The sequence below is a fragment of the Sanguibacter sp. Z6_81 genome (genome assembly GCF_057180625.1).
The window spans coordinates 790192-845400 of record NZ_JBXUFV010000001.1; the positions used below are offsets into that span (position 1 = coordinate 790192).

Sequence of the window (55209 nt, forward strand, 5' to 3'; positions counted from 1 at the left end):
CCCCACGGAGTGGGGACTGCTCGAGGTCCTCGTGCGCAACCGGGGCAGGATGGTCGGGCACGCCCAGCTCCTGCGGGAGGTGTGGGGGCCGGGGTACTCCTCGGAGACGAACTACCTGCGGGTGTACACCGCGCAGCTGCGCCGCAAGCTCGAGCGCGACCCGTCCGCGCCGCGGCACATCATCACGCACCCCGGGATGGGTTACCTCTTCGAGGCGTAGGAGCGGGGTGGCCGCCCCGGCATCAGGTGCGGCTCGTGCGGCGGACCGCGGGCGCGCACCGTGACGGCGAAGCTCGACGCACGGCGAAGCTCGACGTACGGCGAAGCTCGACGCGTCGGAACGTGCACAGCTCACTGCGTTGCTGGACAAGCTCCTCGGGGCACGGCCAGACTCGGGCGCATGACCTCACGGCTCGTGGACCTCTGGCCAGCATCGGGCGTCCGGGTGCGCTCCGGCGACCTCGAGATGCGGTGGATCGACGACGACCTGCTCGTCGCGCTCGCGGACCTCGCCGGTCGCGGGGTGCACGCCGACGACGCGATGCCCTTCACCTTCCCGTGGACCCGGGGCTCGGCGCGGGAGGTCGCGCAGCGCGTCCTGGACTACCAGTGGGCAGCGCGACCGCGCATCGGCCCGCAGGACGTGGTGCTGGAGCTCGCGGTGCTGTCCGCCGGCGTCCCCGTCGGCATCCAGAGCGCGTCCGGCCGGCAGTGGCAGGTGCTGCGCGAGGTCGAGACGGGCTCCTGGCTCGGCCGGGAGCACCAGGGGCGCGGGATCGGGACGAGGATGCGGGCGCTCGTGCTCCACCTGTGGTTCGAGGGCCTCGGCGCCGACCACGTGACGTCGGCGGCGTTCGAGGACAACGCGGCGTCGAACGCCGTCTCGCGCCGGGTGGGGTACGAGACCGACGGCCTCGTGCGGGTCGTGAGCGAGGGGCGGGCGAGTGCCCAGGTCCGGTACCGGATGACCCGCGACCGCTGGTCGCAGGTGCGCGAGGCGAACGCCCGGCTGCTCGGCGCTCCGGTCGAGATGCATGGTGTCGATGCCCTCCGCGAGCAGCTCGAGGCCCCGGAGTAGCAGCCGCCCGAGGGGCGAGCGGTGGCCCGACGGGGACGTCGCGCCAGCCCTCGCCCGCACCGGCACGACGGCCGTAAAGTGGGACAAAAGACACCTCGTTCAGGAGATGCCATGTCCCTGGTCCGCGTGCACAACTTCTCGGTCTCCCTCGACGGCTACGGCACGGGCGAGGGGCAGCGGCTCGACGCCCCGTTCGGCCATGCGGGTTCCCGGCTGATGGAGTGGGCCCTGGAGACGCAGACGTTCCGCGAGATGGGATTCCACGGGGACTCGCCGGGATCCACGGGCGTTGACGACGCGTTCGCCAGCAGGTGGTCGCCCGGTATCGGCGCGGAGATCATGGGGCGCAACAAGTTCGGTCCCCAGCGCGGCCCGTGGGAGGACGAGGAGTGGAAGGGGTGGTGGGGCGGCACCCCCGTGTTCCACACCCCCGTCGTCGTCCTCACCCACCACCCCCGGCCGACCCTCGAGATGGACGGCGGGACGACCTTCCACTTCGTCGATGCCGACCCCGACGCAGCGCTCGAGCGGGCCCGGGAGCTCGCCGACGGCCTCGACGTGCGGATCGGTGGCGGCGTGAGCACGGTCCGGCAGTTCCTCGAGGCCGACCTCGTCGACGCGATGCACGTCGTCGTCGTGCCCGTCCTCCTCGGCGGGGGCGAGCGCCTCTGGGACGGGCTCGAAGGACTCGAGCAGCGCTTCGACATCGAGGCGACGCCGTCCCCGTCCGGCGTCGTCCATCTGGTCTTCACCCGGCGCGGGGCCACCTAGCCGGACACGGGCACCAGGCGCCGGTGTGTCAGCCCAGGCCCTCGGTGCGGTGGAAGACGGTCCCGTCCTTCTCCCACCATCGCGCGTGGTGGGCGAGCGCTGCGACGAACCGCTCCCAGTCCGGCGCGGACCCCCAGGCGACCTCGGCCACCGCGGGCAACCGTGGCAGGAGCATCGTCGTGAGCTCGTCCTCGGTGCGCAGGGTCTCGGTCCACAGGCACGCCTCGACGCCGACGATCGACGTCTCGGGGATGCCGGGCAGCTCGGCCACGGGGTCCCAGCCGTAGGCGTCGCGCAGCCCGATCGTCGCGGCCCACGTGAGGCCGAGCGGGAAGTCCTCGTCGTACTTCTGGTCGAGGTAGGCGCGTGCCGCGGGGGAGGCGATGAAGCTCACGTCGTGGTCGCGCGCCACGCCCGTGAGGTGCTCGGTGTCGATGTGCGAGGTCCAGTACTGCAGCTGGGTGCCGGCCGGGAGATCGGCGCCGGCCGCCTCCTGCCAGAGCACGAGCGACTTGCCGAGCCGCTCGACGAGCGCACCGACGCGCTCGACGAACGCGACGTACTCCGGCCGCGCGAGGGTGAGCGCCTCGTCGCCGCCGACGTGCAGGTGCTCGCCGCGCGTGTGCCGGGCGAGCTGGGTGAGCATGTCCTCGACGAACTCCCACGCGCCGTCCGACTCGAGGTGCACGGAGCTGAAGCCGACGTCGATGCCCCGGTAGTGCTCCCGCTCCTGGCCGTCGAAGCTGATCTGCGGGTAGGCGACCTGGGCGGCGTGCGTGTGGCCGGGCAGGTCGATCTCGGGGACGACGACCACGTGCCGCTGCGCTGCGTACTCCTGCAGGTGCGCGTAGTCGGCGAGGGTGAGGAACCCGCCGGGACCGCCGTCGACGTCGTTCGCGGCGCCGACGTCCGTGAGGCGCGGCCACCCCTCGATCTCCAGCCGCCACCCCTGGTCGTCGGACAGGTGCAGGTGGAACCGGTTGAACCGGTACGCGGACGCGAGGTCGATGAGCCGCTCGAGGGCCGCGACGTCGAAGAAGTGCCGGGCGACGTCGACCATGACGCCGCGTACCGGGAAGCGGGGGCTGTCCGTGCACGTGAGCGCTGGCACGACGCCGTCCCGCACGGCCTGACCGAGCGTCTGGACGGCCCAGTACGCGCCGGCCTCGTCGCCCGCGTGCAGCGTCCATCGGTCACCGAGGGTGAGCGTGTAGCCCTCCGCGGGGAGGGTGGGTTCGAGCTCGGTACTCACGGGCACGAGGGTGGCTGCGTCGCTCTCGTGGGTCTCGCGTGCCCCGGGTCCCGTCCCTGCTGCGGCCCGCACGGCCAGGCGCTCGGCGAGGTCTGCCGCACGCGGCGCCCACCCACGCAGGGCGTCGGCGAGCGCGTCGAGCTGCCCGGGGACGAGCGCGGCACCCGGCCTCCCGGACGTGTGGACCTCGCGCGGCGCGGGCAGCAGCGGGGCGTGCGGGAGCGGTCCGGGCAGGTCGGTCGGAGCGGCTGGCCGTGGAGTCGTCATCGGTCTCCTCGAGGTGGGTGCCCGCAGTCTATTGACCCCAACTTAGTACGTAAGGTGTACTTACTTTATGCCCACCCGGACGACGCCGTCGGACCCACGCCGGGCGACCTCGCGCAACCGCTCCGCAGCGACGACCATGCGCCCGGCCGACGCCCGCGTGCACCACCGCGCGCTCGTGCTGCAGCACCTGTTCGACGACGGCGCCGTGAGTCGCGCCGACCTCGCCCGCGCGACCGGCCTGGCCCGGGTGACCGTCTCCGACGTCGTCACCGACCTCATCGCCGACGACCTCGCGCACGAGCTCGGCGTCCGGCCCGGCACCCACATGGGCAAGCCCGCCACCCTCGTCGGCGTCAACGCCGCAGGCGCGAACGTCGTGTGCCTCGACCTCTCCGACGACACCCTCCTGCGCGGCGCGCTCGTCGACCTCGCGGGCACCACCGTGAAGACCTCCCAGGTCGCGCTCGACGGCGCGACGGGGGAGGACGCCGTCGCCAAGGTCGTCACGCTCGCCCGGCGCCTGGTGAAGACCTCCACGAGCCGCGTCCTCGGCGTCGGCGTCGGCACACCCGGGGTGGTGAGCGTCGACGGCGTCGTGCGCCGTGCCCCCAACCTCGGCTGGACCGACCTCGACCTGCAGACCCGCCTCGAGGAGGACCTCGGTTACCCCGTCTACGTCGCCAACGACGCCGACACCGCCGCGCTCGCCGAGGACACCTTCGGTCACGGCAGCGGGTCGGGCCTGCTCCTCGTCGAGGTCGGGCACGGCGTCGGTGCCGGCATCCTCCTCGACGGCGCTCTCCTGCGGGGCCCCTCGGGCGCAGCGGGGGAGATCGGGCACGTCGCGGTCGAGCCGGACGGGCTCGAGTGCTCGTGCGGCCGGACTGGCTGCCTCGAGACGATCCTCGCCGTCCCGCGACTGCGCGCACGCGTCGACGGGCTCGGCGCGGCCGAGGCGGCCGACGCGCTCGCCGCCGTCGGGCAGCGCCTCGGGCAGATCCTCGCGCCGATCACCCAGGCGCTGGGCCTGCGCGACGTCGTGCTCTCCGGGCCGGAGGAGCTCCTCGACGGCCCCCTGCGTCAGGCCGCCGAGGCGGCCGTCCTGTCTCTCACCCGACCGTTCGGGGACGAGCGTGTGCAGCTGCGCATGTCCGCCCTCGGTCACGACGGCGTCCTCGTCGGCGCCGCCGCTCACGTGCTCGACGGCGAGCTCGGCCTGTCATGACCTCCCGGCCCCAGGGCCACCTCGGAAGGACAGATCAATGGCGACCCACACCCGGTACGCGGCGCTCACCCTCGCGGCAGCGCTCGCCCTCACCGCCTGCAGCAACGGCGGCTCCACCACCACCGACGACACCACCGACGACTCCGCCCCGGGGACCGAGATCACCCTGTGGCTCGCGGGTGAGGACACCCCCGTCGAGGCCACGGACTGGCTCACCACCGCCTTCGAGGACGCCACCGACGCGACGCTCACGGTCGAGCGGATCGACTGGGGCGAGCTCCTGCCCCGCCTGCAGACGTCGCTCGGCAACCCCGACGAGACGCCGGACGTCGTCGAGATCGGCAACACGCAGTCCCCGACGTTCACGACCGTCGGCGCGTTCACCGACCTCACCGAGCACCTCGACGAGCTCGGCGGGGACGCCCTCGGACCCGAGGGGTTCATCGAGGCCGGCAGCGTCGGCGACCAGGTGTTCGCCGTGCCCTACTACTGGGGCTCCCGGTACGTCTTCTACCGCACAGACCTCCTCGAGGAGGCCGGCATCGCCGTCCCCACGACGCTCGCGGAGTTCAACGACGCCGCGGCGGCCCTGACGACCGGCACGACGTCGGGGTTCTGGCTCCCCGGTCAGGACTGGCGCAACGGCATCAGCTGGGTGTTCGCCAACGGCGGGGACATCGCCGTCAAGGAGGGCGACGAGTGGGTGGGGCAGCTGTCGAGCCCCGAGAGCATCGAGGGCCTCACCCAGGTCCAGGAGCTCTACACCGCCGCGTCGAAGGCCCCGAAGGACGGCGAGGACGCCGAGCCGTGGACGGCCTTCAACAACGGCGACGCCGCGATGTTCATGGCACCTGGCTGGGCCCGCGGGTCGATCACGGACGAGCTCGCCGAGAACGTCGGCGCCCTCGCGCTGCCCGGCGTCGACGGCGGTGCGGCCCCCGTGTTCGCGGGCGGCTCCAACCTCGCGATCTCACAGGCGTCGCCCGACCAGGACCTCGCCCTCGAGCTCATGACCCTCATCTACTCCGACGAGTACCAGACGATGCTCGCCGAGGCGGGCCTCGGCCCCGCGAACTCGACGCTCAACGACCTCATGGGCGACGACGAGTTCGCCGTCGCAGCGCTCGCGGCGGCCGAGAACGCGAAGCTCACGCCCGCGGCGGAGCAGTGGGCAGCGGTCGAGACGGACCGGATCATGGAGGAGTTCTTCGCCCAGATCGCCCAGGGCGAGGACGTCGCGACGGCGGCCGAGGCCGCCGACGCCCGGCTCGAGGAGGCGCTCAACTGAGCGTGACCACGGGTGCCCGCACGACGGTGGCGCGCAGCCCCGTGCCGTCGGCGGGAGCCCGCCGACGGCACCGGTTCGGGCGGCGCGCCACGCCCTACCTCCTGCTGGCGCCCGTCGCCGTCGTGCTGCTGCTCGCCCTCGGGTACCCGCTCGTCCGCCAGGTCGGGATGTCCTTCCAGGAGTTCGGCCTCGCGCAGCAGCTCGGCACCGCCGAACCCCGGTGGGTGGGCCTCGCCAACTACCGCGAGCTCCTCACGGACGCCACCCTCTGGGGCGTCGTCGGCCGGTCGATCGCCTTCTGCGCCGTCAACGCGGCACTGACCATGGCGATCGGGACGGCGGTCGCGACCCTCATGACCCGCCTCGCCGGACCCGTTCGGCTCGCCCTCCAGACGAGCCTCCTGCTCGCCTGGGCGATGCCCGTCATCGCCGCCATGACCGTGTGGCAGTGGCTGTTCGACACTCAGTACGGGGTCGTCAACTGGGTGCTGGTCCAGGTCGGGTTCGAGGGGTTCGCCGGGCACTCCTGGCTCCTCGAGCCCCTGTCCTTCTACCTCGTCGCGACGGTCATCGTCGTGTGGATGAGCGTGCCGTTCGTCGCCTTCTCGGTCTACGCCGCCCTCACCCAGGTCCCCGACGAGGTCATCGAGGCGGCCCAGCTCGACGGTGCCGGTGCGTGGCAGCGGTTCCGGAGCATCGTCGTCCCCACGATCGCCCCGGTCCTGTGGGTCGTGGGACTGCTGCAGATCATCTGGGACCTCCGCGTCTTCACGCAGATCTACTACCTCCAGGGCGCGGGCGGCCTCAAGAGCGAGACGGACCTCCTCGGCACCTACATCTACGGCCTGGGCATCGGGCAGTCCAGCTACGGCATGGCCTCGGCCGTCGCGATGTTCATGCTCCTGCTCACGCTCGTCCTCACGGCCGGGTACGTGCGCAGGCTCGCCGCGGAGGAGGACTGATGGCCACCGCGCGACGCCCCACCCGCAGGCGCTCGGCGCCACTGCTCAACACCCTCGGGGTGCTGCTCGCCCTCGTGTGGGTGTTCCCCGTCTACTGGATGTTCACGTCGGCGTTCGGCACGCCCGAGCAGGTGCGGGCGGCCACCCCGACGTTCGTGCCGTTCGGCGGTGACCTCTCCGCGTTCGGCCGCGTGCTCGACGCGAGCTTCTTCGCGTCCATGCGGCTGAGCATCGTCGTGACGCTCCTCGTCGTGGCCGTCGCCCTCGTCGTCGCGTTCCTCGCCGCGCTCGCGGTGAGCCGGTTCCGGTTCGGCGGCCGCAAGGGCTTCGTCCTCACCGTGCTCGTCGTCCAGATGATCCCGGCGGAGGCCATGTTCATCAGCCAGTTCCGGATGCTCGAGGGCTGGTCCCTGCTCAACTCGGTCGCCGGCCTCTCGCTGCTCTACGTCGCGGCGGTCCTGCCGTTCACGGTGTGGATGCTCCGCGGGTTCGTCCAGGGCATCCCCGTGGAGCTCGAGCAGGCCGCGATGATCGACGGGTGCAGCCGCACGCGTGCGTTCTTCGCGGTGACCTTCCCCCTGCTCGCTCCCGGCCTCGTCGCCTCGGGCGTGTACGCGTTCCTCCAGGCGTGGAACGAGTTCACGCTCGCCACGGTCGTCATGAGCCCGTCCAACCGGACGGTGCCCCTGTGGCTGCGGGGGCTGACGACGCAGTCGAACGCCGCGATCGACTGGCCGGGCGTCATGGCCGGGGCCGTGCTCGTCGCCGCGCCGGTCATCATCTTCTTCGTCCTCGTCCAGAACCGGATGACCTCCGGGCTCGTGGCGGGCGCCGTCAAAGGATGATGGAGGTGCACGCTCTGCGCACCGCACCACCGAGGAGGTCCCACCCATGGAGGTCGTCATCCGGCCGGTCGACGAGCTGGCCGTGCTCGCCGCCGACATCGTCGAGCGCGCGCTCTCGGTGCTGGCCCGCCCCGTCCTGGGGCTCGCGACCGGCTCCTCGCCGCTGCCGGTCTACGCGGAGCTCGTGCGTCGGCACGAGGAGGAGGGGCTGACGTTCCGGCACGCCCGGGCGTTCCTGCTCGACGAGTACGTCGGCCTGCCCGCCGGCCATCCCCAGTCCTACCGGGAGGTCATCCAGCGGGACCTCACCGGCCGGATCGACCTCCCCGTCGTGCTCGGGCCGGACGGCTCCGGCCCCGACGTCGCGACGGCCGGCGTCCGCTACGAGGCCGAGATCCGCGCGGCCGGTGGCGTCGACGTCCAGCTCCTCGGGATCGGTGCCGACGGGCATGTCGCGTTCAACGAGCCCGGGTCGTCGCTCGCGTCGCGGACCCGGGTGAAGAGCCTCACCGACCGCACCCGCGAGGACAACGCGCGGTTCTTCCCGTCCGTCGACGACGTCCCGCAGCACGCCCTCACCCAGGGCCTGGCGACCATCGGCGAGGCCCGGCACCTCGTGCTCGTCGCGACGGGCAGCGCGAAGACCACAGCCGTGACAGGGATGGTCGAGGGCCCGGTGAGCGCGTCCTGCCCCGCCTCCGTGCTCCAGCTCCACCCGCACGTCACCGTGCTGCTCGACGAGGAGGCCGCCGCCGGGCTGCGACACAGCGCGTACTACCGGCGTGCCTACGAGCACAAACCAGCCTGGCAGGAGCTGTGAACGCTGGGCCGCTCGTCCTGGCGCTCGACGTCGGCGGGACGAACACGCGCGGCGAGGTGCTCGACGAGGACCTCGGGGCGCCCCTCGCACGGCACCACGCACCCACACCCGAGCACGACGGACCTGCGACCCTGCGCGCCATCGAGCAGACGTGCCGTGCGCTCCTCGCCGAGCTGCCGGCCGCCGACCGGGCCCGGGTGACGGCCGTGGGCCTCGGCGTGCCGGGGATCGTCGACCCGGACCGCGGGGTGGTGCGGCTCGCGGGGAACCTCGGGTGGGCGGACGAGCCCGTCGGCGAGCTGCTCGGCGCCCGCCTGGGGCTGCCCGTGCTCGTGCACCACGACGCTTCGGTCGCGGGCCTCGCCGAGCACGCGCTCGGGGCGGGGCGGGGAGTTGACGACCTTCTCGCGGTCTTCATCGGCACGGGCATCGCGGCGACGATCGTCGTCGGCGGGCGTCCGGTCCGCGGTGGCATGCACCAGGCGGGGGAGATCGGTCACGTGCCGCTCGACCCCGCGGGGCCGCTGTGCGCGTGCGGGCAGCGGGGCTGCCTCGAGGTGTACGCCTCGGCGCGGGCGATCGGCCGCGCCTACGCCGCAGCGACCGGACGCCCGGGCGCGACGTCGCTCGACGTGGTCACGGCCCTCGGGACGGACCCCCGCGCGGACGCGGTGTGGTCGGACGCGCTCGACGCCCTCGCGCACGGACTGCTCGGGGCCGTCACGCTGCTCTCGCCGTCGCGCATCGTGCTCGGCGGGGGTCTCGCGGCCGCGGGCGCGGTCCTCGTCGACCCGGTGCGCGCGCGGCTCCTCGAGACCGCCCGCGTCGCGACCGTCCCGCCCATCGTCACGGCTGGCCTCGGCGCGCGTGCCGGGGTGCTCGGGGCCGCGCTGGCGACCTTCCAGGACGAGCGGGGCGCACGCGCTCTCAGCCGGTGGCGCTCCAGCAACCGGACCGCCTGAACGTCGCCCAGATGTGCTTGTGCGTGCCGTCCGAGAACCAGCCGAACGCCGTCGCGAGACGCTGGGCGAGGACAAGACCGAACCCACCCTCGCCGAGGCCGCGTCCGCAGGCGACGACGGGATCGGCCTCGAGGCAGGAGTCCGTCACCTCGAGGAGGTACTCGGTCTCGGTGGCGCGCAGGGTCACGCGCGCTGGCGGGATCGCGTGACGCAGCGCGTTCGTGGCCAGCTCGCTGGCGACGAGGATGATGTGCTGGACGGCTTCAGTGTCCGAGGCAGGGCCGTCGCGCTCGGTGATGAGGCGGGTGATCTCGCGCCGCACGGGGGAGAGGTCAGCGGCGCTGCGGAGGGGCCAGGACCCGAGGTCGTCGCCCTGGAAAGGGGGACGAGCGACGGAGATCGAACCCACGATCCTCTCCTCCTGTGTGCGGCTGGACCCCCATCGTGACATGGCACTCGCGGCCCTGCCCGACGGCGTCACCTGATGGCCTCGCCGCGCCCCCGGCTCGGGTGTTCTCACGGACGTACGACCGCGCAGCAGGCATGCATGGCGCGAGAGCGTGCTCCACTACTGTGACGCCATGGATTCCGAGTGGTTCGCCCCGACAGCGACGAGCAGCGACATGGGTGCTTCCGTCCTGGCGTTCCCGTGGGAGACGACCCCGCTCGGGCCCCTCTCCGAGTGGGACGAGTCGTTGCGGCAGGCCGTCCGCCTGTGCCTGAGCACCCGGTTCCCCGTGCTCGTCACCTGGGGTCCGGACCTGACGATGATCTACAACGACGCCTACCGCGAGATGCTCGGCACCACCAAGCGGGACAGGGCCCTCGGCATGCCCGTCCGGGACGTGTGGTCGGAGGTGTGGGACATCGTCAGACCGCTCTTCGAGCAGGTGATGACCGCCGGGACGCCGACATGGACCGTCGACGAGATGCTCATCCTCAACCGCTCCGGCTACGACGAGGAGACGTACTTCACCTTCTCCTACAGCCCGCTCGCGGACAGTACGGGACGCATCGCCGGGGTCCTCGACATCGCGACCGAGACGACCGACCAGGTGGTCGCCCGGCGTCGGCTCGAGACGGTCGACGCCCTGCACGCCGTGATGAACGGCCACCATGACGTGGCGGAGCTGCTCACGGCGGCCGCGGACTTCCTCGCCGGGTCCCCGGACATCACCGGGTGCGCCGCATACCTGTTCGACGGTGACATCTGCGCGCCGGTCGCCTCGAACCCGCCAGGCCTGGCCTCCCGCCTCGACGTGCGGCTCGTCGAGCAGGCGTGCCGGGAGGGGAAGGTGAGCATCAGCGGTCAGGTCTGCCTCGCGCCGCTGGTGAGTGCCGACGGCGACGCCCCGTTCGGGGGCCTCGTCGTGGAGGCCGCGCCGGGACGCCCGCTCGACGAGACCAGCCGGACGTTCGTGCTGCTCATCTCCTCAGCCGTCAGCGGAGCTGTCCGGTCGCTCGTGGCCCGACGCGCGGAGCTCGACTACCACCGCTCGCAGGCCGAGATCCACGGGCTCGGGGCCCAGCGCGCGCGTGAGGCGTCCCTCACGCTGCAGCAGGCGGTCATGACTCCACCGCCCGAGGCAGACCACCTGCAGGTCGTCGTGCGGTACCGCCCCGCCGGCAAGGACCTCCAGATCGGTGGCGACTGGTACGACGCCTTTCTCACCAAGGACGGCGCGACGACCATCGTCGTCGGGGACGTCACCGGCCACGACCACCGCGCGGCCGCCATGATGGGGCAGCTCCGCGGACTCGTGCGTGCAGGCGCGTACATCACCGGCGGCACGCCCGCGCAGGTCCTCACCGAGGTCGACGACGCGATCACCGGGCTCGCCCTCGGGGACGGCGCGACAGCGACCGTCATCCTCGCCCGCGTCGAGCAGGTTCCGGCCCAGGAGGCGAGCGGCGCACGGACCCTGCGGTGGTCCAACGCCGGGCACCCCTACCCCGTGCTCATCCGGGCGTCCGGCGACATCGAGATGCTCGACCCGGTCAACGACCTGCTCCTCGGTGTCGTGCGTGACGCGGTACGCCACGACCACGTCGTGGAGCTCGAGGGCAACGACACCCTGTTCCTCTACACCGACGGGCTGCTCGAGCGACGCGGGATCCCCATGTCGGAGAGCATCGCGAACCTCGTCGAGGCGCTGCGCGGCGGGCACGAGCGCACCCTCGACGAGCTGAGCGACCACGTCCTGCAGACGATGTCCCCGACGGCCGGGGCGGACGACGTCGCGCTCCTGCTCCTGCGGGCCTTCCCCGAGGACGAGCCGCGGCCCCCCGAGGCGGGCCCGACCTCGGGCGTGCCGTCGCACCTCCCGTAGTTCGGCGACGTGCCAGGACGGCTCGTGGGAACTGTCCGGGCGGGGCGCGCGTTGAGACACTGATCGACCACACGACCTGAGAGAGATGATGGACGCAGACAGTACGTACCCCCGAGTGCCGGTCACCGACACGAGGGGGTGGAATCGGCCATGTGGATCCTGACACTGCTCCTCGGAGTCATCGTCATCGTCCTCATCACCGCGCTCACGGGCTACTTCGTCGCCCAGGAGTTCGCCTACATGGCCGTCGACCGGTCACGGCTGGGGGCGCGCGCCGCATCGGGTGACCCCGCGGCGCAGCGTGCGCTCGCCGTGACGAAGCGGACGTCGTTCATGCTGTCCGGCGCCCAGCTCGGCATCACCGTCACCGGGCTGCTCGTCGGGTACGTCGCGGAGCCCCTCGTCGGCGAGTCGCTCGGCGAGGGACTCGGCGGGGTCGGCGTGCCGACCGGCGTCGGCATCGCCGTCGGGACCGTCCTGGCGCTCGTCCTGTCGACGTTCGTCCAGATGCTCTTCGGCGAGCTGTTCCCCAAGAACCTCGCCATCGCCCGCCCGGAGCCGGTGGCAGTGTGGCTCGCCCGCTCCACGACGATCTACCTCGCCGTGTTCGGGTGGCTCATCCGCGTGTTCGACCAGGCGTCGAACCTCCTGCTGCGCGCCCTGAAGATCGAGCCGGTGCACGACGTCGAGCACTCCGCGACGGCCCGCGACCTCGAGCACATCGTCGCCGAGTCCCGCGTCAGCGGGGACCTCCCGGAGGAGCTGTCCGTCCTCCTCGACCGGATCCTCGACTTCCCCGAGCAGGACGCCGAGCACGCGATGATCCCGCGAGCACGGGTCGACGTGCTGCACGCGGAGACGACGCTCGCGAACGTCCGCGAGCGGATGGTCACGGGCCACTCCCGCTACCCGGTGCTCAGCGCCGACGACCAGGTGCTCGGCGTCGTGCACCTCGATGATGTGCTTCGCGGGGACTGGGACGACGACGCAGCGGCGGTGACGTTCATGCGTCCCGCCCTCATCCTCCCGACGTCGATGACGCTGCCCGTCGCGCTGCGCGAGCTCACCTCGACGCGCAACCAGCTCGCGTGCGTCATCGACGAGTACGGCGGGTTCGCCGGCGTGCTCACGGCGGAGGACCTCGCTGAGGAGCTCGTCGGGGAGATCACGGACGAGCACGACCCCGAGGAGCCGGCGATCGTCCCGCGGGACGACGACGGCACCTGGGTCATGGCGGGGGACGTGCACATCGACGAGGTGGAGCGCGCCGTCGACCACGACCTGCCGCGGGGGGACTACGAGACGATCGCCGGGCTCGCGATCGCCGTCCACGGGTCCTTGCCGCCCGTCGGCACGACCGTGCGCGTCGAGCTGCCGCTGGACCTCGCGGACCTCGCGCGGTCCGGTGAGCCGGAGGTCGTCTGGATGGCGGTCGACGTGCTCGAGCTCGACAGGCACGTGCCGTCGCTCGTGCGCGTGCGTGTCCCCGCGGACCCACCCGGCCCGGACGGGCCGCCGGAGGTAGACAGCACGTCAGGCACGGCGCCGGACGCAGCACCCCAGACGACGGAGGTCGACCGATGAGCAACCCCTGGGTCATCGTCCTCATCACGACTGCCCTCATCGCGCTGAGCGCCTTCTTCGTCGCGATCGAGTTCGCTCTCCTCGCCGCCAAGCGGCACCGCCTCGAGGACGCCGCGGCGACGAGCCGCTCCGCACGGGCCGCGCTGCGCAGCTCCACCGAGCTCACCGTGCTGCTCGCCGGGTCCCAGCTCGGCATCACTGCCTGCACCCTCGCGCTCGGGGCGATCACCAAGCCGGCCGTGCACCACTGGCTGACCCCGGTCTTCGAGAGCTGGGGGGCGCCGTTGTGGATCGCGGACGTCGCGGGGTTCGTCCTCGCGCTCGTCATCGTCACCTTCCTCCACCTCGTCGTCGGGGAGATGGCGCCGAAGTCGTGGGCGATCGCTCACCCGGAGACGTCCGCGACTCTCCTGGCGATCCCCATGCGGGGGTTCATGTTCCTCACCCGGCCGCTGCTCGTCGCCCTCAACGAGATGGCGAACTGGTGCCTGACGAAGGTGGGTGTCGAGCCGGCCGAGCAGGTGGCCACGGGCCAGACGCCCGACGACCTGCGCCACCTCGTCGAGCACTCGGCCAACGTCGGGGCCCTCGAGGCGAGCTACTCGGCGCAGCTCGCCGGAGCGCTCGAGCTCCAGCGGCTCACGGTCGAGGACCTCGTCACGGACGGTGGCAGCGCCACCACCGTGGGGCCCCGCGCGTCGGTGGCCGACCTCCAGGACGCTGCCCGCAGCTCGGGGCACCTGCGGATCCTCGTCGGGACGCCCGAGACCATCGAGGGCGTCGTGCACGTGCGGGACACCCTCGGCCAGGGTGACGACCGCTCGGCGGCCGAGTTCATGCGGCCGGTGATCTCGTTCGCGCCCCACACGCCGGTGTACACCGCGTTGGCGTCGATGCGCGAGACGCGCAACCACCTCGCGATCGTGTCGACCGGTTCGGCGTTCGTCGGGGTCATCACGCTCTCCGACGTGCTCTCGCGCCTGTTCCCCCGCTACGAGGACGAGGCGCCAGCCGTCACTGGCTGACGCGCGTTCGATCGACTGCGTCTGACGTCTGGGTCGCCCTCAGCGGACGAGGGTGACCCAGACGACCGCCCCGGCCACGAGCACGGGGACGGTGCCGTAGAGGAGCACCCGCCCGGGGCGGGAGGAGGACCCGTGCGCCACAGGGCCACGACCGGGCGCCACCGGGTTGGTGTTGTGACCAGGTGTCATCCCCAGGGGCAGGCCCTCGGGGCCCTTCGGGTTGGCCGCGTCGTCGGGGCGCCTGTCGTTGTGGGTCGACTGATCCATGAGGACGCCCTTTCGATCGTAACGATGCAGGTGATCTCTCACCGTAGCGCCGAGCGCCCACCTGCGCTCTGGTGATCCACCGCGTGGTCCGATTCCCGCCAGACGCCCCCTCGGACGTCGCGCATGATGAGGGGGTGCGCGTGCCCTCGGGGTCACGACGAGCAACGGTGTACTCGAGCGATCGAAAGGCTGGGAGCCATGGCAGGGATACGCACTCATGCACCTGTGGACGCACGAGGTGTTCGCGTGACCGGTGACTCGGCAGCCGGGGGAGGTGCTGCGCTGCCAGAGACGACGACGAAGCCCCTCGAGACGTTCGACGCGCACCTGCCCGGGGGCGTCGTGCACGTCGTCCTGACGCCTGAGGACCAGACGGTGCGCGCCGCGGGGTACGGGGACCTCGAATCCCTGTTCGCGCGGCTCGCGCCGGGGCTGCGCGAGCGCGGTCTGGCCCCCGTCGCGCCCCGGGGTCCCGTGGCCGACGCCCTCGCCGCGTACGCCGACGGCGACACCGACGCGCTGCTGACGATCCCCGTCGGCCAGCCCGGCGGGCCCTTCCGCACCGACGCGTGGGACGCGCTCCGGCGCATCCCCGCAGGGACGACTGTGACGTACACCGAGCTCGCCGCCCTGGCCGGGCGACCGGCCGCCGTCCGGGCCGCGGCGTCGGCGTGCGCGACGAACCTCGTCGCGCCGATCGTGCCCTGCCACCGGGTCGTCCGACGCGACGGGACGCTCGGCGGCTACCTCTACGGGCTGCCGGTCAAGGAACAGCTCCTCGCGCACGAGCAGCGGGCGGCCACAGCGTGATAGACATGGCCACTTTGGCCTGCTGATCGAGGAGCCTCATGAGTGACACGGAGTGGTACGGAGTCCGCTGGCAGTACGACTTCACACCGGAGGGAGTCGAGCGCGCGGCAGTCCTGGACGCCACCACCACCGAAGAAGGTGGCCGGTGGGCACGCGAGATCGAGGCGCGGCTGTCGCGTGCGGGGCACGTGGTGAAGCTGGATCAGGACGAGGGTGAGGACAGCGAGGGTGACGTGGTGCTGCACGACCGGCTGACCGTCGCGATCGGCCTGGGCCACATGTCTCTGTCCTTCTTCACCGACCAGGTGTTCTGGTCGGTGGAGGTCTTCCGCGACCACGCGGACCGGGAGACGGTCGCCCGGGTCTCGCGAGATGTTCTCGCGACGGTCGAGGACGTGACCGGCTACGTCCTCGAGCCTGGTGCCCTGCCGCACCTGGAGGCGGAGGTCCTCGGCCGGGCGTAGCGAACGGCGAACCGGCGCCGGCCGTGGACGAAGGGTCAGGCGTCGGGAAGCGGTCCTCGGAGGTCAGGCGTGGGCGATGCAGTCCGCAGATCCCGCCAGAGCGCGTGCCCGACGACGCCGGTGACGAACGCCGACGACGAGCGTCGCGACGAGCGCGACGAGGAAGACGAGCATCAGCGCGAGCTCCAGGGGCCCGGGGGTCCCGCTCGTCTGCTCACGGTCTGCCGCGAACCCGTGCTCGATGAGCGCCCCTGCGAGCAGGAGGCCTGAAGCCAGCGTCACCGCGACCATCGTCCGAACGAGATTCATGGCGTCGACCTTCCGGAGGGGTGTGTCCTCGCGCCGCGTCACGGCCGGTCCGAGAGTACGGGCGGGCGAACCCTATCATCGCGACGGACGTCGTCGGGCGGTTCCGCCGCATGTGCGGGCAACGTGCTGCACACGAGACGTGCATGGCTCTCACCGATGCAACGACGGTGCCGAGCGGGAGTCGGTTGACGGCCTGAGGGTCAGGGACGGGACGGCGAGTCGCGGTCGCGCAGGAGAGCGATGAACTCGTCGGCCATCGCGAGCTTGTCGGCGAGGTCGGCGCGCCGGCTCTCGGCGGCCGCGATGTACGCGGAGAGGCGCTGGCTCACGGCGGGAGCCGGTGCGCCCGGTGCGTCGTGCATCTCGTCGACGATGGTGAGCAGGTCGGCCATCTCCTCGAGGGTGAACCCGAGCGGCTTCATGCGACGGATGAGCAGGAGTCGTTCGACGTCGGCCTCGGTGTAGAGGCGAAAGCCGCCGTCGGTGCGGCCGGAGGGGCGCAGCAGGCCGACCTCGTCGTAGTGCCGCAGGGTGCGCAGCGAGAGGCTGGTGCGCTCAGCGACAGCGCCGATGTGCATCGTGGTCTCGCCGGAGACGGTCGCGCCGTTGTTGCTCATGAGTGCAGTCTCCTCGAATCGCCGACCTGAAACTCTACCCTCACGTTAAGGTAGAGTTTCAGGTGGGTTGGCCGCCGCGGCTTCGCGCTGGGCAGCAGAGACCCGAACCAACTTCCTCGCACGCAGTGCCGCGTGCCCCTTGTCCTTGTCCACCCGGACCGGCCGACGGCCGCGTCTATGGAGCGCTTTGCGCGCCCCGCGCATCTGAACGGGAACCATCTTGCCCAACGAGCTACGCGCTTCTCTGCCCGATTCCGAACCGCACCCGCAGCCGGTGACCGGAGCCCAGGAGGCCGACGAGGTCCACTCCGTGATGGCGGCGCTGAAGTCTCCGCGCCGCTTGAAGACCGAGGTCCTGGCCGGCCTCGTGGTCGCCCTCGCACTCATCCCCGAGGCGATCGCCTTCTCGATCATCGCGGGAGTCGACCCGCGCATCGGGTTGTTCGCCTCCTTCACGATGGCCGTCTCGATCGCATTCCTCGGCGGACGCCCGGCCATGATCTCCGCTGCGACCGGTGCCATCGCGCTGGTCATCGCACCGGTCGCTCGCGAGCACGGCGTCGACTACCTGATCGCGACCGTCATCCTCGGTGGCATCTTCCAGGTGATCATCGGCGTGCTGGGTATCGCGAAGATCATGCGGTTCATCCCGCGCTCGGTCATGGTCGGCTTCGTCAACGCCCTAGCGATCCTCATCTTCATGTCTCAGGTCCCGCACCTGACCGACGTCCCGTGGCTGGTCTACGCGCTGGTCGCTGTCGGGATCGCCATCATGGTCCTCATGCCCCGGTGGACGAAGATCGTCCCCGCACCCTTGGTCGCGATCGTGCTGCTCACCGGCGCCGTCGTGCTCGCTGCGATCAACGTCCCGACCGTCGGGGACGAGGGCGCCCTGCCCGAGTCGCTGCCGTCCTTGCTCTTCCCCGACGTGCCGCTCACCTTCGAGACGCTGCAGATCATCGCGCCCTTCGCCATCGCCATGGCCCTGGTCGGGATCCTGGAGTCGCTGCTGACGGCGAAGCTCGTCGACGACGTCACCGACACCCACTCGAACAAGACGCGCGAGGCCTGGGGGCAGGGAGCGGCGAACATCATCACCGGCTTCTTCGGTGGCATGGGCGGCTGCGCGATGATCGGCCAGACGATGATCAACGTCAAGGCCTCCGGAGCACGCACCCGCATCTCGACGTTCCTCGCCGGAGTCTTCCTGCTCATCCTCGTCGTCGGCCTGGGCGACATCGTCGCCATCATCCCCATGGCCGCGCTCGTCGCCGTCATGATCATGGTCGCCGTGGGGACCTTCGACTGGCACTCCGTGCACCCGGCCACGCTGCGCCGGATGCCAAAGTCCGAGACCGGCGTCATGCTCGCCACCGTCGTGGTCACCGTCGCCACCCACAACCTCGCCTACGGCGTCATCGTCGGCGTCCTGGTCGCGATGGTCCTCTTCGCCCGACGGGTCGCACACTTCACGACGGTCACCCGGCTCGACGCCTCCGATGACGACGACCAGCGCGTCTACGCCGTCGAGGGAGAGCTCTTCTTCGCCTCGTCCAACGACCTCGTCTACCAGTTCGACTACGCCAGCGACCCGAAGAACATCGTCATCGACATGACCAACGCCCACGTCTGGGACGCCTCCACCGTGGCGACCCTCGACGCCATCACCACCAAGTACGCCGCCAAGGGCAAGACCGTGACCATCGTCGGGATGAACCCCGACAGCGTCGCCCGCCACGACAGGCTCGCCGGCAACCTCGGGGCCGGCCACTGAGGACCCCGACGCCGCAGAACTGGGAGCCGAAGGCTACCGACGGGCGAGCCGCAGCTCGTCACGCTCGGGATCGGAGCGTCGGTCGGGTTCGTGACGGGCGTCGACCACGGGCGTTCCGCCCTGTCGGTCGAGTCAGCCGTCGGTGCGCAGCGGGACCGGAGGTACACCGAGCTGGTCGAGCAGCGCCAGGACGCGCTGGTGGATCTCGTCACGGATGGGTCTGACGGACTCGATGCCCTGGCCGGCCGGGTCGTCGAGCTTCCAGTCCTCGTAACGTTTGCCAGGGAAGATCGGGCACACGTCGCCGCAGCCCATGGTGATGACGGCGTCGGAGGCCTGGACTGCCTCGGTGGTGAGGACCTTGGGCTGCTCGGCGCGGATGTCGATGCCGAGCTCGAGCATGGCCTCGACGGCGGTCGGGTTGATCTGGTCAGCCGGCATCGAACCCGCCGAGCGCACCTCGACCGCGCCGCCGGACAGCTCGCGCAGGAAGCCAGCGGCCATCTGGGAGCGGCCTGCGTTGTGCACGCAGACGAAGAGCGCGCTGGGACGGGACTGCTCGGCGGTCGCGCCCGTGGTCGTGTCGGTCGTCGTGGTCATGAGTTCTCCTGGGTATCGGTCGGTGCGGCCGAGGCCGCAGGGTGGTCGGCAGGGAGGGTGAACGAGGGCAGGATGTCCGCCAGCAGGCTGCGGACACGACGGTCGAGCTCGTCGCGGATCGCGGCCACGCCCTCGGGTGAGGCCAGCGCCGGGTCCCCGACGACCCAGTCCTCGTAACGCTTGCCGGGCAGGACCGGGCACGTGTCGCCGCAACCCATCGTCACCACGACGTCCGCGGCACGGACGGCGTCGTCGGTGAGCGGCTTGGGGAAGGCATCCGGTGCACCGAGCGCGTCGAGGACCGGACGGACGCCCGCGTGCACCGCGCCGACCGGCGCCGACCCGGCGGACCGGACCACGACGGCGTCGCCGGCATAGGTGTGCAGCAACGCCGCCGCGAGCTGGGAGCGGCCGGCGTTGGCGACGCAGACGAAGAGCACCTGGGGGCGGTGCTCTTCGGCAGGTGCCGCAGTACGGGTCAGGTCGGCCAGCCGTTGCCGGGCGAACCGCTCAGTCGTCACGACGAGGTGGGTCCGCACCGTCGACCGGCGAGCGAGAGCCGTGTAGGACTCCCGGACGATCCGCAGGACGGTGTCGTCGCCGAGACCGGGGAAGTGCTGGAGCAGCTCGTCGGCCATGCGGGTGAGCGTGTTGTCGACATCGGTGAGGCCCACGAGCTCGGTGCCGCTGCGGCCCGCATCGAGCGCCGCCGGGGCGAAGGCCTCGAGCAGCGTGGAGACGGCCCCACGCAGTGCGGGAGCCACCCGGTAGTAGACCCACGTGCCCCGGCGTTCAGAGGTCAGCACCCCCACGTCCTTGAGGACCTTGAGGTGGTGAGACACCGTGGGCTGGGCGAGGTCGGTGATCGCGCTGATGTCGCACACGCACGCCTCGCCTGTCGCCGACGTGGTGATGAGCGAGAGCATCCTCAACCGCACCGGCTCCGCCAGCGCCTTGAGGGTGGAGCCGACGCGCTCTGCGGCGTCGACCCCCATGGTGTGCGTCTCGGGAGCCGGGGCGCACTCGGTGTCGATGGTGATCATGACACTCCTCCTAGAGGGTTCCGCCGCGGACCGGCGGGGGCCGTGGGGTCGCCGGCGAACCACCGGCGCCCCAGCCACAGGGAGACGTACACGAGGCCGACGAGGACCGGGACCTCGATGAGCGGGCCGACGACACCGGCGAGAGCCTGCCCCGACGTCGCACCGAACGTGCCGATCGCGACCGCGATGGCGAGCTCGAAGTTGTTGCCGGCAGCCGTGAAGGCAAGGGTCGTCGACCGGGCGTACCCGAGCCCCAGGGACCGGCCCGTGACCATGCCGATGCCCCACATGAGGCCGAAGTACACGAGCAGCGGCACGGCGATGCGGACCACGTCGAGCGGGGCCGAGGTGACGGCTTCGCCCTGGAGCGCGAAGAGCAGGACGATCGTGAAGAGCAGCCCGTGGAGCGCCCACGGGCCGATGCGCGGGACGAACCGCTCCTCGTACCAGTCGCGCCCCTTGGCACGCTCACCGACCCAGCGCGACGCGAAGCCCGCTACGAGCGGCACACCAAGGAACACGAGGACGTTGAGCGCGATCTGCCCGATGGACACGTCGAGACCCTGTGTGTCGAGCCCCAGCCAGCCGGGCAGGACCGTGAGGTAGAAGTACCCGAGCAAGGAGAACGCCACGACCTGGAAGACCGAGTTGATCGCGACGAGGACGGCGGCCGCCTCGCGGTCCCCGCACGCGAGGTCGTTCCAGATGACGACCATCGCGATGCAGCGCGCGAGCCCGACGACGATGAGGCCCGTGCGGTACTCCGGGAGGTCGGGCAGGAACACCCAGGCCAGGGCGAACATCAGCCCCGGGCCGACGAGCCAGTTGAGGACGAGCGAGCTCACGAGCAGCCGGGTGTCTCCCGTGACGGCGGAGACGCGGTCGTACCGGACCTTCGCCAGCACCGGGTACATCATGACGAGCAGACCGACGCCGATCGGCACGGAGATCCCGCCGACCTCCATCGCGGTCAGCGCGTCGGACAGTGGCGGCACGAAGCGGCCGAGCACGAGGCCGGCGACCATCGCTAGCCCAATCCAGATCGGGAGCCAGCGATCGAGTGTCGACAAGCGGGCCGGGGCTGCTGTGGGCGACTCTGTCGCTGTCGTCACGCGAGCACCTCGTCGATCGCTGCGGAAAGGACGGTGCGTGGCTTGGCGCCAATCCGGTCCAGCACCGGTGCGACCTGCTTGCAGGGTCTGCACCACTCGGCCCAGAGGTCGACGAGGACGGGGACGTCAGACTCGAGGATCTCCGACGTGAACGTGGCATCGGTGACGACGACGGTTGCGGTGCTCACAGTGCCTCCAGGGCGTCGACGAGCCGGGTGGGTGACGCGGCTGCGTGCACGAGGTCGCCCAGGTAGTTCTGGGCGTCGATGGCCGCGGAGCAGCCGGATCCTGCGGCGGTGATCGCCTGGCGGTACTGGTGGTCGACGGCGTCGCCGCAGGCGAAGACACCGGGGATGTTCGTGCGGGTGGTGCGGCCCTCGACCTCGATGTAGCCCTCGGCGTCGAGCGTCACCTGCCCGCGGACGAGATCGGTGCGCGGGTCGTGACCGATCGCGACGAACAGGCCGGTCGCGTCGAGGTCACGCTCCTCACCCGTGAGGGTGTCGCGGAGCCGGATGCCCTTGACCTTCGCGTCGCCGCTGATGCCCACGACCTCGGAGTTCCAGGCGAACTCGATCTTCGGGTCGCCCGCTGCGCGCTCGGCCATGATCTTCGAGGCGCGCAGGGCGTCCCGGCGGTGGACGAGCGTGACCTTCGAGGCGAATCGGGTCAGGAACGTGGCCTCCTCGACGGCGGAGTCTCCGCCCCCGACCACGACGATCTCCTGGTCGCGGAAGAAGAACCCGTCGCAAGTCGCGCACCACGACACGCCGCGCCCGGAGAGGCGCTGCTCGTCGGGCAGGCCGAGCTCTCGGTAGGCGGAGCCGGTGGCCAGGATGATCGCGCGCGCCGTGTACGTCTCGCCGTTGCCGGTGCGGACGGTCTTCACGTCGCCGTCGAGCTCGACCTCGGTCGCGTCGTCCCACTCGATGACGGCGCCGAAGCGCTCGGCCTGCTTCTGCATGTTCTCCATGAGGTCAGGCCCGAGGATGCCGTCGACGAAGCCCGGGAAGTTCTCCACCTCGGTCGTGTTCATGAGAGCGCCACCGGCCGTGATCGAGCCGGCGAGGACCAGAGGGGCGAGGCCGGCGCGTGCGGCGTAGACGGCGGCCGTGTACCCGGCCGGGCCCGAGCCGATGATGATGACCTCGTGGCCGGTGTCTGACATGACTCTCCTCTATCGACGTATGTCTATATTGACCCACATGAATACAGAAGAGCAAGCTTCGGGGCGTGAGTTCACGGGCTGTTCATGCGCCAGCGAACAAGTACAACCGAATGGCTCTTCGGCGGACTCATGCCCACGACCCGCATCACCCCGTCCCGCCTCAGTGAACTTCTCTCAGCCGTCGGCATCAGCCCGCGCACGGCCAAGGATGCAGCCATGCGACACCTGGCCACGGCCCTGCCCGCCCGCCCGCGTGGACGCTGACGCCTTCGGGCTGCCCGCCGAGCAGTACGCCGCGGAGACCGGCGAGCATCCGCGTCTGGTGACCGAGCGGAACATGGTGACGTACCGGCGGCAGCTGCACCGCGCCGGCCTGGCGCACGACACGCACCGCAGCGTCGCGACGATCGACCGGAGCTACGTGCGCTGGACGCAGTGGATCTTCCTGCGGATCTTCGACACCTGGTGCGACGACGTCGACGCCGTCCGCCCCGACGGCGGCACGGGCAGGGCGCGCCGCATCGCGGAGCTGCGCGAGGAGGGCACGGCGCGTTCTACGACGCGTCAGCGGATGGCTGGGGAGCGGTGCCGCTCGCGCAGGGGCCACGGCTCCCAGCCGTCGCGGACCGGCACGAGGCGCCGACGGAGTGCCTTCCGATCGCGGCGTGCCATCCCGCGGAGGACGTGCTCCCCGCTCCCGTCGGACTGCTCGAACGACGAGCGGACAGCCGAGAGGAGCCCAGGCAACGTCGAGCCCCGGAACCGTTCGGTGAACCGACCCTCGACGACGGCGAGCACGAACGACTCCATGTCTTGGACGACGTCCTCGAGCGAGTCGTCGCACGCATCGCACCCGCACCCCGGGAAACCGGACATCCGCGTGAGGCCAGCCCGGATGTGCACGGCGGGGTGTGTGTTGACGACGAACTCCAGCGACGCTGCCAAGGGATTCGAGGGCGTGAGCCGGGTCCCGCGCACGACGTCGAGGCCAGCCGTGGTGCTGACCGGCACGTCGTCGGGGGGCTCGTCGAGCATGACGACGACGTCGTACTCCTCGACGAGGTACGCGACGAGCGCGTCCGCGACGGTGACGACCGGCGCCCATCGGTCGGGATGTTCCGCAGAGGTGTACGTGTCCTCGGGCGGGGACCCGGCCCAGCGGTGGCCGTAGTCGATCACCGCGCCGGTCGCGTCGCGGAACACGAGCGACGGAAGGGCGGGGCGGACGTAGGCGGCCATGGGCCACCTCACCACGCCGAACGGCGAGCCTGGAAGACCATCAGGGGCGCGTCGTCCGAGAACGGCGTCCGGTCCCAGTCGGACCAGACGCCGTCGAGCGCGAACCCGGCAGCCTTGAGCTGCTGCTCGATGAGGTCACGGTCGCGGAACGCAAGGGTGAGCTCCTCGACGACCTCGTCGCCGGAGTCCTCGAAGCGGTTGTGAAAGATGAGGTCGACGAGCCCGGGCCCGGACTCGGTGGCCTCCGTCCACTCGCGCAGCGGACCGCGAGCCGTCGGTCTGATCGTCGGCTCTGCCGCGGCCCACGACTCCCACGCCCGCACCCGGGGGTTGCGGCTCTCGAACGCGAAGACCCCTCCGCCCCGGAGCGCGACGCGGACGTCGCGCAGCGTGCGCTCCCAGGCGTCGTCGGAAGAGATGTGCTGGGCGACGTTGCCCGTCATGACTGCGTAGTCGAAACCTCCGCCCGGGATATCGCGGCTGTCCCCGAGGATCCACTGCACGTCCGAGCCACCTGGGCGGCCGGTGGCATGAGCGAGCATGCTGGGCGACGGATCGATGCCCACGACCGTGCGACCGGGGCGAGCGAAGGTGACCGTGAGGATGCCGGTCCCGCAGCCGATGTCGAGGATCGAGCGTGCACCGATCTCGTCCGCGAGAGCACGGAAGTAGTCGTGATCGGGTCCGTCCGGGTTGTCCTCGTCGTAGAGCTCGACGAGGCGCGCGTCGTAGTCAGTCATCACGTGCAGCGTAGGACCCGCCCGCCTCTGTCGAACGTGCCTGACCGCTACGCGGGGACCGTGAAGGTCCACCCGTCGGCGCGTAGGCGGGGGATGAGCTGCGCGACGGCCGCGACGGTCTCGCTGCGGTCGCCCCCGCCGTCGTGCAGGAGGATGACGCCGCCGGGCTCCACCGTGAGCAGGCGGCGGAGCAGCTCGTCGACGCCCGGTGGCTCCCAGTCCTCCACAGCGAGCTGCCACCCCACCGACCGCATGCCCATGTCGGCGGCCACGCCGATGGTGCGGCCCCAGTGGCCGAACGGTGCGCGGAAGAACGGGACCTGCGCGTCGGGGACGGCCGCGCGGATCGCGGCGTGCGTCCGCGCGAGGTCGGCGCGTACCGCGTCCGGTTCCCAGTCCTCGAGGTCGTCGTGCTGCCACGAGTGGTTCCCCAGGGTGTGCCCGTCGGCCACGATGCGCCGCACGATCTCGGGGTGCGCCTCGGCCTGCTGGCCGACGAGGAAGAAGACGGCGGGCACCTTCTCGCGAGCAAGGAGGTCGAGGAGCTCGACGGTGTGCGGGGGGTTGGGGCCGTCGTCGAACGTGAGGACCACGGAGCGGGCGGTGCCGTTGCCGGGGAGGGTCTCGATGACGTCGTGGGGGGAGACGGTGCTGGTCACGAGGTGGATCCTGCCCCACCGGCGAGCCGGGGTCCACCGCGGGACCACAGCACCACCGGGATGAGCAGGAGCGAGAGGACCCCACCGGCGAGGGACAGGGCGGCGTAGCTCGTGCCGGCCATGACGACGCCGGACATGACACCGCCGCCTGCCCCGGCCAGGGCGACGAGGACGTCGAGGTTTCCCTGGGTGCGGGCGCGGGTGCTCAGCGGGGTGGCGTCGACGACGAGCGCCGTGCCGCTGATGAGCCCGACGTTCCATCCGAGCCCCAGCAGCGCCAGGGCGATCATGAGCTGGACCATCGAGTGCTCGGGAGCGGTCGCCGCGACGATCCCGGCGGCCAGCAGCGTGACACCCGAGGCCACCGACATGACCGTCCGGCCGAGCCGGTCCACGAGCATGCCGGTCACGAGCGAGGGGAGGAACATCGCGCCCACGTGCACGGAGATCACGACGCCGACCTCGGTCAGCCCGTGGCCGTGCGCGCGCATGTGGACGGGGGTCATCGTCATGATCGCGACCATCGCGATCTGGGTGAGGACCATGACCGTCGCGCCGACCACGACGCCCCGGTCGACGCCGACGGGCCGGTCGTCCACGGGAGCCGATGGCTCCGAGGACGAGTCGTGCTCCGACGTGGGCGCCCACGACGAGTCCTGCGCGGCGATCGCCCGCGCCAGCAGGAAGGGGTCCGGGCGCAGCAGGACGAGCAGGACGGCCCCGGCCGCCAGGTAGGCGACGGCGGCGAGGAGGAACGGCCCCGCGAGGGCGGGGATGCCGATCGCCGCGGCGGCGTCGCCCATCGGGGTGACGAGGTTGGGCCCCGCGACGGCACCGAGCGTCGTGGACACCATCGCCAGGCTCACGGACGTCGCGCGCCGCTCCGGTGTCGCGAGGTCGGTCCCCGCGTAGCGGGCCTGGAGGTTCGTGGCCGTCCCGGCGCCGTAGACGAGCAGGGACGCGAACAGCAGCACGAGGTTCCCGGTCACCGCAGCAGCGACGACGCCGAGCGCCCCCACACCCCCGGCGACGAAACCCCCGGTGAGCCCCACGCGACGACCGCGGCGCTGCGAGACGCGTCCGACGAGGAACGCGGTCGCCGCCGACCCGAGCGTGAACAGGGCGGTGGGCAACCCGGCGAGCCCGTCGCTGTCGAGCATGTCCTGCGCGAGCAACGCCCCGACCGTCACCCCGGCAGCGAGGCCGGCCCCACCGAAGACCTGCGAGAGGACGACGACCCGTAGCGTGCGCCGGTACAGCACCTGCTGGCGTTCGGGTGACGCGGCGTAGGTCGCGACGACGTCGGGCGAGAGCTCGCGCGCCGCACGCCGGCGCGGCACGCTCCCCGCCGGCCCGGTCACACCGTGCGGCGCTTCTGCGACATGTGCATCGCCAGCGTCCCCACCTCGGCGCGCAACGCCCAGGCGAGGTCCTTCTCGCGGATGACGTCCCGCGCGGCGAGGTCGCGCAGCGCGCCGTGGAGGTCTCGCTGCACCGCGTCGCGGTCGGCCGGGGTGAGCCGGGCGACCTCGTCCCGCACCCGCGCGAGAGGGGCGTTGCGCGCCCGCCCGTCCTGGCCCGGCGCGCGCTTCCGGGGCCTCATGACCAGGCGCCACAGGACCCCTCCGGCGATCGAGGCGGCGACCATCACCCCGATCCAGACCGACCAGCCCGGAGGCGTCACGTCCACCCCCCGGCTCAGGGCGGCCACAGCGCTCATGCCGCCGAGCACGCAGGCCACGATGCCGACGGTCTCGGCCACGGTGTCCCGGGGCCGCCCTCGGCGGTGCCAGCTCACCATGTGGCCGAGGACGACGAGGAGCGTGACCGCGAAGCACACCCCGGCGACGGGAATCGTCACGGCGGGGTCGGGGTCGGCCCGTCCGTACCGGTCCCCGATGAGGGTGGTGAACCCCCAGACCGGTGCACCGTAGACGACGGCGGCGACGAGCAGGACCGGGATCATCCACACGAGGCTGCGCCGCCGGTGGGCCCGGGCATGCGGACCCTTGGGGTCGAGGTGCACGAGCACCGACGGGTGCGGCTCGAGCGCCGCGACCTCGAGCGCCCGCCACATCTTCGGCTGTGCCTCGTGGATGCTGCTCGCCAGTCGTTGCGCGCTCACCGCCGGACCCCTAGACGCCGCTTCGCGGCGCGAGCCACGCGAGCTGTGCGAGGACCTGCTGCGCCTCGCCGCCCTCGTGGTGGTTGTACTTGTAGACGTTGATCTCCCGGTCCGGCGTGCCGCCGGTGGCGCTCGCGTAGTGGTTGTACGCCGCGAACACGGTCGACGGCGGGCAGATGGTGTCCTGCAGACCGGTGGAGAACAGGGCGGCAGCCTGCGCACGCTTCGCGAGGTTGACGCCGTCGACGTAGGACAGGGTGCGGAAGACCTGCTCCTCCGCGTCGCGGTGGACGGCGAGGTAGCGCAGCACCTCGTTGTACGGGTCCTGGCCCGTGAGCCCCACGGCCCGTTCGAGGTGGCACATGAACGGGACGTTCGGCATGACGGCGAGCAGGTCGGGGACGAGTCCGGCGACGGCGAGCGCCAGCCCTCCGCCCTGGCTGTTGCCGGTCACGGTGACCCGCGCCGGGTCGACCCCGGGGAGTGCCCGGACGGCGTCGACCGCGCGCACGGCATCGGTGATGAGGCGCGTGAAGTAGTACGTCTCGGGGTCGGCGATGCCGCGCGTGACCATGCCGGGGGTGGCCGGGCCGGACCCGACGGGGTCGGCCGTGGCGCCGGGGGATCCGGCGCTGCCCTGGCCGCGGGAGTCCATGAGCAGGTGCGCGTACCCGGCGTTCGCCCAGGTGAGGCGCTCGCCCGGGAGGCCACGGCCGCGGCCGTAGCCCAGGTACTCGACGACGGCGGGCAGGGGGGTGTCACCGGCTCCGGCCGGGCGGGTGTACCACCCGCGGACCGGTTCTCCGTCGTGCCCGGGGAACGTCACGTCCCAGATCTCGACGAGACGCAGGTCGCTGGCGACGCGTTCGGCGCTCACGCTCTGCTCCACGGCGCGCGCCCGCCCGAGGATCTTCTCCCAGAACGCGTCGAGGTCAGCGGGTTCCGCGACGTCCGGGCGGTAGTGCTCGAGCTCGGAGAGGGGAAGGTCGAAGAAGGCCATGCGGGCACCGTCCTTGGGGCGTGGGCAGGAGCGTCGTCGGACCGTGCGCGGCAACGTCGCCGGGCGCGGGTCCCATGAGTGCGCGGGGTCCCGCGAGTATATTTTGACCAACGGCCGTACGTAAACCTATCCTCTTCGTACCGATTGCACTGATGAGGGTGTCGAACGTACCGTCGTCCGTTCCGCGAACTTCCAGCCGGCCCGACGCCGGCGAGCACGCACCTCTCCCAACGATGCGAGGTCCGACCGTTATGACGCAGACGTCAGCTGCTGACCAGCTCTGGCTCGGGCCCACGGCCTGGGCCGCAGTCGGTTCACGACGCATCCAGATCCTCGCCCCGGACACCGCGATCGCCCGAGCGGTCCGCCAGGACGTGGACGACGCGACGCGCACGCACGGGGGGGCCGTGGTCGGCGAGGGTGCCGACGTGGACCTCGTCCTCGCCACCCTCGGCGAGGTCGGCGCCTGGCACAGCGCGCTGCCGGACGACGACCCCGACGCGACGACCGCGTCGATGCTGTGCGCGCAGCAGGACGCGGCAGAGCGCGCACCCGTGCCGGACGGCTTCCTCGTGCTGCGCCATCGTGGCGTGACGGTCGTGCTCGCCGGCGACGGCGCGGGCCTCCTCTACGGTCTGCACCACATCGTCCGCCAGGGCGAGGCGGCGTTCACGACCACGGACAGCCACGTCGAGCTCCACGAGCCGGCCCAGGAGCTGCGCATGCTCGACCACTGGGACAACATCGCGGCCGACACCCCCATGGGGCCCGTCGAGCGTGGGTACGCGGGGGCGTCGATCTTCTATGCCGACGGTCGCGTCCGCGAGGACCTCAGCAGGGTGGAGCAGTACGCGAGGGCGCTCGCGAGCATCGGCATCAACGCCGTCGGGCTCAACAACGTCAACGTCCACCCCCGCGAGGCGGAGCTCCTCACGCGTCACCTGCCCGACGTCGCCCGCATCGCGGAGATCTTCCGCGCCCGGGGGATCCGGGTGTACCTCAGCGTCGACTTCGCTGCCCCCATCACCCTCTCCGGCATGGAGACGTCGGACCCGCTCGACGAGCGTGTCCAGGCGTGGTGGGCCGACGCCGTGGCCCGCGTCTACGAGGTGATCCCCGACTTCGGGGGCTTCGTCGTCAAGGCGGACTCCGAAGGGCGACCCGGGCCGTTCGCGTACGGCCGGGACCACGCCGACGGCGCGAACATGCTCGCGCGGGCGCTGGAGCCCCACGGCGGCACGGTGTTCTGGCGCGCGTTCGTCTACAACCACACGCAGGACTGGCGGGACCGGTCCACCGACCGCGCCCGGGCGGCGTACGACCACTTCGCGCCCCTCGACGGGACGTTCGACGACAACGTCGTGCTGCAGGTGAAGTACGGTCCTCTCGACTTCCAGGTGCGCGAGCCGGTCTCCCCGGTCCTCGCGGCCATGGGCAGCACCCGCCTCGCGGTCGAGCTGCAGGTCACGCAGGAGTACACGGGGCAGCAGAAGCACGTGTGCTACCTCGGTACCCAGTGGAGCGAGATCCTCGACTTCCGGCTGTGGGGGGACGAGCGGAGCGTGGCGGACGTCGTCGGCGGCCGGGGCCGCGTCGGTGGGGGACCCCGCGGCGGCATCACGGCTGTCTCCAACGTCGGTGACGACGAGTTCTGGACCGGGCACCCGCTCGCTCAGGCCAACCTCTTCGCGTTCGGCAGGCTCGCGTGGGACGCGACGTGCGACCCCCTCGTCATCCTCGACGAGTGGATCGGCATGACGTTCGGCGACGACCCCGAGGTCCGCGCGACGCTGCACGCGGTCATGGACGACTCGTGGCAGACGTACGAGCAGTACACCGCGCCCCTCGGTGTGTGCTTCATGGTGCAGCCCAACCACCACTACGGGCCGTCCGTCGACGGGTACGAGTACTCGCCGTGGGGTACGTACCACTTCGCCGACCGGGACGGGATCGGCGTGGACCGCACGCGCGCCACCGGGACGGGGTACACCGGGCAGTACCCGCCGCCGTGGCGCGACATCTACGAGCCGGTGGACACGTGCCCGGACGAGCTCCTGCTGTTCTTCCACCACGTCCCGTACACCCACGTGCTGCACTCCGGCGCCACGGTGGTCCAGCACATCTACGACACCCACTTCGCCGGGGTCGAGCGTGTGCAGGAGATGGCCGAGGCGGTCACGACGCTCAAGGGAGGTGTGCCGGACGCGACGTTCGAGCGCTTGCAGGAGCGGCTCGCGGAGCAGCTGCGCAGCGCCACGGAGTGGCGCGACCAGGTGAACACCTACTTCTTCCGCAAGTCCGGCATCCCCGACGCGCACGGCCGCACCATCTACTGACCCGTCAGGCCCCCGCGGACGCCGACGGCGTCGCGAACGTCCCGGCACGGACGGCTTCCATGGCGCGCGTCCACACGATGAGCTGGTCGAGCATCGGCGTGACGGACTGCGTCGTCGGCTCGGACGGCGTGAACTGCGTGTAGTTGGTGAAGTCCGAGAACAGGGGCATGAGGACGACGTTGCGCACGTGCGCGACCTGCTGCTCGGAGAGGATGCCTCGCAGGTGCTCGACGGCGCGTGCGCCGCCGGCCGACCCGTAGCTGACGAACCCGGCAGCCTTGTTGTTGAGCTCGACGTAGAGGTAGTCGAGGGCGTTCTTCAGGGCGCCGGAGACGGAGTGGTTGTACTCGCAGACGACGAAGACATACCCGTCGAAGCCTTCCATCGCCTCGGACCACGCGCGGGTGTGCGGCTTGACGCCCTTGCCGAACGACGGCGGTGTCTCCTCGTCCCAGAGGGGCAGGTCGAAGTCGGCGATGTCGACGACCTCGAACTCGGCGTCGTCGCGCTGGGCGGCGATGGATGCCACCCAGTCGGCGACGGTACGGCTCTGTCGGCCCGGACGGATGCTGCTCGTGACGATCGCGATCCTGGTCATGGGTCCTCCGTGTGTCTGCGGTGCGCCACCCGCCCCGCTGGATACTTGAAGCGTAAATCACTTCTGCCGAGGTGTCGCGCGGGAACCGGCCACCCGACCGGGACTCCTGACCCAGCCGGCGACGGGCGTGCCGTGGGAGGGTGCTGGGGTGGGCACGCGCAGCCGCGCTGCCACAGCACGGACCAGTGTTCGCTCGGGGAGAGGTGACGACGTTGAGGATCGGGATACCGCGGGAGAGTCGCGACGGGGAGAACCTCGTGGCGGGGACACCCAGCACCGTGGCACGGCTCGTGAAGCTCGGGTACGACGTCGTCGTCGAGACCGGGGCGGGCGCCGCGGCGAGCTTCCCCGACGACGCGTACGTCGCGTCCGGCGCCACGATCGGCACGGCAGCCGACGCCTGGGGCGCGGACGTCGTCACCGCGGTCAACGCGCCGTCGAACCATGAGGTCGCGATGCTCGCCCCGGGCGCCGTCGTCGCGGCGATGATGAGCCCCGCGACGCACCCGGCGCTCCTCGACACGCTGCGGGAGCGCGGCGTGACGGCACTGGCCCTCGACGCCGTGCCGCGGATCACCCGCGCCCAGTCGCTGGACGTCCTGAGCACCCTGTCCAACATCGCGGGGTACCGCGCCGTCATCGAGGCCGCCGAGGAGTACGGCGGCATGTTCCCCGGGCAGGTCACCGCAGCGGGCAAGACCGCGCCCGCCACCGTGTTCGTCATCGGTGCTGGTGTCGCCGGTCTCGCGGCGATCGGCGCGGCCGGCAGCCTGGGCGCGGCCGTCCGGGCGTTCGACGTGCGGCCCGAGGTCGGCGAGCAGATCGAGTCGATGGGCGGAGTCTTCGTCCGGGCCGACGCCGGGCAGCAGGAGGTCAGCGCCGACGGGTACGCGAGCGAGCTCACGGCCGAGCAGGAACGCCTCACGGCGCAGATGTACGCGACGGAGACCGCGCGTGCGGACATCGTCATCACGACGGCGCTCGTCCGCGGGCAGGCGCCCGTGACCATCACCGCCGACATGGTCGCCGCGATGCACCCGGGGAGCGTCGTCGTCGACCTCGCGGCGTCCGGCGGCGGCAACTGCGAGCTCACCGTCCCGGGCAAGAAGATCGTCTCCGACAACGGGGTCGTCGTCCTCGGGTACACGGACCTCCCGGGCCGGATGCCCCGGCACACGGCCGGGCTGTTCGGGACGAACATCGTCAACCTCCTCACGCTGCTCACCCCGGGCAAGGACGGGGTGCTCGTGCTCGACCTCGACGATCCGGTCCAGCGGGGCATGACGGTCGTGCACGCGGGGGAGATGCTCTGGCCGCCGCCCCCGGTGCAGGTCTCCGCAGCGCCCCCGCCCGCGACCACCGCCCCCGTGGTGGACGCCGAGACGCGCGCCCGTCAGGACGCGGAGGCGGCGGAGGCGGCGCGACGTCGCGGCCAGCGCCGGGGCGTCCTCTACGCCCTCGGCGCGGTGCTCGTCGCCCTGGCCATCACGTACTCCCCGCCGGTGTTCCTCGGGCACTTCACCGTGTTCACGCTCGCGGTCGTCGTGGGGTACTACGTCATCTCCAACGTCAGCCACTCCCTGCACACCCCGCTCATGGCCCAGACGAACGCGATCTCCGGGATCATCCTCGTCGGCGCCCTGCTGCAGATCGGTGACTCCAGCTGGGTCGTCACCACGCTGGCGGTCCTCGCGGCGAGCGTCGCGTCCATCAACATCTTCGGCGGGTTCGTCGTCGCGTACCGCATGCTCGGCATGTTCCGGAAGGCGTGATCGCTGTGCTCACCTCCCTGGTCCAGGCGGCCTACCTCATCGCCGCCCTCCTCTTCGTCCTCAGCCTCGCGGGGCTCTCCGCGCAGCGCACCGCCCGGCGCGGCAACCTCCTCGGCATGGCGGGCATGGGCCTCGCGCTCGTCGCCACCGTCGTCCTCGCCGTCGAGCGTGCGGAGCGGTCCGCGATCGTCACCCTGCTGCTCATCGCCCTCGCCCTCATCATCGGGCTCGTCGTCGGCACGTGGCAGGCGCGCCGCGTGGAGATGACGCAGATGCCGGAGATGATCGCGCTCCTGCACAGCTTCGTCGGGCTCGCGGCGATGGTCGTGGGCATCAACTCCTTCGTCACCGGCAGCGGGCCGGGCGAGCACACCGACACCGTCCACCTCGTCGAGGTGTTCCTCGGCGTGCTCATCGGCGCCGTGACCCTCACGGGCTCCGTCGTCGCGTTCGCGAAGCTCTCCGGACGGATGTCCTCCAACCCGCTCATGCTCCCGGCGCGCAACGCCCTCAACCTGGCCGCCGTCCTCGTGTCCGCAGGGCTCATGGCATGGTTCCTCGCCGAGCCGTCGCTCCCGCCCCTGCTGCTCATGACGGTCGTCGCGCTGCTGCTGGGCTGGCACCTCGTGGCGTCGATCGGCGGCGGGGACATGCCCGTCGTCGTCTCGATGCTCAACTCGTACTCCGGCTGGGCTGCGGCGGCGGCCGGGTTCATGCTCGACAACAACCTGCTCATCATCGTCGGCGCCCTCGTGGGGTCCTCCGGTGCGATCCTCTCCTACATCATGTGCCGGGCGATGAACCGCTCGTTCATCAGCGTCATCCTCGGGGGCTTCGGTGCGGAGGGCGGCACGGTCGTCGCCTCGGCCGCGGTCGAGGGCACGCACCACGAGGTCACCGCGCACGACGTCGCGGAGATGCTCAGCGAGGCGCGGTCGGTCGTCATCACGCCCGGCTACGGCATGGCCGTGGCCAAGGCGCAGTACCCCGTCGCCGACCTCGTGTCGCGGTTGCGCGACGCCGGCGTGCAGGTGCGCTTCGGTGTGCACCCGGTGGCCGGGCGGCTCCCGGGGCACATGAACGTGCTGCTGGCGGAGGCGAGGGTGCCGTACGACATCGTCCTGGAGATGGACGAGATCAACGAGGACCTCGCGTCGACCGACGTCGTCCTCGTCATCGGGGCCAACGACACGGTCAACCCGGCGGCCCTCGACGACCCGGGCTCGCCCATCGCCGGGATGCCCGTCCTCGAGGTGTGGAAGGCCAAGCAGGTCGTCGTCTTCAAGCGGTCCATGGCCACCGGGTACGCCGGGGTGCAGAACCCGCTGTTCTTCCGGGACAACACCGCCATGCTGTTCGGTGACGCGAAGACCCAGGTCGACGCCATCATCGGCGCGCTGGCGGGTTCCCTGCCGGGCGCGGTCGCGGGTTCCGGGCGAGGATGACGTCGGCCGCGCACGAGCTGGCCATCACCTGAGGAGAGGCGGCGTCGGTGGCTGGACGCCGCAGCATCCCGTGGTGGGCGGTGGCGTCCGCGGTCGCCGCGCCGGTCGCGATGATCGGCGGGTGGACGCTCGCCGCCGCTCAGCAGCCGTCGTTCGACGCGACGACACAGACGATCAGCGCCCTGGCGACGTCGGGCGTGCGGGCTCCGTGGATCATGGGCGCGGGGCTCGCGCTCACCGGTGTGGCGCACGTCGTCACGGCGGCCGGCCTGCGGCCGCTCCCGAGGGCGGCCCGGGTGGTGCACGCCGTCGGTGGTGTCGCGACGCTCGCCGTCGCGGCGCTCCCGAGCGACGCCTACCCGCAGCCGCACTGGATCGCGGCAGCGGTCGGGTTCGGCGCGCTCGCGCTCTGGCCGGCCCTGTCGTGGCGCCGGGAGCCGGGGGAGCGGAGCGGTCCCGTCACGTCCCGTCCCGTCGTCGCGGTCGGTGCGACCGTGGTGCTCGCCGGCCTCCTGGGCGTGTTCGTCCTCGAGCTCGCGCACGTCACGCCCACCGACGGCCGGCTGACCGGGCTGTGGGAGCGGGGCGTCGCAGGCGCCGAGGCGCTGTGGCCGCTCGTCGTCGTCGTCGCGTGGCGCCGCTGGACGTCAGGCCAGGACGGCCCAGCCGTGGGCAGGCACCGTCCAGCGGTCCCCGTCGCGCCGCGCTGAGCCAGCGAGCAGCTCCGAGGGTCGACGCCCGGAGCTGCTCGCATCGACCACGACGCCCTCGTCCCCGATCGACAGTGCGACGACGACGCGGTGCTCGCCGTCGCTCACCTCGATGACGTAGCTCGTGTTCGTGAGCGTCGTGCTGCGGCTCGTCGCGGTGTGCAGCCACGGGTGGCGGCGGCGCACCGCGATGAGCTCCCGGTGCAGGGCGAGCGTCGCCGCGGCGTCGGTCGAGAGGTGGAGGTCGTCGGGGCTCGCGGGGAAGGCGGGCCGCACGGCGTCGTCGCCGCCCGCCCGCTCCTCCTTGACGCCGAGCATGCCGAGCTCGTCGCCGTAGTAGACGGACGGCGTCCCGCCGAGGAGGAAGAGCAGCACGACCGCGTGCGGACGGTGCCGCGGGTCGGGGATCTGGCTGGCGATGCGCGTGACGTCGTGGTTCCCGACGAACGTGTACGGCACGAACGTCTCGAGGAAGGTGTTGTGCCGGGTCAGCGTCCAGTCGAGCTCGTAGAAGTTGGCGGAGGAGATCGAGCTCCAGATCGACTTCCACAGCTCGTACTGGGTCACGGAGTCGAGCGTCCCCTGGGTGACGAACGCGGCGTAGTCGCCGTGCAGCACCTCGCCGAGGACGTAGACGTCGGGGAACTGCTCTCGCACCCGCGCGAGGACCGGTGCCCAGAACCCGACGGGGACGGAGTACGCGGCGTCGAGCCGCCACCCGTCGACCCCGCGCTCGAGCCAGTACGTCATGACGGCCACGACGAGGTCGGCGACGGCCGGGTTGGCGTGGTCGAGCGCGACGAGCGCGTCGTGCCCCTCGAACACCTCGAGGGCGCCGGACGCGTCGTGCCGGAAGAGGGCGTTCTCCGGTGCGGCCGGGTCGGTGAGCGCGGCCTGCAGGGGCGCGAAGGCGCGGCCGACGTGGTTGAACACACCGTCGAGGAGCACGCGGATGCCCCGCTCGTGCGCCGCGTCGACGAGGTGGACGAGGTCGGCCTCGTCGCCGAGCCGCGGGTCGACGCGGAGGTAGTCGATCGTGTCGTACCCGTGGGTGCTGGAGTCGAAGACGGGGCCGAGCGCGATGCCGTTGGCGCCCAGCGCGACGACGTGGTCGAGCCACGCCTCGAGGTGCCCGAGCCGGTGGGCGGGGGAGCGGTCCGCGCCCGTCGTGTCGGCCCCGACGAAGCCGAGGGGGTAGACGTGCCACCAGATCACGTGCTCGGTCCATGACTGCATGCTCCGACCCTAGCCCGGGGGCTCCGACGGGCGCCGCGGTTCGGGCGGACGCCCGGCGGCCGTCATGCGCGCGCCGAGGCGGGCGACGGCGTCGCGCAGCTCCTGCGGTTCGTGGACCTCGAAGTCGTAGCCGACGGTCCCCAGGTGGAGTGCCACGAGGTCGAGATCGTCGCCGCCCACCACGAGCACGCACGTCCCGTCCGCGCCGGGTTCGACGACACCGACGGCTGCCGGGACGCGCTCCTGGACGGCGGGCGCACTCGCGTGGAAGAGGACGCGCGCGACGAAGCGGTAGGGAGTGGCCGTGATCGCGCGCTGGACGAAGGCGACGGGATCGGGGTGCTCCCGGAGCCGGAAGCGCCACGTCGTGGGCTCGACGGCGCCCATCCTGTCGAGGCGGAACGTTCGCCAGTCCTCGCGGTCGAGGTCCCACGCCATGAGGTACCAGCGGCGTCCGGTGACCACCAGCCGGTACGGCTCCACGCTGCGCTCGGAGCGTGATCCGTCACCGGCCGTGTAGCCGAACCGCACCTGCAGGAGGTCGCGCCGGGCGCGCGCGAGACGCAGCAGGACGTCCCCGTCGACGTCCGCCCCGCTGCCCGGGACCATCGAGGTGGCACCGAGGATGGCGGCGACCTCGGACCGCAGGCGGGGCGGCATGACCTGGTCGAGCTTCGCGAGGGTCCGCAGCGCGGCCTCGCTCGCGCTCGTCACAGGGCTGGCGGACGCCAGTCGCAGGGAGATGGCGACGGCGACGGCCTCGTCGTCGTCGAGCAGCAGGGGCGGGAGAGCCTTGCCGGCGCCCAGCCGGTAGCCGCCGTCCGTGCCCTGCATCGCTTCGACGGGGTACCCGAGGTCCCGCAGGCGCGTGACGTCGCGCCGGATGCTGCGCGTGGTGACGTCGAGCTCGGCCGCGAGCTGGGGTCCGGTCCACACCGTGCGGGACTGGAGCAGGCTGAGGAGACGCAGGAGCCGGTGCGCGGTCACGGACATGGAGCGATGCTCGCACACCCTGCGGACGGGAACTGTCCTGTTTCCCGGCGACGCTCGTGCTATGACCACGACACACGAGATCCGATGGAACGACCAGCTCGTCGAGCAGATCGACTGGCACTGGCGCACCCAGCTGCGCCCCCGCCTCGAGGGCCTCACCGACGAGGAGTACCTGTGGGAGCCCGTCCCCGGCTGGAGCATCCGCCCGCGCGGCACTGGCTCCGCGCCCGTCCAGGGCGGCGCAGGTGACATGACGATCGACTTCGCGATGCCCGAGCCCGAGCCCGCCCCCTTCACGACCATCGCGTGGCGGCTCGCGCACGTCATCGTCGGTGTCCTCGCCCTCCGCAACGCGGCTCACCACGGCCGGACACCCACGGACTACATGGAGTTCGACTACGCCGCGACGGCCGACGGGGCGCTCGCCCAGCTCGACGAGGAGTACGCGCGCTGGATCGCGGGCGTCCGTGCGTGGGGCGAGGACGGGCTGCTTCTCCCGTGCGGACCCGCCGAGGGCGGGTACGCCGAGGAATCTCGTGCCGGCCTCGTCCTGCACATCACCCGCGAGCTCATCCACCACGGCGCAGAGATCGCCCTCCTGCGCGACCTCTACCTCCACGAGCACTGACCGAGAGGCCTCACCATGCCCGGACACGCCCCACCCGTGCACGACGAACGCTCCGGGCTCGCTGCCTTCCTCCACCAGCAGCAGGACGCGTTCCGCATCGTCGTGCACGGCCTCACCGACGAGCAGGCCGGTCTGCGGCCCACCCCCAGCGCCCTGTCGTTGGGTGCCCTGGTCACCCACGTGACCCGGGTGCAGGAGGACTGGCTCGGTGACGTCCTCGCCGCACCGGGCCGCCGGGTCGTGGACGCCGCGGAGGGGCAGGCCGCGTACGAGGCGGCCTTCACGTGGCCCGACGATGCGAGACTCGCCGCTGCCCTCGAGGCGTTCGACGACGTCTGCGCCCGCGTGCAGGCCGCGGTCGCGACCTGCGACCTCGACACGCCCGTCCCGGTCCCGCCCGCGCCCTGGAACCCGACCGACGTCGATGCGTGGTCGGTGCGCTGGGTGTGGTTCCACCTCGTCGAGGAGCTCGCACGGCACGCCGGGCACGCGGACATCCTCCGGGAGGCCGTCGACGGCGGGACCCTCTGGCAGCTCATGGCCCAGCACGAGGGATGGCCGCAGGAGTGGTGATCCCGGCGACCTGAGCCGGGACGACGACGCCCGCACCACCCCGTGGGGCGGTGCGGGCGTCGTCGTCCGTGACTGCTGCGTCAGGCGGTGGTTGCCCCCTCGAGCGCAGCCTCGCGGGCGACCGTCACGTCGACGACGCGGCGGTCGGCGACCGTGACGTCGTGCACGGCGCCCTCGAGCTGGAGGGACTGCGTGAGCGACAGGTCCTCGCAGGAGGCGCCCACGGAGACGAGGATCTCGCCGGGCTCGACGACGCGCACCATGCGACGGTCGCTGAACGCCAGACGCGTCGTGGGGACGTCGAACGTCACCTCGACGCTCTCACCCGCGGCGAGCTCCACCCGGGCGTACCCGAGCAGCTGCACGACGGGCCGCGTGATCGACGCGACCGGGTCCTGGCCGTAGAGCTGCACGACGTCGGCGCTGTCACGGTCACCGGTGTTGCGGACGGTCACCGTCGCGGTGATCGCACCGTCGGTGGGCACGGTCGTCGAGGCGAACCGCAGGTCGCTGTACTCGAACGTCGTGTACGAGAGGCCGTGGCCGAACGGCAGGACGGGCGCGGTGTCGAGGTTGCTCACCGAGCTCGCACCGCCGAGCTTCGGGCGCAGGTAGCTGTACGGCTGCGCGCCGACGGAACGCGGCATCGTCATGGGCAGGTGGCCCGACGGGTTGATGCGGCCGCTGAGCACGCCGGCGACCGCCTGCGAGCCTTCCTGGCCCGGGAAGAACGACTGCACGACGGCCGCGCAGCGCTCGACCGCCCAGTCGACCGCGTACGGACGGCCGGTGAGGAGCACGAGCACGACCGGCTTGCCGGTCTCCAGCAGCGCCTCGACGAGCTGGCGCTGCGCGCCCGGCAGCTCGAGGGAGTCCGCGTCGCAGCCCTCGCCCGAGGTCCCGCGGCCGAAGAGGCCGGAGAAGTCACCGACGACGGCGACGACGACGTCGGAGTCCGCGGCCGCGTCGACGGCAGCGGCGATCCCGCTCGTGTCGTCGCTGAGGATCTCGCAGCCCTGGGCGTACGCGAGCTCGGCGCCGCCCAGCTCGCGCGTGAGCGCGGTGCGCACCGACTCGACGTCGAGGCCGAGGTCGAACGACGGGTGCTGCGGCAGGACGTGCTGGGCGAAGCTGTAGCAGCCGAACAGAGCGGCGGTCGCGTCGGCGTTCGGCCCGACGAGGGCCACCTTCGGCGTCCCGGTGCCAGCCGACGCGCCGGCCAGCGGCAGCGTCCCGTCGTTCGTCAGGAGGATGACGGACTCCTCCGCGATGCGTGCGGCGAGGTCGCGGTGCGGCTGCGGGTCGAGATCGATCTCTCCGATGGCGTCCGGGTCGAACGTCGCGTCGAGCAGCCCCAGGCGCTCCTTCTGGGCGAGCACCCGGAACAGCGAACGGTCGACGAGGGCCTCGTCGAACGCACCGGCCCGGATGAGCTCCGCGAGCGGCTCGAGGTACGCGGTGCCGGTGGGCAGCTCGACGTCGATCCCGGCGGCGAGGGCCTGCGCCGCCGCCTCGCCGAGGTCACCGGCGGTGCCGTGCAGGGTGTGCAGGAACGCCACCGAGAAGTAGTCGGCGACGACGGTCCCGGTGAAGCCCCAGCGCTCACGCAGCAGCGTCGTGAGGAGCTCACGGTCCGCGGCGACGGGAATGCCGTCGATCTCGGCGTAGGAGTTCATCACCGAGTCGACACCACCGTCGAGCACGGCCATCTCGAACGGCGGGAGGAAGACGTCCGCGATCTCGCGGGCACCGGCGTGCACGGGCGCGAGGTTGCGACCCGCGCGGGAGTTGGAGTACCCGACGAAGTGCTTGAGGGTCGCCGCGACCCCAGCGCTCTGGACACCCTGGATGTACGCGGTCGCGACGGTCCCCACGAGGTACGGGTCCTCGGAGATGCACTCCTCGACCCGGCCCCAGCGGGCGTCGCGGATGATGTCGAGCACGGGCGCGAGGCCCTGGTGGACGCCGAGGACGCGCATGGAGTCGCCGATCGCCCGGCCCATCTCCTCGACGAGCTCGGGGTGGAAGCTCGCGCCCCACGACGGCGGCGCCGGGAACGTCGTCGCCTTCCACGCGGCGAGGCCGGTGAGGCACTCCTCGTGCACCAGTGCGGGGATGCCGAGGCGGGTGTTGTTCTGCAGCCACAGCTGTTTGCGGGCGAGCGCCTTCGCCTGGTCGACCGGCTCGACGGGAACGGTGCCGAACACGCGGGTCAGCTGGCCGAGGCCGTGCGTCGCGTAGCCCTCGAGCTCGTCGATCTCGGCCTGCATGGCGTCCTGCATCGGCGCGACGTCACCGCCCTCGCCGCTGCCCCCGCGCCCCTCCCAGAGGCCGACGAGCTGCGCGAGCTTCTCCTCGAGCGTCATCTCGCCCATGAGGGCGCGGACTCGTGCCTCGCCCTCGGGGGACAGCGTGGTGTTGAGCGGTGTGTGGTCAGCGATCGTCATGTGCAACCTCGTCGTTACGTGTATCGGGTGGGGTGTGGGGGCGCCCGCGACCCGCTGGGGTTCTGCGGTGCTCCGGGTCGAGTCTTTCACGGAGCCACGAAACGCTCCTGGACGTCGGAGAGGACGGGCTGCTCGTTGCGGACGAGCAGGAAGGTGAGGACGGAGGCCAGGAGGACGGCGACGGCGTCGAACGTCACCGCGACGATGCCCACCGTGAGGACGAGGAGCGACACCAGTCCCAGCGTGACGAGCGGTCGGGCGGTCAACGAGTGCAGGCCCAACCGCGCCGCGTCGCGCCAGCGGAAGGTGAACGCGGCACGCAGGCTCACGGTCCGCACGGCCCACAGGACCACCCCGGCGCCGAGGATCACCTGGAGGAGCGCGACGGCGGGCGGCAGCCCGACGGCGTCCTGGTGGGCGAGATTGGTCCCCAGCACCGTGAGCGCGACGAGCGCCGGGACCCACACCTGCAGCGCCTCGCGCCAGCCGAGCCGGTAGCCGCGCCAGAACTGGGCGACCGGCGACGGGTCGAGCTCACGGAGGAACACCCGCCACGCGAACACGGCGGCGGCGAGGGCCGGCCCGAGCGGCACGGCCGCGAGGGCGTACAGCGGGATGTTGCTCGCGTGCTGGTCGAGGAACACCGCGACGACGAGCCCGGGCAGCGTCGACAGCACGAACATGACCTCGATCGCGAAGAACCAGTACATGACGTTGGCCGCGCGACCCAGGGGGCCCCCGGCCTCGGGGGAACGACGGTTCACGGCTGCGGGCTCCCCGCCCCGCGGGCGTACCCGGGGATGCGGGCGTCGTCGAGCCACGCGGGCGTCTCGTCCCGCACACCCTCGATCTCGACGAGGGTCACCTCGTGCCGGGCGAGGTGCAGGTCGAGGGACACGCGTCCGTCGACCACGGGGACGCTCGTGTGCTCGACCCCGGGCCGGGAGGCCTCGTCGAGCAGGTCGAGCTGCCGGGACCGCGGGCTGCGGGGACGGCCGAGCTCCTGCCACGCCGTCCACGCGTTGCCCTGCGACTCGTTGACGCGCTGCCGCGCGACGAACGCCTGCGCGCCGCCCGCGAGCGGGACGGAGAGCTGCACGCGGCGGGAGTCCTCGCTGGTGACGTAGGAGCCGTCGACCGGCTGCCAGGCGAGCACGGTGACCCGGCCGTCGTCGTGCCGGGTGACGAGGTGGTCCTCGCCACGGGCGAGCACGTGCCGGCCCATGCGGGCCATGAACGCGTACAGGTGGTACGTGGGCTTGCGGATCCCGCGGTGGGTGAGGAGCCCGAAGCCGCCATGGAAGAGGGCGGCCGGGATGTTCTCCTCCTCGAACACGTCGCTGAACGTCCAGTAGGAGAACGAGTCGACGAGATCTCCGCCCGCGGCGAGGACCGGCGCGAGGTACGCGGCGTTGTACGCGGTGTCGTGCACCGGGTTGTCGGGGCGGTAGGAGGTGTTGAACTCGGTGATGTGCACGGGGAGCGTCTCGAGGCCCGTCCCGGCCAGGTGCGCGCGGGGCGCCGCGAACTGGTCGAGGAGGTCCTGCGGGGGACGCATGTCCTGGTAGGTGCCGAAGGGCACGTGCTGGGCGGGCCCGGTGGTGTAGGCGTGGCGGCTGACGAAGTCGCAGGGCACGTCACGGCCCGTGACGAACTCGGCGAACGGCGCCCACCACTCGTCGGAGCCGGGGGAGATCGCGGGGCCACCCACCTGGAGGGATGCGTCGACGTCCTTGACCGCGCGCGCGGTCACCTCGTACAGCCGCAGGTACTCGGCCTGGTCGGCGCCCTGCCAGAAGGTCGGGAGGTTGGGCTCGTTCCACACCTCGACGGGCCACTGCCGCACCTCGTCCAGGCCGTAGCGGTCGATGAGGTTGCGCAGGGTCGCCTGGACGAGCTCGGCCCACTCGGGGTACGAGGCGGGCGGCGTGACGTTGCCCTTCCACCAGAAGACCGTCTGGTCGCCGGACGCGAGACCGCTGGGCATGAAACCGAGCTCGACGAACGGGCGGATGCCGTGCTGGAGGTAGGTGTCGACCACCTGGTCTGCGTACGTGAAGCTGTGGTGGACGTGGCGTCGCCCGTCGAGCTCGTAGGGCCGGTGGATCCCCATGTCGTCGCTGAGCAGGCCGTGCCCACGGACGTACCGGAAGCCGATCTCCCGTTGCGTCAGGGCGAGCGACTCGACGTAGTCGCGGCGCAGGGCGAGGTTCATCCGTCCCGTGCCGACGCACTCGCGCCAGGCGTCGGACAGGACGCCGATCGGTTGGGTGGGGACGACGACGGACACGGGACTCCTCGGGGACGTGCGTGGTGGCGTGGGACGAGCACGGCCGGTAGCGCCACGGTACGTGGCACTACCGGCCGTCGGGGCTGGCTCGGTCAGCCGTTCTCTTCCTCGTAGCGCTGCTGCGCGGTGTTGACGATGTCCATGAAGGCCGTGAGGTTCTGGCCCTCGAGCTCGGCCACGTAGGCGTCCCACTCGGAGATGTCACGCTGGCCGATGATGAATGCGAGCGTGTTCTGCGTGACGTAGTCGCGCAGCGCCGTCTCGTAGAGGCTGGCCTGCTCGCGCTCCACCTCGTCCATCGGGTACGACGGGGGCAGCGGTGCCTGCTCCTTGTCCGCCATGAGCTCCTGCCACTCGCGCTCCTCGTCGGAGAGCATCGACAGGACGAGGTCCTGCGTGGAGCCGTGCGCGTGCATGAACACGCCGTTGTGGTAGCCCATGTCGACCTGGAGGTTGGTCGGCGCACCGGGGTTGAGCGACTGGATGGTGAGGTCGGGGTTGAGGACGCGGGTCTCGCCGTCGCGGGTGAAGGTCTCACCCTCGATGCCCCACTTGGCGAACTCCATGCCCTCGTCCGAGTAGTACATCCAGTCGATGAACTGGAGCATCGCGACGAAGTTCTCCTCCTCGGCGGCATCGGCGGAGATCATGAGGCCGCTCTCGAGGCGCGTGCCACCGATGACGTCACCGGCAGGGCCCGCGGGGACGCGGATCTTGTCGAGCTGGTACGTGCCCGCGCCAAGGGTCTCGTCGAGCGTGTCACGGGCACGCAGGAGCTCCTGCGCGTTCGTGGTGATCGAGAACGAGTCCCCGGAGACGAGCTTCGCGTTCGCGGTGTCGTCGTCCTGCGTGACGCTCTCGGGGTCCATGAGGCCGTCCTCGACGAGGCCGCGGAAGTACTCGACCAACGCCTTGTACTCGTCGGTGGCACCGGCGTACACGAACTCGCCGGCCTCCTCGTCCCAGATCGCGCCGGAGCCGTAGCCCCAACCGGCGACGGTCCCGTACGACGCGGAGGCCACGTTGAGCATCGCGCCGAGGGGGGTGGGGACGCTGAAGCGGTCGGACAACGGGTAGGCGTCCGGGTTGGCCTCCTTGACCGCCGCGAAGGAGTCCGCGAGGTCGTCCCAGGTCTCGGGAGCGGTGTCTGCTCCTGCTGCCTCGAACACGTCGGTCCGCACGGCCAGCGTGTAGTCGGGGCGGACCTGCTCGAGGATGCCCGGCAGCATGTAGTACTTGCCGTCCTCCTGGCGCAGGGTGTCGAGCTCCGGCTCGAGCTTCCACTTCTCCACCTTGTCGGCGAAGTGCGGCATGTGGTCGATGTAGTCGCTCACGGGGAGCAGCGCGCCCGACGCCACGAACTGGGACTCCTGGCCCGGGTACGTGACCGGGATGATGTGCGGAGCGTCGCCGGCGCCCACGAGCAGGTTGCGTCGCTGCTCGTAGTCGCTCAGCGGGGCGCTCGTCATCGCGAACGAGACCTTGTTGGTCTCCTTGAGGTGCGTGAGGAACTCCCAGTCCTCCTGCAGGGGGTAGTTGGGGTGGTCGCGGTAGAGCATGGAGAACTCGACCGGCTCGGTCGCCACGAAGGTGTCGCCGACGGCGAAGTCCTCCATGGCGCCGACCATGTTGTCCTCGAGCTCGGACGGGTCGACGGTGCCGCCGCCACCGCCGCCACCGCCGTCGTCGCTGCCGCATGCAGCGAGCGTGAGTGCCAGCGTGCTGGCCGTGAGACCGGCGAGCAGCCGCCTGGTGTTGGTCCTCATCGTTCCTTGCCTTTCGTGGTGAACATCGTCGTTCAGGTCGCGAACGCTCGGTGAGTGGGAAACGCCTCGGGTGGGACGGTCAGCCCTTCACGGCGCCGAGCATGATGCCCGACACGAAGTACTTCTGGATGAAGGGGTAGAGGCAGATGATCGGCAGGACGGTCAGGACCATCGTCACCGACTGGATGTTGGCCGCGACCTGCGTGAGGCCGTCGCTGCCGCTCCCTGCGACGGACGCCGCGTTGGTGGCCCCGGCGATGAGGTTCCGCAGGTACACGGTCACCGGGTACATCTTGGCGTCGTCGAGGTAGAGGAAGGCCGTGAACCAGGAGTTCCAGAAGGACACGGCGTAGAAGAGGACCATGGTCGCGATGACCGCCTTGCTCAGCGGCAGGACGATGCGCAGGAGGGTCCCGTACGTGCTCAGACCGTCGATGGCCGCGGCCTCCTCGAGCTCCTCGGGCATGTTCTCGAAGAACGACTTCATGACGAGGAGGTTGAACACGCTGAGCGCGTTCGGGAGGACGATCGCCCAGATGGTGTTCGTCATGCCCAGGTTGTTGATGAGCACGTAGTTGGGGATGAGCCCGCCGTTGAAGAACATCGTGAACACGGCGATGCCGATGAAGAGGTTCCGGCCGCGGAGGGTCTTCTTCGAGATCGCGTACGCGAAGGTCGTCGTGATGACCATGGCGATCACGGTGGCGACGACGGTGTAGACGACGGTGTTCTTGTAGTTGGTCCAGAACAGGCTGTCGCCCGTGACCGTCTTGTACGTCTCGATGTTGAACCCGCGGGGAATGAGGTTCACCTGGCCCGCGGTGATGAAGCTCTCGCTCGAGAACGACTGCGCCACGATGTTCGCGAACGGGTAGAGGGTCACGGCCATGACCACGACGAGGAAGATCGTGTTGGCCACGGTGAAGATGCGGTACCCGCGGGTGTCCTTCACCGTCCGGGCGGCCGGGCTCGGCGCAGCCAGCTTGTCGGCGATCGTGGTCGGTTCGGTGGCTACCACAGGCTCGTCCCCACGGTTCGGCGCGAGATCGCGTTGGCGGACAGGATGAGAGTGAGGCCGATGATTGCCTCGAAGAGACCGATGGCGGTCGCGTAACTGAAGTTCCCGGACTCGATCCCGATGCGGTACAGGTACGTCGAGATGACGTCCGCTGTGGGGTAGGTGAGCGGGTTGTACAGGAGCAGGACCTTCTCGAACCCGACGGCCATGAACGAGCCGATGTTGAGGATGAGGAGGGTGATCATCGTGGGACGGATCCCCGGGAGGGTGATGTGCCACGTCTGCTGCAGGCGGTTCGCGCCGTCGATCCGGGCGGCCTCGTAGAGGTTCGCGTCGATCGTGGTGAGGGCGGCGAGGTAGAGGATCGTGCCCCACCCGACGGTCTGCCAGGCCTCGGACGAGATGTAGATGTCCCGGAACCACTCCGGTCGCTGCATGAAGGTGATCGGGTCGCCGCCCACGACCTCGATGATCTGGTTGACCGTGCCCTGCACGGAGAAGATCTGCAGGACCATGCCGGCGACGATGACGATCGACATGAAGTGGGGCAGGTACGAGATCGTCTGGGCGAGCCGCTTGAACCACGACTTGCGGACCTCGTTGAGGAGCAGCGCCAGGATGATCGGCATCGGGAAGACGATGGCGAGGCTCAGTGCGCCGAGGATGACGGTGTTCTGGAAGACGTCCCAGAACTTCGCGTCGTTGATGAAGAGGTTGACGTAGCGCAGCCCGACCCACTCGTCACCGAAGATGCTCCCGCCCGGCCGGAACCGGCGGAACGCGATGACGTTCCCGAGCATCGGGATGTACCGGAAGATCAGCAGGAAGACGATGGGGAGCACGACGAGCGTGTAGAGCTGCCAGTTGCGCCGGAGCTCCTGGCGCAGTGTGCGGTCGTGCTTGCGGCCCTTCTTCCTCGTGCCGCTCGTCGTGGAGACGGCGACCGCGAGCGCTCCGTGGTCGAGCGGACCGGTCGCCCGGCTGCCTCCGGACGGTGCGGACGCCTCGATGTTCTGCGGTGTGGTCACGCGGACACCCCCGCCGGTGCTCCGGTGGCGCTCCACGACTGTGCGTGTCGTTCCATCTGTCGTCCTCCACCACTGCGTCGTGGTCGCAAGATATCGACCTCGGTGTCGATATGTGACCGAGAGTAGACAACGTTTTCATGTCCGGTCAAGTGCGTTCTGTCCGCGCGGATTCCTTGGTTTCGTGCGGATCTCGGTGCGTCGGCACGCCCACTCGTCTCGATAGTTGCTATATCGTTACCAGAGGGGAAGGGCGTTCAACGATGAACGATCCGCGGGCGCGCAGCGCCTGGTACTGACGGAAAGCAGGACCACGATGACGACGGACACGCCACGCGCGACGATCGCGGAGATCGCTCGGGAGGTGGGCGTCTCGGTGCCGACGGTCTCGAAGGTTCTCAACGGCCGCCGCGACGTCTCGTCCGACACCCGGGCCAAGGTCGAGGAGTCGATCGCCCGCCACGGTTACCGGCCACGACGCAGCTGGTCCGCGACCCGCCCGCGTCTCATCGATCTCGTCTTCCACGACCACAACGCCGCCTGGGCCGCGGAGATCATCCGCGGTGTCGAGGCCGTCGCCGGCCCCGCCCGCGTCGGGGTCGTCCTCTCCGAGCTCGGCGGCGCCCACCGGCCGCGCCAGGAGTGGCTCGACGACGTGCTCGCCCGCCGGCCTCTCGGCATCATCCTCGTCATGGCGGAGCTCGACCCGGACCAGAGCCGTCAGCTCGAGTCCCGGTCCATCCCGTGCGTCGTCGTGGACACCGCCGGTGAGCCGCCGGTCGGCGTCCCGGCCGTCGGGTCCGCCAACTGGAGCGGTGGCCTCGCGGCGACACGGCACCTCATCGAGCTCGGGCACCGCCGGGTGGCCGTGATCTCCGGTCCGCCCGACGTCCTGTGCAGCCGTGCCCGGATCGACGGGTACCGCAGTGCGCTCGACCACGCAGGGATCCCGGTGGACCCGACGTTCGTCCGCTACGGGGACTTCAACGTCGGAGGGGGCTACGAGCACGGCATGGAGCTGCTGTCCCGCACGGACCGACCGACCGGCATCTTCGCCGGGAGCGACTACCAGGCGCTCGGGGTGCTGCGCGCGGCGCGCGAGCTCGGCCTGCGGATCCCCGAGGACCTCTCGGTCGTCGGGTACGACGACCTCCCGATCGTCTCGTGGATCGCCCCGGCGCTCACCACGGTGCGCCAGCCGCTGGAGCAGATGGCGTCCACCGCGGCGCGGATGGTGTTCGACCTCGCCGAGGGCACGACGCCCGCGAACTCGCGCATCGACCTGGCGATCGAGCTCGTCGTGCGTGACACGACGGCGCCCCCCGCCGCCTAGGCGTCGGTCGGCGGCTGGCGCGTGAGGTACCGGGCGCCGTCGTTGACGTACGCGTAGTACAGGCCGATGAGGACTCCGCCGCCGATGAGGTTGCCGAGCAGGGCGATGCCCACGTTCGCGGCTGCGAGCCCGACGTCGACGCCGTCGCTCAGGCCGACGATGATGAACAGCACGGTGTTCGCGACGGAGTGCTCGAGGCCGAGGAACGCGAAGATGAACACGGCGACGATCATGACGAGGCTCTTCGTGAGGTCGTCCTTGATGAGGCCGTTGTACACGAGCAGCATCGCCATGTTGATCATGAAGTTGCACAGGATCGCGCGGACGAGCAGGTCGCTCCAGCCGGTCGCGCCGGCGGTGACGAACTCGAGCTTGTGGTCGACCGACGCCTGCATCTCCACCATGGCGGGCCCGTCGACGAGCGTGCTGAACTTCACGAACACGGCGATGAGTGCCCCGCCGAGGGTGTTGCCGACGAAGCACAGGCCCAGCAGTCGCAGCGCCTTCACCCAGGTGGTCCGCCGGTAGTACGCGCCGATCGACACGATCATCATGTTCGACGTGAGCAGCTCGGACTTCGAGTAGTAGATGAACACGAGGGCCCACCCGAACACGATGGCTCCGGCGATCCGTCCGAGCGGGCGCAGCGTGCTGTCGCCGACGTCCACGGCGTCGAACGCCGCGATGACCGCGTAGTTCGTCGCGTAGAGGATGCCGATGAGGATCCCCGCCATCGCGGCGCGCTGGAGGTAGCGACGGGCGAGCTCCCCGGAGAGCGTCGTCTTCGTCTCGAGGGCCTCGAGGATGGTGCTGATGAACTGTGTCCCGGGGAACAGGTGGTGCGGGTGCGGCGCCATAGGTTCATGCTGTCACGACGCCGGGCGGCGGCGCGGCCCGGAGGTCCCGGGCGGCGCGATCAGTTCGTCGCGAGGATCCCGTCGATCTGGTCGAGCGCCGACGCCATGCCCTCGACCATGCCCATCTGGGCGAGCTGCTCCAGCTGTTCGAGGGTCTCGAAGTGCGAGGTGATGGTCATCCGGGTCCCGTCCGGGGTCTCGTCGAGGCGCACGTCGGCCCAGGTCACGGGCATCGCGGTGCTCGGATCTCCCTCGTCGTCGGCGAACCCGTCCGTGAAGCGGAAGGTGCGCGGCTCGTCGACCCCGAGCACCGACCACCAGCCGTGCGACTGCTCACCCCCGGGCCCGGTCATGTGATATTTCATCGTCCCGCCGTCGACGAGCGCGTGCTCGGTGAAGGTCGCGGGCCAGGCGGGCGGGCCCCACCACTGCTCGAGCTGGCGCGGGTCGGACCACAGCTCCCAGACCCGCGACGGCGGCGCGGGGAGCTCCGAGACGAACGTGAGGGTGAGCGCTTCCGGGTCCTTGCTGGTGCTGGTGACAGGCATGACGAGCTCCTCAGGTGGTGGTGCTGCTCGATGGACTGCTCGGTGGACTGCTGACCGGACTGCTGACCGGTGGCGCTCCGTCCGGGGTGGTCCTTCCGGACGCCGTGCCGGTCGACGACCGGAGGACGTCCTCCATGCGCTCGACCCGGCCCCGCCAGAGCTCCTCGTACTCGTCGAGCAACCGTCCGGCTGCCCGGACCTGGGTGAGGTCCCCGCGGACGATCTGCTGGCGGCCGCGGCGCACCTTGGTGACGAGGTGGGCCCGGTGCAGGACGGCCACGTGCTTCTGCACGGCGGCGAACGACATGTCGTAGTGCTGGGCCAGCTCGGAGACGGACGCCTCGTGGGTGAGCACGCGGCTGACGATGTCGCGCCGGGTGGCGTCGGCAAGGGCGCCGAAGACGGCGTCCACGACGGCCGTGTCCGTGGTCATCGTCCCTCCTCGCCGCCGGTTATGTGCAACCGTATGGTTGTACGTTACGCGCGTACCTGGACCGCGGCAAGAGGTCACCGAAGGTCAGTGCAGCACCTTGAGGCCGATGACGCAGCCGACGATCCCCAGCAGGAGCAGCACCTTGACGAGCGACACCGTCTCGGCGCCCGTCGCCATCGCGTACGCGACCGTGAGGACGGCGCCGATGCCCACCCACACCGCGTACGCCGTCCCGACGGGAAGGTCGCGCATCGCGTAGGCGAGGCCCGCCATGCTCATGACGAGCGCGACACCGAACAGGACCGACGGTGCGAGCCGGCTGAGTCCCTCCGACCTGCTCAGGGCCGTCGCCCAGACCGCCTCGAGCACACCGGACACCACCAGAACCGCCCAGGCCATACGAATCGCCTCCGCCTGGCCGTCTTGTCGCTGTCCGGGTACGGCTCCCTCGTCCGGGCGCCCCTCGAGGGGCTCCCACCACCGTCGCACGGGCGCGACGGAACTGGCAACGAGCGCAGGACCGACCCGCGACGGGGACGTACTGTGAAAGGACAGGCGGCCGGTGCCGAGGACCCCACAGGGCAGGACCGGCGGCAGACCAGGGGACCCAGGGGACAGTCGGGAAGGTCCGACCATGACGAACCGGCACTACCTCGACCAGTTCGCCACCCGCGCCTCGATGGTGCTCACGGCGGAGGTCGAAGCGAGCGTGACGCTCCGCAGGCGCGGGGTGACCGTGCAGGCCGCCAGCAGCGACGGGCGCTCCCGGCGCTGTGGCCAGGTGGAGGCGCGCGAGAGCATCGGGCCGTGCATCGACGCCACGGAGAGCCTGTGCGCGCAGCTGGTCCCCGACCTCGCCGAGGAGATCCGGTGGACGGCATGGTCCCAGCAGGCGCTCCGCGAGGGCTTCCGGTCCGTGGTCGTCGTGCCCGCGAGCGCCGGCGCCGGGACCGCGCTGGCGCTCAACCTCTACTCGCGTGCGCGGGACCCGTGGGGCCCGGCGCTCCTGCTGGCTGCGGACGGCTACGCCCAGCTCGCAGCACTGGCGGCCGCGCTGCAGCTGCACCTCGAGCTGCCCGCGGACGAGGGCGCCGGGCTCTCACGCCTTCGCGAGGACCTCTTCGTCGAGCACGTCGTCGGGGTGATCATGGCGTCCAACGGCTGCTCGGAGCCCGAGGCGCGCGTGATCTTCGAGTCTGCGTCCTCGAGCCGGAACGTCTCGCGCAGAGAGGTCGCCGAGTCGTTGCTCGGCGCACTCACCGAGCGCGGGACCCCGGGGTGAGGTCGGCAAGGATCTCGCGGGCGAGCTCCCGCGGCGCGAGCTCGGGGAGCCAGTGGCCCTCCTCGACGAGCTCGACGAACGAGTAGGGTGCGCGCACGAAGTCGCGGGTGAGCTCCGCCGCCCGGCGGCCGAGCGCGACGTCCCTGCGTCCCCACACGTACGCCGTGGGGACCCGCACGCGCGCGTCCACCGGGTCCATTCTCGCGCCCCCGGGCAGGAACGCGCCGCGGTACCAGTTGAGGGCCGCGGTGAGGGCGCCCGGCCTGCTCATGGTCGCGGCGTAGTCCTCGGCCACGTCCTGCGGGAGCCCGCTGGAGTCGAGCCACTCCACCATGTGCGCGTCCAGCCACCGCTCCGGCAGGACGGGCAGCTGGAAGAACGCCATGTAGGTGGACCGCAGGGGCTGGTCGGAGGACAGCATGGCTGCGCGGAAGGCCCCGGGGTGCGGCGTGGAGGCGACGGTCAGTCGGTCGAGCCGTTGCGGGGCGACGAGCGCGAGCTGCCATGCGACGAACCCTCCCCAGTCGTGACCCACGACGTGCACCTTCTCGGCTCCGGAGGCGTCGATGAGGGCGAGGGTGTCGCGCACGAGCTCCGCGATCCGGTAGGCGCCGCGTGCGTGCGGCATGGCGCCGGGGGAGTAGCCGCGCTGGTCCGGAGCGAGGGTGCGGTAGCCGGCGTCGTTGAGCAGGGCAGCGACCCCGGACCACGACCCGCGGTTCGCGGGGAAGCCATGAAGGAGGACGATCACCGGGCCGTCGAGCGGTCCGGAGTCGGTGACGTCGAACGTGAGTCCGTCGCGGCTGTACGTCTCGAGCCGGTCCATGATCCTCCTCGGTGAGCGCCTGTCCGTGCGAGCCACGCTACCGACAAGCCGACGGACGCGTCGGTCGGCGGTGGGTGCGGTGTGCCGGCCGGAACAACGTGCCGCGGCGGGTGGTTGATGCCGGAGGCGCCGGTCGCTCACCAGCATCCGCGTCGCTCTGCACCTACGACGAACGGACTGCCACCATGACCGACCTCTTCGAGCCCACCACCCTCGGCTCGCTCCAGCTCGCCAACCGGGTCGTCATGGCTCCGCTCACCCGCACCCGCTCGGGCAGCGACGGCGTCCCCGGGGACATCGTCGTCGAGCACTACGCGCAGCGCGCCTCCGTGGGGCTCATCATCAGCGAGGGCACGTACCCGTCGTCCGCCGGGCAGGGCTTCGTCGGGCAGCCGGGGCTCGTCACCCCCGAGCAGCTCGCGGGGTGGCGCCGCGTGACGGATGCCGTGCACGCCGCGGGTGGCCGCATCGTCGCGCAGGTCATGCACGCCGGGCGCGTGTCGCACCCGAGCATCAACGGTGGCCGGCCCGTCGTCGCACCGAGCGCCCTCGCGATCGACGGCGAGACGCACACGCCGCTCGGCAAGGAGCGGCTGCCGGTCCCGCACGCGCTCACCACCGAGGAGCTCGCCGGTGTCACGCAGGAGTTCGTCAGCGGCTCCCGCAACGCGATCGAGGCCGGGTTCGACGGCGTCGAGCTCCACGGTGCCAACGGCTACCTGCTGCACGAGTTCCTCGCCCCCACCTCGAACGTGCGCGACGACTCCTACGGCGGGTCCCCGGAGAACCGCGCGCGGTTCGTCATCGAGACGGTCCGCGCCGTGGCCGCGGAGATCGGCGCGGACCGCGTCGGCCTGCGCATCTCCCCGGAGCACAACATCCAGGGCGCGCTCGAGACCGACCTTGCCGACGTCGCCGCCACCTACGGGTACCTCCTCGAGGAGCTCGCGCCTCTCGGCCTGGCCTATCTCAGCGTGCTGCACCGCGAGCCGACGGGCCCGCTCGTCCAGGACCTCCGCGCACGCTTCGGTGGGCCCTTCGTCGCCAACTCCGGGTTCGGTGTCGTCACGACACGCGACGAGGCGATCGCCCTTGTGGCCGAGGGGCACGCGGACGCGGTCGCCGTCGGGCGGCCCGTCATCGCCAACCCGGACCTCGTCCGCCGCTGGCGTGAGGGTCGCGAGCTCAACGAGCTCGTCCAGGCGACGGTCTACGGACCGGGCGCCGAGGGCTACACGGACTACCCGCTGCTCGACGCGTCCTGACCTGGTCGCGCGGTCGCCCGGGCGCCTATGCGGTGTCCCCGGACCGGCCGTGCGCGACGCCGGTCGCGAACCCGAGCGGGATGCCGGCGCCCGGGGCGCCGATGGTCACGAGCTCGGGTTCGGCGGGACCGCCGCAGCACGACGCTGCGCCGTTCTCGGCGCTGTCGTCGGCCGCGCTGTCGTCGGCAACGACGTCCGTCGAGCAGACTCCCGTCGTCGGCAGGTCGAGCTCGACGGCGTCGGCGGACGCGCGGTCGCCGGCCAGGGCCGCGGCGATGGAGCGCACCTGCTCGTAGCCGGTGGCGAGGAGGAACGTCGGGGCGCGGCCGTAGCTCTTCATGCCGACGATGTAGAAGCCGGCGTCCGGGTGGGCGAGGAGCGCCTCGCCGTGCGGGGGGACAGTGCCGCACGAGTGCGCGTCCGGGTCGATGAGCTCGGCGAGCCCGCGCGGGCACTCCAGCGCCGGGTCGAGGTCGACCCGGACCTCGCGCAGGACGTCGAGGTCCGGACGGAACCCGGTCGCGTTGACGATCCGGTGGACCGTGAGGTCGAGGACGTCGTCCCGGGTCCGGCCGAGCACCCGGATGTCGTCGCCCTCGGGCGCGAGCCGCTCGAGCGACACGCGCGTGACGAGGGTGACGAGGCCGGACTCCACCGCCTCCTTGAGGCGGGTCCCGAGGAGCCCGCGGGCGGGGAGCTCGTCGGCCGCGCCGCCGCCGAAGAGCCGGCGGGCGGACCCGCCCCGGATCGCCCAGGTGATCCGGGTGGTCGGTGCGCTGTCGGTCAGCTCGAGGAGTGCGAGCACCGTGTTGGCGGCGGAGTGCCCCATGCCGACGACGAGGGTGTGGTGTCCGGCGAAGTTGTCACGGTCGGCACCGAGGACGTCGGGCAGCGGGCCGGCGAGGCTGCTTCCGAGCGTGTCCTCGCCGAGCGCGGGCAGCCCGCCGCCGCCCAGCGGGTTCGGTGTCCCCCAGGTGCCGGAGGCGTCGATCACGGCGCGGGCGAGGACGTCCGTGACCTGTCCGTCCTCGACGATCCGCACGCGGTAGGGCGCCCGGTCGCGGCCGAGGCTGCGTGTCTTGTCCGCGCCGTCGCGCGTGATGCCGACGACGCGCGCGCCGGTGCGCAGCCTGGCGGCGATCTGCGGCGTGGCGGCGAGCGGCGCGAGGTAGCGCTCCACGAGCTCCGCCCCTGTCGGCAGCGCGTCGGGATCCGGCGCACCCCAGCCCGTGGGCTCGAGCAGGCGGCGCGCGGCGGCGTCGACGTCGTACCGCCAGGGTGAGAAGAGGCGGACGTGACCCCAGGCGGAGACGGCCGCAGCGGCGTCCTGGGCCTGCTCCACGACGAGGGGCTCGAGCCCACGCTCAAGGAGGTGGGCGGCGGCGGCGAGGCCGACCGGACCTGCTCCGACGACGAGGACCGGCAGCGTGCCAGCGGGCTGGTTCATGGTGCTCCTGCGACTCGAGAACTGCTGGATCGAAAATTTCCGATC

Annotated in this window: 55 protein-coding genes and 1 riboswitch (1 of these 56 only partly in view); of the genes, 24 read left to right on the forward strand and 31 right to left on the reverse strand. The window is 71.4% G+C overall.

Annotated elements, in window-relative coordinates; translation table 11 throughout:
* The 3 genes from AC2AXK_RS03740 to AC2AXK_RS03750 all read left to right on the forward strand — a co-directional run.
* A protein-coding gene (locus tag AC2AXK_RS03740) for a response regulator (RefSeq protein ID WP_484343993.1) crosses the window boundary here: on the forward strand, window positions 1-220 show its 3' portion. It extends 512 nt beyond the left edge of the window; 220 of the gene's 732 nt are visible here — the last part of the coding sequence; its start codon lies off the left edge, out of view; it ends in the stop codon at window positions 218-220.
* A gap of 180 nt (window positions 221-400) precedes the next feature.
* On the forward strand, window positions 401-1078 hold the full coding sequence (locus AC2AXK_RS03745) for a GNAT family N-acetyltransferase (RefSeq protein ID WP_484343994.1): 678 nt from the start codon (window positions 401-403) through the stop codon (window positions 1076-1078).
* Between the two features lie 111 nt (window positions 1079-1189).
* A complete protein-coding gene (locus AC2AXK_RS03750) occupies window positions 1190-1849 on the forward strand; it encodes a dihydrofolate reductase family protein (RefSeq protein ID WP_484343995.1) in 660 nt (219 codons plus the stop codon).
* 28 nt (window positions 1850-1877) lie between these two features.
* Here AC2AXK_RS03750 and AC2AXK_RS03755 read toward each other — a convergent pair whose 3' ends face one another.
* Window positions 1878-3368: a family 20 glycosylhydrolase gene (locus AC2AXK_RS03755; RefSeq protein WP_484343996.1), complete on the reverse strand. Its 1491-nt coding sequence runs from the start codon at window positions 3366-3368 to the stop codon at window positions 1878-1880.
* Window positions 3369-3435: 67 nt separating this feature from the next.
* On the opposite strand from AC2AXK_RS03755, the gene AC2AXK_RS03760 reads away from it, so the two are divergent.
* Genes AC2AXK_RS03760 through AC2AXK_RS03785 form a run of 6 tightly spaced genes read left to right on the forward strand, consistent with a single transcriptional unit; the run spans window position 3436 to window position 9470 of the window.
* A complete protein-coding gene (locus AC2AXK_RS03760) occupies window positions 3436-4593 on the forward strand; it encodes an ROK family transcriptional regulator (protein ID WP_484343997.1) in 1158 nt (385 codons plus the stop codon).
* Between the two features lie 37 nt (window positions 4594-4630).
* On the forward strand, window positions 4631-5881 hold the full coding sequence (locus AC2AXK_RS03765) for an extracellular solute-binding protein (protein WP_484343998.1): 1251 nt from the start codon (window positions 4631-4633) through the stop codon (window positions 5879-5881).
* Between the two features lie 2 nt (window positions 5882-5883).
* The gene (locus AC2AXK_RS03770; protein ID WP_484343999.1) at window positions 5884-6843 is read left to right on the forward strand and encodes a carbohydrate ABC transporter permease; all 960 of its coding nucleotides are present in this window, start codon (window positions 5884-5886) and stop codon (window positions 6841-6843) included.
* On the forward strand, window positions 6843-7688 hold the full coding sequence (locus AC2AXK_RS03775) for a carbohydrate ABC transporter permease (protein WP_484344000.1): 846 nt from the start codon (window positions 6843-6845) through the stop codon (window positions 7686-7688). The genes AC2AXK_RS03770 and AC2AXK_RS03775 overlap by 1 nt, the downstream gene beginning before the upstream one ends.
* 46 nt (window positions 7689-7734) lie before the next feature.
* Window positions 7735-8508, forward strand: coding sequence for a glucosamine-6-phosphate deaminase (locus AC2AXK_RS03780; protein WP_484344001.1), 774 nt, complete (start codon window positions 7735-7737; stop codon window positions 8506-8508).
* Window positions 8505-9470: an ROK family protein gene (locus tag AC2AXK_RS03785; protein ID WP_484344002.1), complete on the forward strand. Its 966-nt coding sequence runs from the start codon at window positions 8505-8507 to the stop codon at window positions 9468-9470. Before AC2AXK_RS03780 ends, AC2AXK_RS03785 begins: the two co-directional genes overlap by 4 nt.
* Here AC2AXK_RS03785 and AC2AXK_RS03790 read toward each other — a convergent pair.
* Window positions 9436-9879: an ATP-binding protein gene (locus AC2AXK_RS03790; RefSeq protein WP_484344003.1), complete on the reverse strand. Its 444-nt coding sequence runs from the start codon at window positions 9877-9879 to the stop codon at window positions 9436-9438. The genes AC2AXK_RS03785 and AC2AXK_RS03790 overlap by 35 nt on opposite strands.
* A gap of 172 nt (window positions 9880-10051) precedes the next feature.
* Between AC2AXK_RS03790 and AC2AXK_RS03795 the strand changes: the two genes are divergently transcribed.
* From AC2AXK_RS03795 to AC2AXK_RS03805, 3 genes are all read left to right on the forward strand, one after another.
* Entirely contained in the window at window positions 10052-11800 is a 1749-nt protein-coding gene (locus AC2AXK_RS03795) for a SpoIIE family protein phosphatase (RefSeq protein ID WP_484344004.1), read from the forward strand.
* A gap of 150 nt (window positions 11801-11950) precedes the next feature.
* Window positions 11951-13384 carry a hemolysin family protein gene (locus AC2AXK_RS03800; protein WP_484344005.1) on the forward strand — a complete coding sequence of 478 codons (1434 nt, stop codon included), beginning with the start codon at window positions 11951-11953 and terminating at the stop codon, window positions 13382-13384.
* Complete coding sequence (locus AC2AXK_RS03805) at window positions 13381-14409, forward strand: hemolysin family protein (RefSeq protein ID WP_484344006.1); 1029 nt, start codon at window positions 13381-13383, stop codon at window positions 14407-14409. Before AC2AXK_RS03800 ends, AC2AXK_RS03805 begins: the two co-directional genes overlap by 4 nt.
* Window positions 14410-14448: 39 nt before the next feature.
* Here the strand turns inward: AC2AXK_RS03805 and AC2AXK_RS03810 are convergent, their stop codons facing one another.
* The gene (locus AC2AXK_RS03810; protein ID WP_484344007.1) at window positions 14449-14676 is read right to left on the reverse strand and encodes a hypothetical protein; all 228 of its coding nucleotides are present in this window, start codon (window positions 14674-14676) and stop codon (window positions 14449-14451) included.
* Between the two features lie 246 nt (window positions 14677-14922).
* Between AC2AXK_RS03810 and AC2AXK_RS03815 the strand changes: the two genes are divergently transcribed.
* Both AC2AXK_RS03815 and AC2AXK_RS03820 read left to right on the forward strand, forming a co-directional pair.
* A complete protein-coding gene (locus AC2AXK_RS03815; protein WP_484344008.1) occupies window positions 14923-15486 on the forward strand; it encodes a methylated-DNA--[protein]-cysteine S-methyltransferase in 564 nt (187 codons plus the stop codon).
* 38 nt (window positions 15487-15524) lie between these two features.
* Window positions 15525-15950 (forward strand): hypothetical protein, encoded by a 426-nt coding sequence (locus AC2AXK_RS03820; RefSeq protein ID WP_484344009.1) that lies wholly within the window; start codon window positions 15525-15527, stop codon window positions 15948-15950.
* Window positions 15951-16013: 63 nt separating this feature from the next.
* Here the strand turns inward: AC2AXK_RS03820 and AC2AXK_RS03825 are convergent, their stop codons facing one another.
* Together AC2AXK_RS03825 and AC2AXK_RS03830 are read right to left on the reverse strand one after the other, a co-directional pair.
* The gene (locus AC2AXK_RS03825) at window positions 16014-16259 is read right to left on the reverse strand and encodes a hypothetical protein (protein WP_484344010.1); all 246 of its coding nucleotides are present in this window, start codon (window positions 16257-16259) and stop codon (window positions 16014-16016) included.
* 200 nt (window positions 16260-16459) lie between these two features.
* A complete protein-coding gene (locus tag AC2AXK_RS03830) occupies window positions 16460-16876 on the reverse strand; it encodes a MerR family transcriptional regulator (protein WP_484344011.1) in 417 nt (138 codons plus the stop codon).
* 313 nt (window positions 16877-17189) lie between these two features.
* On the opposite strand from AC2AXK_RS03830, the gene AC2AXK_RS03835 reads away from it, so the two are divergent.
* Window positions 17190-18650 carry a SulP family inorganic anion transporter gene (locus AC2AXK_RS03835; protein WP_484344246.1) on the forward strand — a complete coding sequence of 487 codons (1461 nt, stop codon included), beginning with the start codon at window positions 17190-17192 and terminating at the stop codon, window positions 18648-18650.
* Between the two features lie 132 nt (window positions 18651-18782).
* Here the strand turns inward: AC2AXK_RS03835 and AC2AXK_RS03840 are convergent, their stop codons facing one another.
* The 11 genes from AC2AXK_RS03840 to AC2AXK_RS03890 all read right to left on the reverse strand — a co-directional run bounded on the left by AC2AXK_RS03840 (window position 18783) and on the right by AC2AXK_RS03890 (window position 28336).
* Entirely contained in the window at window positions 18783-19250 is a 468-nt protein-coding gene (locus AC2AXK_RS03840) for an arsenate reductase ArsC (RefSeq protein ID WP_484344012.1), read from the reverse strand.
* The gene (locus AC2AXK_RS03845) at window positions 19247-20293 is read right to left on the reverse strand and encodes a metalloregulator ArsR/SmtB family transcription factor (RefSeq protein WP_484344013.1); all 1047 of its coding nucleotides are present in this window, start codon (window positions 20291-20293) and stop codon (window positions 19247-19249) included. The genes AC2AXK_RS03840 and AC2AXK_RS03845 overlap by 4 nt, the downstream gene beginning before the upstream one ends.
* Window positions 20290-21405 (reverse strand): ACR3 family arsenite efflux transporter, encoded by a 1116-nt coding sequence (gene arsB / locus AC2AXK_RS03850; RefSeq protein WP_484344014.1) that lies wholly within the window; start codon window positions 21403-21405, stop codon window positions 20290-20292. Before arsB ends, AC2AXK_RS03845 begins: the two co-directional genes overlap by 4 nt.
* On the reverse strand, window positions 21402-21593 hold the full coding sequence (locus AC2AXK_RS03855; protein WP_484344015.1) for a thioredoxin family protein: 192 nt from the start codon (window positions 21591-21593) through the stop codon (window positions 21402-21404). The genes arsB and AC2AXK_RS03855 overlap by 4 nt, the downstream gene beginning before the upstream one ends.
* Window positions 21590-22573 carry a thioredoxin-disulfide reductase gene (trxB, locus tag AC2AXK_RS03860; RefSeq protein WP_484344016.1) on the reverse strand — a complete coding sequence of 328 codons (984 nt, stop codon included), beginning with the start codon at window positions 22571-22573 and terminating at the stop codon, window positions 21590-21592. Before trxB ends, AC2AXK_RS03855 begins: the two co-directional genes overlap by 4 nt.
* Before the next feature lie 564 nt (window positions 22574-23137).
* Entirely contained in the window at window positions 23138-23812 is a 675-nt protein-coding gene (locus AC2AXK_RS03865; RefSeq protein WP_484344017.1) for a DUF6226 family protein, read from the reverse strand.
* A gap of 8 nt (window positions 23813-23820) precedes the next feature.
* Window positions 23821-24552: a class I SAM-dependent methyltransferase gene (locus AC2AXK_RS03870; protein ID WP_484344018.1), complete on the reverse strand. Its 732-nt coding sequence runs from the start codon at window positions 24550-24552 to the stop codon at window positions 23821-23823.
* A gap of 47 nt (window positions 24553-24599) precedes the next feature.
* Window positions 24600-25211 carry a polysaccharide deacetylase family protein gene (locus tag AC2AXK_RS03875; RefSeq protein ID WP_484344019.1) on the reverse strand — a complete coding sequence of 204 codons (612 nt, stop codon included), beginning with the start codon at window positions 25209-25211 and terminating at the stop codon, window positions 24600-24602.
* On the reverse strand, window positions 25208-26572 hold the full coding sequence (locus tag AC2AXK_RS03880; protein ID WP_484344020.1) for an MFS transporter: 1365 nt from the start codon (window positions 26570-26572) through the stop codon (window positions 25208-25210). The genes AC2AXK_RS03875 and AC2AXK_RS03880 overlap by 4 nt, the downstream gene beginning before the upstream one ends.
* Entirely contained in the window at window positions 26569-27336 is a 768-nt protein-coding gene (locus AC2AXK_RS03885; protein ID WP_484344021.1) for a hypothetical protein, read from the reverse strand. Before AC2AXK_RS03885 ends, AC2AXK_RS03880 begins: the two co-directional genes overlap by 4 nt.
* Before the next feature lie 10 nt (window positions 27337-27346).
* Window positions 27347-28336 carry an acetylxylan esterase gene (locus AC2AXK_RS03890; protein ID WP_484344022.1) on the reverse strand — a complete coding sequence of 330 codons (990 nt, stop codon included), beginning with the start codon at window positions 28334-28336 and terminating at the stop codon, window positions 27347-27349.
* Between the two features lie 251 nt (window positions 28337-28587).
* On the opposite strand from AC2AXK_RS03890, the gene AC2AXK_RS03895 reads away from it, so the two are divergent.
* Entirely contained in the window at window positions 28588-30672 is a 2085-nt protein-coding gene (locus AC2AXK_RS03895) for an alpha-glucuronidase (protein WP_484344023.1), read from the forward strand.
* A gap of 4 nt (window positions 30673-30676) precedes the next feature.
* On the opposite strand, the gene AC2AXK_RS03900 is transcribed toward AC2AXK_RS03895, so the two are convergent.
* Window positions 30677-31270 (reverse strand): NADPH-dependent FMN reductase, encoded by a 594-nt coding sequence (locus AC2AXK_RS03900; protein ID WP_484344024.1) that lies wholly within the window; start codon window positions 31268-31270, stop codon window positions 30677-30679.
* 212 nt (window positions 31271-31482) lie between these two features.
* On the opposite strand from AC2AXK_RS03900, the gene AC2AXK_RS03905 reads away from it, so the two are divergent.
* From AC2AXK_RS03905 to AC2AXK_RS03915, 3 genes are read left to right on the forward strand one after another with little or no spacing between them, the layout of a single operon-like run.
* Window positions 31483-33042, forward strand: a complete 1560-nt coding sequence (locus AC2AXK_RS03905) for a Re/Si-specific NAD(P)(+) transhydrogenase subunit alpha (RefSeq protein ID WP_484344247.1) — start codon at window positions 31483-31485, stop codon at window positions 33040-33042.
* 5 nt (window positions 33043-33047) lie between these two features.
* The gene (pntB, locus tag AC2AXK_RS03910) at window positions 33048-34487 is read left to right on the forward strand and encodes a Re/Si-specific NAD(P)(+) transhydrogenase subunit beta (RefSeq protein ID WP_484344025.1); all 1440 of its coding nucleotides are present in this window, start codon (window positions 33048-33050) and stop codon (window positions 34485-34487) included.
* Between the two features lie 47 nt (window positions 34488-34534).
* A complete protein-coding gene (locus AC2AXK_RS03915) occupies window positions 34535-35197 on the forward strand; it encodes a DUF998 domain-containing protein (protein WP_484344026.1) in 663 nt (220 codons plus the stop codon).
* On the opposite strand, the gene AC2AXK_RS03920 is transcribed toward AC2AXK_RS03915, so the two are convergent.
* Together AC2AXK_RS03920 and AC2AXK_RS03925 are read right to left on the reverse strand one after the other, a co-directional pair.
* Window positions 35135-36433: an alpha-amylase family glycosyl hydrolase gene (locus AC2AXK_RS03920; protein ID WP_484344027.1), complete on the reverse strand. Its 1299-nt coding sequence runs from the start codon at window positions 36431-36433 to the stop codon at window positions 35135-35137. The two genes, AC2AXK_RS03915 and AC2AXK_RS03920, sit on opposite strands and share 63 nt — an antisense overlap.
* Before the next feature lie 9 nt (window positions 36434-36442).
* Window positions 36443-37426 carry a helix-turn-helix transcriptional regulator gene (locus AC2AXK_RS03925; protein WP_484344028.1) on the reverse strand — a complete coding sequence of 328 codons (984 nt, stop codon included), beginning with the start codon at window positions 37424-37426 and terminating at the stop codon, window positions 36443-36445.
* 61 nt (window positions 37427-37487) lie between these two features.
* On the opposite strand from AC2AXK_RS03925, the gene AC2AXK_RS03930 reads away from it, so the two are divergent.
* Window positions 37488-38054 (forward strand): DinB family protein, encoded by a 567-nt coding sequence (locus AC2AXK_RS03930; RefSeq protein ID WP_484344029.1) that lies wholly within the window; start codon window positions 37488-37490, stop codon window positions 38052-38054.
* 15 nt (window positions 38055-38069) lie between these two features.
* On the forward strand, window positions 38070-38627 hold the full coding sequence (locus AC2AXK_RS03935) for a DinB family protein (protein WP_484344030.1): 558 nt from the start codon (window positions 38070-38072) through the stop codon (window positions 38625-38627).
* 80 nt (window positions 38628-38707) lie between these two features.
* On the opposite strand, the gene AC2AXK_RS03940 is transcribed toward AC2AXK_RS03935, so the two are convergent.
* The 6 genes from AC2AXK_RS03940 to AC2AXK_RS03965 form a co-directional block, all read right to left on the reverse strand.
* On the reverse strand, window positions 38708-41074 hold the full coding sequence (locus tag AC2AXK_RS03940) for a beta-xylosidase/alpha-l-arabinosidase (RefSeq protein ID WP_484344031.1): 2367 nt from the start codon (window positions 41072-41074) through the stop codon (window positions 38708-38710).
* 86 nt (window positions 41075-41160) lie between these two features.
* The gene (locus tag AC2AXK_RS03945) at window positions 41161-41838 is read right to left on the reverse strand and encodes a DUF624 domain-containing protein (protein WP_484344032.1); all 678 of its coding nucleotides are present in this window, start codon (window positions 41836-41838) and stop codon (window positions 41161-41163) included.
* On the reverse strand, window positions 41835-43364 hold the full coding sequence (locus AC2AXK_RS03950) for a GH39 family glycosyl hydrolase (protein ID WP_484344033.1): 1530 nt from the start codon (window positions 43362-43364) through the stop codon (window positions 41835-41837). The genes AC2AXK_RS03945 and AC2AXK_RS03950 overlap by 4 nt, the downstream gene beginning before the upstream one ends.
* Window positions 43365-43456: 92 nt before the next feature.
* Window positions 43457-45130, reverse strand: coding sequence for an ABC transporter substrate-binding protein (locus AC2AXK_RS03955; RefSeq protein ID WP_484344034.1), 1674 nt, complete (start codon window positions 45128-45130; stop codon window positions 43457-43459).
* Between the two features lie 79 nt (window positions 45131-45209).
* Window positions 45210-46148: a carbohydrate ABC transporter permease gene (locus AC2AXK_RS03960; RefSeq protein WP_484344035.1), complete on the reverse strand. Its 939-nt coding sequence runs from the start codon at window positions 46146-46148 to the stop codon at window positions 45210-45212.
* A complete protein-coding gene (locus AC2AXK_RS03965) occupies window positions 46142-47035 on the reverse strand; it encodes an ABC transporter permease (protein ID WP_484344248.1) in 894 nt (297 codons plus the stop codon). Before AC2AXK_RS03965 ends, AC2AXK_RS03960 begins: the two co-directional genes overlap by 7 nt.
* 454 nt (window positions 47036-47489) lie before the next feature.
* On the opposite strand from AC2AXK_RS03965, the gene AC2AXK_RS03970 reads away from it, so the two are divergent.
* Window positions 47490-48506, forward strand: coding sequence for a LacI family DNA-binding transcriptional regulator (locus tag AC2AXK_RS03970; protein WP_484344036.1), 1017 nt, complete (start codon window positions 47490-47492; stop codon window positions 48504-48506).
* Here the strand turns inward: AC2AXK_RS03970 and AC2AXK_RS03975 are convergent.
* From AC2AXK_RS03975 to AC2AXK_RS03990, 4 genes are all read right to left on the reverse strand, one after another.
* Window positions 48503-49363 carry a formate/nitrite transporter family protein gene (locus AC2AXK_RS03975; RefSeq protein ID WP_484344037.1) on the reverse strand — a complete coding sequence of 287 codons (861 nt, stop codon included), beginning with the start codon at window positions 49361-49363 and terminating at the stop codon, window positions 48503-48505. The genes AC2AXK_RS03970 and AC2AXK_RS03975 overlap by 4 nt on opposite strands.
* A gap of 59 nt (window positions 49364-49422) precedes the next feature.
* Window positions 49423-49911, reverse strand: a complete 489-nt coding sequence (locus AC2AXK_RS03980; protein WP_484344038.1) for an SRPBCC family protein — start codon at window positions 49909-49911, stop codon at window positions 49423-49425.
* Between the two features lie 10 nt (window positions 49912-49921).
* The gene (locus AC2AXK_RS03985; protein WP_484344039.1) at window positions 49922-50344 is read right to left on the reverse strand and encodes an ArsR/SmtB family transcription factor; all 423 of its coding nucleotides are present in this window, start codon (window positions 50342-50344) and stop codon (window positions 49922-49924) included.
* An 84-nt stretch (window positions 50345-50428) separates the two neighbouring features.
* The gene (locus tag AC2AXK_RS03990; RefSeq protein ID WP_484344040.1) at window positions 50429-50743 is read right to left on the reverse strand and encodes a DMT family transporter; all 315 of its coding nucleotides are present in this window, start codon (window positions 50741-50743) and stop codon (window positions 50429-50431) included.
* 14 nt (window positions 50744-50757) lie between these two features.
* Window positions 50758-50821, reverse strand: a riboswitch (guanidine-III (ykkC-III) riboswitch).
* 157 nt (window positions 50822-50978) lie between these two features.
* Here AC2AXK_RS03990 and AC2AXK_RS03995 point away from each other — a divergent pair.
* Window positions 50979-51626: an ANTAR domain-containing protein gene (locus AC2AXK_RS03995; RefSeq protein ID WP_484344041.1), complete on the forward strand. Its 648-nt coding sequence runs from the start codon at window positions 50979-50981 to the stop codon at window positions 51624-51626.
* Here AC2AXK_RS03995 and AC2AXK_RS04000 read toward each other — a convergent pair.
* Window positions 51601-52452, reverse strand: a complete 852-nt coding sequence (locus tag AC2AXK_RS04000) for an alpha/beta fold hydrolase (protein WP_484344042.1) — start codon at window positions 52450-52452, stop codon at window positions 51601-51603. The genes AC2AXK_RS03995 and AC2AXK_RS04000 overlap by 26 nt on opposite strands.
* A gap of 185 nt (window positions 52453-52637) precedes the next feature.
* Between AC2AXK_RS04000 and AC2AXK_RS04005 the strand changes: the two genes are divergently transcribed.
* Window positions 52638-53717 (forward strand): alkene reductase, encoded by a 1080-nt coding sequence (locus AC2AXK_RS04005; protein ID WP_484344043.1) that lies wholly within the window; start codon window positions 52638-52640, stop codon window positions 53715-53717.
* Window positions 53718-53742: 25 nt separating this feature from the next.
* On the opposite strand, the gene AC2AXK_RS04010 is transcribed toward AC2AXK_RS04005, so the two are convergent.
* A complete protein-coding gene (locus AC2AXK_RS04010; protein WP_484344044.1) occupies window positions 53743-55164 on the reverse strand; it encodes an FAD-dependent oxidoreductase in 1422 nt (473 codons plus the stop codon).
* Between the last annotated feature and the right edge of the window lie 45 nt (window positions 55165-55209).

What these genes read in the sequence shown, in the direction of transcription:
- AC2AXK_RS03760 (WP_484343997.1), top strand. Translation starts at nt 3,436, where the DNA reads ATGCCCACCCGGACGACGCCGTCGGACCCACGCCGGGCGACCTCGCGC.
- AC2AXK_RS03955 (WP_484344034.1), bottom strand. Translation starts at nt 45,130, where the DNA reads ATGAGGACCAACACCAGGCGGCTGCTCGCCGGTCTCACGGCCAGCACG.
- AC2AXK_RS03985 (WP_484344039.1), bottom strand. Translation starts at nt 50,344, where the DNA reads ATGACCACGGACACGGCCGTCGTGGACGCCGTCTTCGGCGCCCTTGCC.
- AC2AXK_RS03755 (WP_484343996.1), bottom strand. Translation starts at nt 3,368, where the DNA reads ATGACGACTCCACGGCCAGCCGCTCCGACCGACCTGCCCGGACCGCTC.
- AC2AXK_RS04005 (WP_484344043.1), top strand. Translation starts at nt 52,638, where the DNA reads ATGACCGACCTCTTCGAGCCCACCACCCTCGGCTCGCTCCAGCTCGCC.
- AC2AXK_RS03900 (WP_484344024.1), bottom strand. Translation starts at nt 31,270, where the DNA reads ATGACCAGGATCGCGATCGTCACGAGCAGCATCCGTCCGGGCCGACAG.
- AC2AXK_RS03795 (WP_484344004.1), top strand. Translation starts at nt 10,052, where the DNA reads ATGGATTCCGAGTGGTTCGCCCCGACAGCGACGAGCAGCGACATGGGT.
- AC2AXK_RS03825 (WP_484344010.1), bottom strand. Translation starts at nt 16,259, where the DNA reads ATGAATCTCGTTCGGACGATGGTCGCGGTGACGCTGGCTTCAGGCCTC.
- AC2AXK_RS03940 (WP_484344031.1), bottom strand. Translation starts at nt 41,074, where the DNA reads ATGACGATCGCTGACCACACACCGCTCAACACCACGCTGTCCCCCGAG.
- AC2AXK_RS03970 (WP_484344036.1), top strand. Translation starts at nt 47,490, where the DNA reads ATGACGACGGACACGCCACGCGCGACGATCGCGGAGATCGCTCGGGAG.
- AC2AXK_RS03775 (WP_484344000.1), top strand. Translation starts at nt 6,843, where the DNA reads ATGGCCACCGCGCGACGCCCCACCCGCAGGCGCTCGGCGCCACTGCTC.
- AC2AXK_RS03925 (WP_484344028.1), bottom strand. Translation starts at nt 37,426, where the DNA reads ATGTCCGTGACCGCGCACCGGCTCCTGCGTCTCCTCAGCCTGCTCCAG.
- AC2AXK_RS03840 (WP_484344012.1), bottom strand. Translation starts at nt 19,250, where the DNA reads ATGACCACGACGACCGACACGACCACGGGCGCGACCGCCGAGCAGTCC.
- trxB (WP_484344016.1), bottom strand. Translation starts at nt 22,573, where the DNA reads ATGTCAGACACCGGCCACGAGGTCATCATCATCGGCTCGGGCCCGGCC.
- AC2AXK_RS03895 (WP_484344023.1), top strand. Translation starts at nt 28,588, where the DNA reads ATGACGCAGACGTCAGCTGCTGACCAGCTCTGGCTCGGGCCCACGGCC.
- AC2AXK_RS03865 (WP_484344017.1), bottom strand. Translation starts at nt 23,812, where the DNA reads ATGGCCGCCTACGTCCGCCCCGCCCTTCCGTCGCTCGTGTTCCGCGAC.
- AC2AXK_RS03975 (WP_484344037.1), bottom strand. Translation starts at nt 49,363, where the DNA reads ATGGCGCCGCACCCGCACCACCTGTTCCCCGGGACACAGTTCATCAGC.
- AC2AXK_RS03765 (WP_484343998.1), top strand. Translation starts at nt 4,631, where the DNA reads ATGGCGACCCACACCCGGTACGCGGCGCTCACCCTCGCGGCAGCGCTC.
- AC2AXK_RS03845 (WP_484344013.1), bottom strand. Translation starts at nt 20,293, where the DNA reads ATGATCACCATCGACACCGAGTGCGCCCCGGCTCCCGAGACGCACACC.
- AC2AXK_RS03810 (WP_484344007.1), bottom strand. Translation starts at nt 14,676, where the DNA reads ATGGATCAGTCGACCCACAACGACAGGCGCCCCGACGACGCGGCCAAC.
- AC2AXK_RS03800 (WP_484344005.1), top strand. Translation starts at nt 11,951, where the DNA reads ATGTGGATCCTGACACTGCTCCTCGGAGTCATCGTCATCGTCCTCATC.
- AC2AXK_RS03750 (WP_484343995.1), top strand. Translation starts at nt 1,190, where the DNA reads ATGTCCCTGGTCCGCGTGCACAACTTCTCGGTCTCCCTCGACGGCTAC.
- AC2AXK_RS03930 (WP_484344029.1), top strand. Translation starts at nt 37,488, where the DNA reads ATGACCACGACACACGAGATCCGATGGAACGACCAGCTCGTCGAGCAG.
- AC2AXK_RS03780 (WP_484344001.1), top strand. Translation starts at nt 7,735, where the DNA reads ATGGAGGTCGTCATCCGGCCGGTCGACGAGCTGGCCGTGCTCGCCGCC.
- AC2AXK_RS03835 (WP_484344246.1), top strand. Translation starts at nt 17,190, where the DNA reads ATGGCGGCGCTGAAGTCTCCGCGCCGCTTGAAGACCGAGGTCCTGGCC.
- AC2AXK_RS03805 (WP_484344006.1), top strand. Translation starts at nt 13,381, where the DNA reads ATGAGCAACCCCTGGGTCATCGTCCTCATCACGACTGCCCTCATCGCG.
- AC2AXK_RS03990 (WP_484344040.1), bottom strand. Translation starts at nt 50,743, where the DNA reads ATGGCCTGGGCGGTTCTGGTGGTGTCCGGTGTGCTCGAGGCGGTCTGG.
- AC2AXK_RS03935 (WP_484344030.1), top strand. Translation starts at nt 38,070, where the DNA reads ATGCCCGGACACGCCCCACCCGTGCACGACGAACGCTCCGGGCTCGCT.
- AC2AXK_RS04010 (WP_484344044.1), bottom strand. Translation starts at nt 55,164, where the DNA reads ATGAACCAGCCCGCTGGCACGCTGCCGGTCCTCGTCGTCGGAGCAGGT.
- AC2AXK_RS03745 (WP_484343994.1), top strand. Translation starts at nt 401, where the DNA reads ATGACCTCACGGCTCGTGGACCTCTGGCCAGCATCGGGCGTCCGGGTG.
- AC2AXK_RS03870 (WP_484344018.1), bottom strand. Translation starts at nt 24,552, where the DNA reads ATGACTGACTACGACGCGCGCCTCGTCGAGCTCTACGACGAGGACAAC.
- AC2AXK_RS04000 (WP_484344042.1), bottom strand. Translation starts at nt 52,452, where the DNA reads ATGGACCGGCTCGAGACGTACAGCCGCGACGGACTCACGTTCGACGTC.
- AC2AXK_RS03980 (WP_484344038.1), bottom strand. Translation starts at nt 49,911, where the DNA reads ATGCCTGTCACCAGCACCAGCAAGGACCCGGAAGCGCTCACCCTCACG.
- AC2AXK_RS03890 (WP_484344022.1), bottom strand. Translation starts at nt 28,336, where the DNA reads ATGGCCTTCTTCGACCTTCCCCTCTCCGAGCTCGAGCACTACCGCCCG.
- AC2AXK_RS03820 (WP_484344009.1), top strand. Translation starts at nt 15,525, where the DNA reads ATGAGTGACACGGAGTGGTACGGAGTCCGCTGGCAGTACGACTTCACA.
- AC2AXK_RS03995 (WP_484344041.1), top strand. Translation starts at nt 50,979, where the DNA reads ATGACGAACCGGCACTACCTCGACCAGTTCGCCACCCGCGCCTCGATG.
- AC2AXK_RS03830 (WP_484344011.1), bottom strand. Translation starts at nt 16,876, where the DNA reads ATGAGCAACAACGGCGCGACCGTCTCCGGCGAGACCACGATGCACATC.
- AC2AXK_RS03920 (WP_484344027.1), bottom strand. Translation starts at nt 36,433, where the DNA reads ATGCAGTCATGGACCGAGCACGTGATCTGGTGGCACGTCTACCCCCTC.